The sequence below is a fragment of the Streptomyces sp. NPDC041122 genome, from assembly GCF_055592445.1.
The window spans coordinates 929,037-984,557 of record NZ_JBVIYQ010000002.1 but is presented as its reverse complement, the minus strand read 5'-3'; the positions used below and the strand labels follow the sequence as shown (position 1 = coordinate 984,557).

The 55,521-nt window shown below is 72.6% G+C and carries 51 protein-coding genes and 1 pseudogene; 26 read left to right on the top strand and 26 right to left on the bottom strand.

Annotated elements, in window-relative coordinates; genetic code table 11:
* Positions 1–54: 54 nt before the first annotated feature.
* The 3 genes from ACZ6B8_RS10595 to ACZ6B8_RS10585 all read left to right on the top strand — a co-directional run bounded on the left by ACZ6B8_RS10595 (position 55) and on the right by ACZ6B8_RS10585 (position 1,572).
* Complete coding sequence (locus ACZ6B8_RS10595; RefSeq protein WP_370443954.1) at positions 55–132, top strand: 50S ribosomal protein bL37; 78 nt, start codon at positions 55–57, stop codon at positions 130–132.
* A 183-nt stretch (positions 133–315) separates the two neighbouring features.
* The gene (locus tag ACZ6B8_RS10590) at positions 316–672 is read left to right on the top strand and encodes a VOC family protein (protein WP_471606956.1); all 357 of its coding nucleotides are present in this window, start codon (positions 316–318) and stop codon (positions 670–672) included.
* A gap of 192 nt (positions 673–864) precedes the next feature.
* On the top strand, positions 865–1,572 hold the full coding sequence (locus tag ACZ6B8_RS10585) for a GntR family transcriptional regulator (RefSeq protein WP_471607190.1): 708 nt from the start codon (positions 865–867) through the stop codon (positions 1,570–1,572).
* Here ACZ6B8_RS10585 and ACZ6B8_RS10580 read toward each other — a convergent pair.
* Positions 1,556–1,945 carry a VOC family protein gene (locus ACZ6B8_RS10580; protein WP_471606955.1) on the bottom strand — a complete coding sequence of 130 codons (390 nt, stop codon included), beginning with the start codon at positions 1,943–1,945 and terminating at the stop codon, positions 1,556–1,558. The two genes, ACZ6B8_RS10585 and ACZ6B8_RS10580, sit on opposite strands and share 17 nt — an antisense overlap.
* Positions 1,946–2,145: 200 nt before the next feature.
* Between ACZ6B8_RS10580 and ACZ6B8_RS10575 the strand changes: the two genes are divergently transcribed.
* Together ACZ6B8_RS10575 and ACZ6B8_RS10570 are read left to right on the top strand one after the other, a co-directional pair.
* The gene (locus ACZ6B8_RS10575; RefSeq protein WP_471073220.1) at positions 2,146–3,426 is read left to right on the top strand and encodes an amidohydrolase family protein; all 1,281 of its coding nucleotides are present in this window, start codon (positions 2,146–2,148) and stop codon (positions 3,424–3,426) included.
* A 41-nt stretch (positions 3,427–3,467) separates the two neighbouring features.
* Entirely contained in the window at positions 3,468–4,781 is a 1,314-nt protein-coding gene (locus ACZ6B8_RS10570) for an amidohydrolase (RefSeq protein WP_471606954.1), read from the top strand.
* Positions 4,782–4,827: 46 nt separating this feature from the next.
* On the opposite strand, the gene ACZ6B8_RS10565 is transcribed toward ACZ6B8_RS10570, so the two are convergent.
* The 13 genes from ACZ6B8_RS10565 to ACZ6B8_RS10505 form a co-directional block, all read right to left on the bottom strand.
* The gene (locus ACZ6B8_RS10565) at positions 4,828–6,804 is read right to left on the bottom strand and encodes a DUF5107 domain-containing protein (RefSeq protein ID WP_471606953.1); all 1,977 of its coding nucleotides are present in this window, start codon (positions 6,802–6,804) and stop codon (positions 4,828–4,830) included.
* Between the two features lie 81 nt (positions 6,805–6,885).
* The gene (locus ACZ6B8_RS10560; protein ID WP_471073229.1) at positions 6,886–7,782 is read right to left on the bottom strand and encodes an arginase family protein; all 897 of its coding nucleotides are present in this window, start codon (positions 7,780–7,782) and stop codon (positions 6,886–6,888) included.
* Between the two features lie 108 nt (positions 7,783–7,890).
* Positions 7,891–8,448, bottom strand: coding sequence for a GNAT family N-acetyltransferase (locus ACZ6B8_RS10555; RefSeq protein WP_471073232.1), 558 nt, complete (start codon positions 8,446–8,448; stop codon positions 7,891–7,893).
* An 86-nt stretch (positions 8,449–8,534) separates the two neighbouring features.
* Positions 8,535–8,777 (bottom strand): LapA family protein, encoded by a 243-nt coding sequence (locus ACZ6B8_RS10550; protein WP_471073235.1) that lies wholly within the window; start codon positions 8,775–8,777, stop codon positions 8,535–8,537.
* A 136-nt stretch (positions 8,778–8,913) separates the two neighbouring features.
* Complete coding sequence (locus ACZ6B8_RS10545) at positions 8,914–10,752, bottom strand: CocE/NonD family hydrolase (RefSeq protein ID WP_471606952.1); 1,839 nt, start codon at positions 10,750–10,752, stop codon at positions 8,914–8,916.
* Between the two features lie 95 nt (positions 10,753–10,847).
* On the bottom strand, positions 10,848–11,780 hold the full coding sequence (locus ACZ6B8_RS10540) for a S66 peptidase family protein (RefSeq protein WP_471606951.1): 933 nt from the start codon (positions 11,778–11,780) through the stop codon (positions 10,848–10,850).
* Positions 11,777–13,762, bottom strand: coding sequence for a S9 family peptidase (locus ACZ6B8_RS10535; RefSeq protein ID WP_471607189.1), 1,986 nt, complete (start codon positions 13,760–13,762; stop codon positions 11,777–11,779). Before ACZ6B8_RS10535 ends, ACZ6B8_RS10540 begins: the two co-directional genes overlap by 4 nt.
* Positions 13,763–13,788: 26 nt before the next feature.
* Positions 13,789–15,144 carry a M20/M25/M40 family metallo-hydrolase gene (locus ACZ6B8_RS10530; protein ID WP_471073244.1) on the bottom strand — a complete coding sequence of 452 codons (1,356 nt, stop codon included), beginning with the start codon at positions 15,142–15,144 and terminating at the stop codon, positions 13,789–13,791.
* A complete protein-coding gene (locus ACZ6B8_RS10525) occupies positions 15,137–15,970 on the bottom strand; it encodes a M55 family metallopeptidase (RefSeq protein WP_471606950.1) in 834 nt (277 codons plus the stop codon). The genes ACZ6B8_RS10530 and ACZ6B8_RS10525 overlap by 8 nt, the downstream gene beginning before the upstream one ends.
* 76 nt (positions 15,971–16,046) lie before the next feature.
* Positions 16,047–18,104: a phosphocholine-specific phospholipase C gene (locus tag ACZ6B8_RS10520; protein WP_471606949.1), complete on the bottom strand. Its 2,058-nt coding sequence runs from the start codon at positions 18,102–18,104 to the stop codon at positions 16,047–16,049.
* Between the two features lie 200 nt (positions 18,105–18,304).
* A complete protein-coding gene (locus tag ACZ6B8_RS10515) occupies positions 18,305–18,826 on the bottom strand; it encodes a copper chaperone PCu(A)C (RefSeq protein WP_471606948.1) in 522 nt (173 codons plus the stop codon).
* Complete coding sequence (locus ACZ6B8_RS10510; RefSeq protein WP_471606947.1) at positions 18,823–21,186, bottom strand: heavy metal translocating P-type ATPase; 2,364 nt, start codon at positions 21,184–21,186, stop codon at positions 18,823–18,825. Before ACZ6B8_RS10510 ends, ACZ6B8_RS10515 begins: the two co-directional genes overlap by 4 nt.
* Positions 21,186–21,419 (bottom strand): hypothetical protein, encoded by a 234-nt coding sequence (locus ACZ6B8_RS10505; RefSeq protein WP_471606946.1) that lies wholly within the window; start codon positions 21,417–21,419, stop codon positions 21,186–21,188. Before ACZ6B8_RS10505 ends, ACZ6B8_RS10510 begins: the two co-directional genes overlap by 1 nt.
* 167 nt (positions 21,420–21,586) lie before the next feature.
* Here ACZ6B8_RS10505 and ACZ6B8_RS10500 point away from each other — a divergent pair, with 167 nt between their 5' ends.
* Positions 21,587–22,435, top strand: a complete 849-nt coding sequence (locus tag ACZ6B8_RS10500) for an NAD(P)H-dependent oxidoreductase (RefSeq protein WP_471606945.1) — start codon at positions 21,587–21,589, stop codon at positions 22,433–22,435.
* Here the strand turns inward: ACZ6B8_RS10500 and ACZ6B8_RS10495 are convergent.
* Together ACZ6B8_RS10495 and ACZ6B8_RS10490 are read right to left on the bottom strand one after the other, a co-directional pair.
* The gene (locus ACZ6B8_RS10495; protein ID WP_471606944.1) at positions 22,413–23,042 is read right to left on the bottom strand and encodes a HutD/Ves family protein; all 630 of its coding nucleotides are present in this window, start codon (positions 23,040–23,042) and stop codon (positions 22,413–22,415) included. The two genes, ACZ6B8_RS10500 and ACZ6B8_RS10495, sit on opposite strands and share 23 nt — an antisense overlap.
* A gap of 113 nt (positions 23,043–23,155) precedes the next feature.
* Positions 23,156–25,387 carry an MMPL family transporter gene (locus ACZ6B8_RS10490; RefSeq protein ID WP_471606943.1) on the bottom strand — a complete coding sequence of 744 codons (2,232 nt, stop codon included), beginning with the start codon at positions 25,385–25,387 and terminating at the stop codon, positions 23,156–23,158.
* Between the two features lie 181 nt (positions 25,388–25,568).
* Here ACZ6B8_RS10490 and ACZ6B8_RS10485 point away from each other — a divergent pair, with 181 nt between their 5' ends.
* The gene (locus ACZ6B8_RS10485) at positions 25,569–26,342 is read left to right on the top strand and encodes a TetR/AcrR family transcriptional regulator (RefSeq protein WP_471073270.1); all 774 of its coding nucleotides are present in this window, start codon (positions 25,569–25,571) and stop codon (positions 26,340–26,342) included.
* 103 nt (positions 26,343–26,445) lie between these two features.
* Positions 26,446–27,600, top strand: a complete 1,155-nt coding sequence (locus tag ACZ6B8_RS10480) for a carboxylate-amine ligase (RefSeq protein ID WP_471073273.1) — start codon at positions 26,446–26,448, stop codon at positions 27,598–27,600.
* 12 nt (positions 27,601–27,612) lie between these two features.
* Here ACZ6B8_RS10480 and ACZ6B8_RS10475 read toward each other — a convergent pair whose 3' ends face one another.
* Positions 27,613–28,536, bottom strand: coding sequence for a GHMP family kinase ATP-binding protein (locus ACZ6B8_RS10475; protein WP_471607188.1), 924 nt, complete (start codon positions 28,534–28,536; stop codon positions 27,613–27,615).
* Positions 28,537–28,796: 260 nt separating this feature from the next.
* Between ACZ6B8_RS10475 and ACZ6B8_RS10470 the strand changes: the two genes are divergently transcribed.
* From ACZ6B8_RS10470 to ACZ6B8_RS10445, 6 genes are all read left to right on the top strand, one after another.
* Positions 28,797–29,792 (top strand): pyridoxal-phosphate dependent enzyme, encoded by a 996-nt coding sequence (locus ACZ6B8_RS10470; RefSeq protein WP_471606942.1) that lies wholly within the window; start codon positions 28,797–28,799, stop codon positions 29,790–29,792.
* A 47-nt stretch (positions 29,793–29,839) separates the two neighbouring features.
* Complete coding sequence (locus tag ACZ6B8_RS10465; protein WP_471073279.1) at positions 29,840–30,676, top strand: Rossmann-like domain-containing protein; 837 nt, start codon at positions 29,840–29,842, stop codon at positions 30,674–30,676.
* The gene (locus tag ACZ6B8_RS10460) at positions 30,673–31,950 is read left to right on the top strand and encodes an MFS transporter (RefSeq protein WP_471606941.1); all 1,278 of its coding nucleotides are present in this window, start codon (positions 30,673–30,675) and stop codon (positions 31,948–31,950) included. The genes ACZ6B8_RS10465 and ACZ6B8_RS10460 overlap by 4 nt, the downstream gene beginning before the upstream one ends.
* A complete protein-coding gene (locus ACZ6B8_RS10455) occupies positions 31,947–33,047 on the top strand; it encodes a FecCD family ABC transporter permease (protein WP_471606940.1) in 1,101 nt (366 codons plus the stop codon). Before ACZ6B8_RS10460 ends, ACZ6B8_RS10455 begins: the two co-directional genes overlap by 4 nt.
* 1 nt (position 33,048) lies before the next feature.
* The gene (locus ACZ6B8_RS10450) at positions 33,049–33,822 is read left to right on the top strand and encodes an ABC transporter ATP-binding protein (protein ID WP_471073288.1); all 774 of its coding nucleotides are present in this window, start codon (positions 33,049–33,051) and stop codon (positions 33,820–33,822) included.
* Between the two features lie 67 nt (positions 33,823–33,889).
* Positions 33,890–34,894, top strand: a complete 1,005-nt coding sequence (locus ACZ6B8_RS10445; RefSeq protein WP_471606939.1) for an ABC transporter substrate-binding protein — start codon at positions 33,890–33,892, stop codon at positions 34,892–34,894.
* Positions 34,895–34,937: 43 nt separating this feature from the next.
* Here the strand turns inward: ACZ6B8_RS10445 and ACZ6B8_RS10440 are convergent, their stop codons facing one another.
* Both ACZ6B8_RS10440 and ACZ6B8_RS10435 read right to left on the bottom strand, forming a co-directional pair.
* Positions 34,938–35,831, bottom strand: a complete 894-nt coding sequence (locus tag ACZ6B8_RS10440; protein WP_471606938.1) for an SMP-30/gluconolactonase/LRE family protein — start codon at positions 35,829–35,831, stop codon at positions 34,938–34,940.
* A complete protein-coding gene (locus ACZ6B8_RS10435) occupies positions 35,831–36,598 on the bottom strand; it encodes an IclR family transcriptional regulator (RefSeq protein ID WP_471606937.1) in 768 nt (255 codons plus the stop codon). The genes ACZ6B8_RS10440 and ACZ6B8_RS10435 overlap by 1 nt, the downstream gene beginning before the upstream one ends.
* 199 nt (positions 36,599–36,797) lie before the next feature.
* Here ACZ6B8_RS10435 and ACZ6B8_RS10430 point away from each other — a divergent pair, with 199 nt between their 5' ends.
* The 6 genes from ACZ6B8_RS10430 (at position 36,798) to mmsB (ending at position 44,083) form a co-directional block, all read left to right on the top strand.
* Complete coding sequence (locus tag ACZ6B8_RS10430; RefSeq protein WP_471606936.1) at positions 36,798–37,964, top strand: mandelate racemase/muconate lactonizing enzyme family protein; 1,167 nt, start codon at positions 36,798–36,800, stop codon at positions 37,962–37,964.
* Positions 37,961–38,974 (top strand): zinc-dependent alcohol dehydrogenase, encoded by a 1,014-nt coding sequence (locus ACZ6B8_RS10425; protein WP_471606935.1) that lies wholly within the window; start codon positions 37,961–37,963, stop codon positions 38,972–38,974. The genes ACZ6B8_RS10430 and ACZ6B8_RS10425 overlap by 4 nt, the downstream gene beginning before the upstream one ends.
* A gap of 156 nt (positions 38,975–39,130) precedes the next feature.
* Complete coding sequence (locus tag ACZ6B8_RS10420; protein WP_471606934.1) at positions 39,131–40,099, top strand: hypothetical protein; 969 nt, start codon at positions 39,131–39,133, stop codon at positions 40,097–40,099.
* Positions 40,100–40,101: 2 nt separating this feature from the next.
* Positions 40,102–41,262: a multiple monosaccharide ABC transporter substrate-binding protein gene (gene chvE, locus ACZ6B8_RS10415; protein ID WP_471606933.1), complete on the top strand. Its 1,161-nt coding sequence runs from the start codon at positions 40,102–40,104 to the stop codon at positions 41,260–41,262.
* Positions 41,259–42,842 carry a multiple monosaccharide ABC transporter ATP-binding protein gene (gene mmsA, locus ACZ6B8_RS10410; protein WP_471606932.1) on the top strand — a complete coding sequence of 528 codons (1,584 nt, stop codon included), beginning with the start codon at positions 41,259–41,261 and terminating at the stop codon, positions 42,840–42,842. Before chvE ends, mmsA begins: the two co-directional genes overlap by 4 nt.
* Before the next feature lie 8 nt (positions 42,843–42,850).
* The gene (gene mmsB, locus ACZ6B8_RS10405) at positions 42,851–44,083 is read left to right on the top strand and encodes a multiple monosaccharide ABC transporter permease (RefSeq protein WP_471606931.1); all 1,233 of its coding nucleotides are present in this window, start codon (positions 42,851–42,853) and stop codon (positions 44,081–44,083) included.
* A gap of 110 nt (positions 44,084–44,193) precedes the next feature.
* Here mmsB and ACZ6B8_RS10400 read toward each other — a convergent pair whose 3' ends face one another.
* A complete protein-coding gene (locus ACZ6B8_RS10400; protein ID WP_471606930.1) occupies positions 44,194–45,087 on the bottom strand; it encodes an NADP-dependent oxidoreductase in 894 nt (297 codons plus the stop codon).
* A 70-nt stretch (positions 45,088–45,157) separates the two neighbouring features.
* Here ACZ6B8_RS10400 and ACZ6B8_RS10395 point away from each other — a divergent pair, with 70 nt between their 5' ends.
* On the top strand, positions 45,158–45,745 hold the full coding sequence (locus ACZ6B8_RS10395; protein ID WP_471606929.1) for a TetR/AcrR family transcriptional regulator: 588 nt from the start codon (positions 45,158–45,160) through the stop codon (positions 45,743–45,745).
* A 71-nt stretch (positions 45,746–45,816) separates the two neighbouring features.
* On the opposite strand, the gene ACZ6B8_RS10390 is transcribed toward ACZ6B8_RS10395, so the two are convergent.
* Positions 45,817–46,683 carry an alpha/beta fold hydrolase gene (locus tag ACZ6B8_RS10390; protein ID WP_471606928.1) on the bottom strand — a complete coding sequence of 289 codons (867 nt, stop codon included), beginning with the start codon at positions 46,681–46,683 and terminating at the stop codon, positions 45,817–45,819.
* Positions 46,684–46,827: 144 nt separating this feature from the next.
* Here ACZ6B8_RS10390 and ACZ6B8_RS10385 point away from each other — a divergent pair, with 144 nt between their 5' ends.
* Positions 46,828–47,385: a CGNR zinc finger domain-containing protein gene (locus tag ACZ6B8_RS10385; protein WP_471606927.1), complete on the top strand. Its 558-nt coding sequence runs from the start codon at positions 46,828–46,830 to the stop codon at positions 47,383–47,385.
* 120 nt (positions 47,386–47,505) lie between these two features.
* On the opposite strand, the gene ACZ6B8_RS10380 is transcribed toward ACZ6B8_RS10385, so the two are convergent.
* The gene (locus ACZ6B8_RS10380) at positions 47,506–48,489 is read right to left on the bottom strand and encodes an RNA polymerase sigma-70 factor (protein WP_471606926.1); all 984 of its coding nucleotides are present in this window, start codon (positions 48,487–48,489) and stop codon (positions 47,506–47,508) included.
* Between the two features lie 281 nt (positions 48,490–48,770).
* Between ACZ6B8_RS10380 and ACZ6B8_RS10375 the strand changes: the two genes are divergently transcribed.
* Positions 48,771–49,823 carry an NAD(P)/FAD-dependent oxidoreductase gene (locus ACZ6B8_RS10375; RefSeq protein WP_471606925.1) on the top strand — a complete coding sequence of 351 codons (1,053 nt, stop codon included), beginning with the start codon at positions 48,771–48,773 and terminating at the stop codon, positions 49,821–49,823.
* A 284-nt stretch (positions 49,824–50,107) separates the two neighbouring features.
* Here the strand turns inward: ACZ6B8_RS10375 and ACZ6B8_RS10370 are convergent, their stop codons facing one another.
* Positions 50,108–50,602, bottom strand: coding sequence for a hypothetical protein (locus ACZ6B8_RS10370; RefSeq protein WP_471073335.1), 495 nt, complete (start codon positions 50,600–50,602; stop codon positions 50,108–50,110).
* Positions 50,603–50,674: 72 nt separating this feature from the next.
* Positions 50,675–51,277, bottom strand: a complete 603-nt coding sequence (locus ACZ6B8_RS10365; protein WP_471073338.1) for a CGNR zinc finger domain-containing protein — start codon at positions 51,275–51,277, stop codon at positions 50,675–50,677.
* A gap of 38 nt (positions 51,278–51,315) precedes the next feature.
* Between ACZ6B8_RS10365 and ACZ6B8_RS10360 the strand changes: the two genes are divergently transcribed.
* Together ACZ6B8_RS10360 and ACZ6B8_RS10355 are read left to right on the top strand one after the other, a co-directional pair.
* Positions 51,316–52,575 (top strand): MFS transporter, encoded by a 1,260-nt coding sequence (locus ACZ6B8_RS10360; protein ID WP_471606924.1) that lies wholly within the window; start codon positions 51,316–51,318, stop codon positions 52,573–52,575.
* Between the two features lie 160 nt (positions 52,576–52,735).
* Positions 52,736–52,937, top strand: a pseudogene (locus ACZ6B8_RS10355) (GNAT family N-acetyltransferase); the annotation flags it as partial.
* An 85-nt stretch (positions 52,938–53,022) separates the two neighbouring features.
* Here ACZ6B8_RS10355 and ACZ6B8_RS10350 read toward each other — a convergent pair.
* Positions 53,023–53,652, bottom strand: coding sequence for an HD domain-containing protein (locus tag ACZ6B8_RS10350; protein ID WP_471606923.1), 630 nt, complete (start codon positions 53,650–53,652; stop codon positions 53,023–53,025).
* A 134-nt stretch (positions 53,653–53,786) separates the two neighbouring features.
* Positions 53,787–54,365: a barstar family protein gene (locus ACZ6B8_RS10345; RefSeq protein WP_471606922.1), complete on the bottom strand. Its 579-nt coding sequence runs from the start codon at positions 54,363–54,365 to the stop codon at positions 53,787–53,789.
* Between the two features lie 264 nt (positions 54,366–54,629).
* Here ACZ6B8_RS10345 and ACZ6B8_RS10340 point away from each other — a divergent pair, with 264 nt between their 5' ends.
* A complete protein-coding gene (locus ACZ6B8_RS10340; RefSeq protein WP_471606921.1) occupies positions 54,630–55,388 on the top strand; it encodes a hypothetical protein in 759 nt (252 codons plus the stop codon).
* Positions 55,389–55,521 lie beyond the last annotated feature (133 nt).

Below are 55,521 nucleotides of genomic sequence, written 5' to 3'. Positions count from 1 at the left end.
CGTGATCGCTCGGGTTCGCACCCGGGAAGCACCATCGGAAACACGGAGGTATCCATGTCCTCGAAGCGACGTCGCAAGAAGAAGGCCCGCCGCAAGAACGGCGCGAACCACGGCAGCCGTCCCCAGTCCTGACGGCGGGCACGACCACCGGAGGGCGGCACCGAACGGTGCCGCCCTCCGACGTGCCTGCCCGCGACGGGAGTTGACGGGCAGCGGGACCGAGAACCTTCTCGCCGGAGGCGGTGGCGGGCGAGCGGGCAATCATGAAATCGTTGCGGAGCCGGTGGCAGGTCGGAGAGGTGAGGGCGTTCCATCATGGAGATCCTGGGAACCACGCTGCGGATCTGCGTCGAGGACCTGGAGTCCTCGGTCGCGTTCTACGAACGGCTTGCGGGCGGGAAGGCCATGCGCTTCGAGCGCGGCGGCGTCTCCGTCGCGGCGGTCGGCTGCTTCCTCCTGATGAGCGGTCCCGAGCACGAGCTGGAGGTGCTCCGCAAGGTCTCCGCGACCATCGCGGTCGAGGACGTCGACGAGGCGTACACCGTCCTCGACGCCTCCGGCGCACGCATCATCGCGGGCCCGGTGCCGACCCCTGCCGGTCGCAACCTCATCGCGATGCACCCGGACGGCGCCGTCTTCGAGTACGTGGACCGACGCGTCGTCGACAGCTGAGCCACCGCCCGTCCCGCCCCGCCCCGCCCCGTATCCTCCACGGCGGGGCGAGCGAGCTCCCCGGACCCGCGGGCCCGGGACCAGCGGAGGACGGTGCACGTGGCGGGCAGCACGACGAGTGGCGCGGCGAGTGACGCGACGAACGGCACGGCGGACGGCGCCGCAGCCGCCACCGAGCGGGACACCGCCGGGGTGAACGCCGCCGCCCAGGGCAACGCCGCCGAGCGCGGCAGCGCCGAGCGGACCTCGCTGAGCGCCCAGGCCCGCGAGGCCATCCGCGGCCGCATCGTCGACCGCCGCTACGCCCTCGGCTCGCGCCTGGTGGAGCGGGAGGTCGCCGAGGAGCTGCGGATGTCCCGCGTCCCGGTCCGCGAGGCGCTGCGCTCGCTGGTCGCCGAGGGCCTGCTCGAACTGCTGCCGCACAGCGGCGTCCGCGTCCGCCGCCTGGAGCGCGACGACGTGCGCCATCTGTACGAGGTGTGGGAACCCCTCGCCGTCCAGGCCTCCCGGCTCGCGGCGCGGCGGGTGGCGAGCGCCGCGCCGGACGAGCCGCGGGAGCTCGCCGCGCTCCGGGACACGCTCGGCCACGCCGAACAGGCCTCGGACGCGGACGACGGCGCGCGCGAGGTGGCCGCGCACACCGCCTTCCACGAGGGCATCGTCGCCCTCTCCGGCAACCCGCTGCTCGCCCGCACGATGGAGCAGCTGAGCTGGCAGCTCCAGCTCCTGTTCGGGATGCGGGCCGAACCGGACCACATGCGGGCCCAGCACCGGCTCATCTACCGCCGGATCGCGGCGGGCGACGAGGACACCGCGGCGGCCGGCACGCTGCTGCACGTGCGGGACAGCCAGGCGGTGGCCCTCCGCTCGCTCTTCGAGGCGGTCAGGCCGCCGTCGTGATCTTCCACAGGTGGCCGTCGGGGTCGCTGAAGTACCCGAAGTAGCCGCCCCACTGGGTGGCGGCCGGCTCCTTGAGGACCGTGGCGCCCGCGGCCCGAGCCGCGCTCACCGTCTCGTCCACCTCGTCCCGCGAACCGGCGATGAAGTGCAGGGAGGTGCCCCGGAATCCGGAGCCCTCCGCGGGCACACCCGCGTCCTTCGCCGCGGCCTCCCACGGGTACAGGGCGAGCATCGGGGACCCCTCTCCCAGGCGGCACCGCACGAATCCGGCGTACTCCTGGTCGAGTGCGCACCCGAGCCCCTCGACGTAGAACTTCTTGGCGCGCTCCAGGTCCTCGACGCCCAGCATGACGGCGTTCATGTGCAGTGCCATGACTTCTCCTCAGGTCGGTACCGTCACGCTATAGCCGCTGATTTCGTCGTGCTTCTCCATTACTGACCGGTCCCCGATGACCGGTTTTCGTATACCAATACCCGGCCTCCACCACCCCTTGGCTGCCTTTCCTTGCGCACGAGCCCCTCTTGGTATACAAACTGGCGGACGCGTTCCCTCCGCTCCCCAGGAGTCACTCGATGTGCGTCGAGAACACCCCACCGCCCCCGTCCCGCCTCACCCGCCGAGGGGTCCTCGCCGGCGCCGCGGCACTCGCGGGCACCACGGCGGTCCTGTCCACAGCGGCACCGTCCACGGCGGCCCCGGGCACAGCGGCACCGTCCGCCGCCGGTGGTGGCGACCTGGTCATCGAAGGCGGCACCCTGCTCGACCCCGCGACCGGTGAGGTCACCGAGGACGCCGTCGTCGTCATCGCCGGCGGCGTCGTCCGCGCGGCCGGCCGCAGGGGCCGCACCCGGGCCCCCGAGGGTGCCGCGGTCCTCGCGGCACACGGCCGATGGATCGTGCCGGGGCTCGTCGAGTCGCACATCCACCTCAACACCGCGGCCGAGGCGCGGGACGCCGTCCGCCGGGGCGCGACCACCGCCCGCAGCGGCTCGACCAACTTCTACCAGGACATCGCCGTACGGGAGTTGGCCCGCCGCGAGCCGCGCCTGGCCCCCCGTCTGCGCGCCGCCGGCATCTTCGTCACACCCGACCTGGGCGACACCGTGCTGGCCGACCCCGACCTCACCGCACTGGCCGGACTCCGTGACGGCGTGCGCTCGCCCGAGGCACTGCGCCGGGTCGTCGAGATCAACCTCGCCCGGGGCGCCGACGTCATCAAGACCCGCGTCAACGAACGCGCAGGGCTCCCCGAACAGGACCCGCTGGCCCAGGTGTACGACCGCGAGCAGCTGTCCGCCGTGGTCGCGGCGGCGCGGCGCGGCGGCAAGGGCGTGCTCTGCCACAGCTACAGCGAGAAGGGCTGCCACGACGCGGTCATGGCGGGCGTGCGCTCACTGGAGCACGGCGCCTACGTCGGCGAGCACACGCTGCGCGAAATGCGGCGCAGGGGAACGTACTTCACGCCGACCCTCACCGCCATCGCCGGGCTCGTCGACTCCGACGACCCGGTGCTCGCCGAGCGCGGCCGCACCTATCTGCCGGTCCTGGAGCGCGCGGTGCTCGCCGCCCACGAGCTGGGCGTGCCGCTGGCCGCGGGCACGGACTCCTCGGGCGGGAAGATCGAACCCATCGGGCGCGAGGTGGAGTTGATGCGCGGTGCGGGCCTGCCCGCGCTCGACGCGATCCGCACGGCGACCACGGGCGCGGCGCGTCTGCTGGGCCTGGAAGGCCGGGTGGGCCGGCTCGCGCCCGGCTTCGCCGGTGACGCGCTGCTCGTGGACGGCGACCCGCTGAACGACGTGTCGGTCCTCAAGAGGCCCGTACGCGTGGTGCGTTCGGGCCACACCGTCTGAACCGCCCCGACCGCTTTCCCCCTCCGCCCCGAAGGAGCCCCATGACGCCCCTCTCCCGCCGCGGCATGCTCACCGGCGCCGCCGCCCTGGCCGGCACCGGATCCGCCCTCCCGTCCGGCCCCGCAGCGGCCGCCTCCGACACCCTCGGCTCCGGCGCCCCCGCCGACCGGCACCGCGCCAAGGCCGTGGTCTTCCGTGACGTACGCCCGCTCGGCGCCACGAAGGCCGTGGACCTCACGGTGGTCGACGGGCGGATATCGGACCGCCCCGCGCCCAAGGGCGCCGACGTCGTCGAGGGCGGTGGGCGCATCGCGCTGCCCTCCCTCGTGGACGCGCACATCCACCCCGACAAGACCACCTGGGGCGGCCCCTGGGTGACGCGGAAACCGGCGAGCGGCATCGCCGACTACGCCGCCCAGGACGTGGAGTTGTTCAGGAGCCAGGCACGGCCGGTCGGCGAGCGCGCCCACGGTCTGATGGCGCACGCCGTGACCCGCGGCACCCGCGCCATGCGGGCCCACGCGGACGTGGCCCCGGCCTACGACCTGGCGTGCCTCGAAGGCGTCGCCCACGCACGCGACCGGCTGCGGCACGCGCTGGACGTGCAGATCGTGGCGTTCCCGCAGCACGGCGTGGTCCGCGCGCCGGGCACCGCGGAGCTCCTGGAGGAGGCGGCCCGCTCCGGTCTCGCCGACTTCGTCGGCGGCATCGACCCGATCAGCTTCGACCACGCGATGGACGAGCAGCTCGACCTGGTCTTCGGCCTCGCCGACCGGCACGGGGTCGGCGTCGACATCCACCTGCACGACCGGGACGAGAAGGGCACCGAGGTGCTGCGGGCGATCATCGACCGCACCCGCGCGCTGTCCCTGCGCGGCAAGGTCACGGTGAGCCATGTGTTCTGTCTGCCGAACCTGCCCGACGCCGAGCTGGGCCGGATGGCGGCGGACCTGGGCGAGCTGGACATCTCCTTGACGACGGTCGCGCCGAACGAGTCCCTGGTGCTGCCCATCGCGAAGCTGCGCGAGCACGGCGTGCGCGTCGGGCTCGGTTCCGACGGCGTGCGCGACGCGTGGAGCCCGTTCGGCGACGCGGACATGCTGCACCGGGCGCACATCCTCGGCTGGGTCACCGACGTCCGCCTCGACGAGGAACTGGCCGACTGCTATCGGGTGGGCGCCCACGGCGGCGCCGACGTCATGGGCCTGCGCCACGCCGACTTCACACCGGGCGCCCCGGCCGACTTCGTCCTGGTGCGCGGCGAGTGCCTGCCCCAGGTGGTCGTCGACATGCCGCGGCGGGACATGGTGGTGCACGGCGGCCGGGTCGTGGCGCGCGACGGCGAACTGGTGTGACAGCCCGGGGGCGGTCCACGCCGGGCCGCCCCCCTCCCCCCGGGTCTCAGCTCTCCTCCGGCCGCATCCTGAAGTCGTAGCGCGCCGGCACCTCCTCGCCGGTCGCCGCCGACCACAGCTCGCCCAGGGTCTCCGCGCCCTCGCGCAGGTCCGCCACCTCGAAGCCGGACTCGAAGACGGCCCGCACCCCCGCCATATCGCCCTCCGCATAGCGGAGTTGGGCCTCCAGGAGGCGGAAGCGGCCCTCCGTGCGGGTCGTCTCGCCGAGGCGGGCCCAGACGGCGCGGGCCGCCTCCGTGCGCTCCGCCGCGAGCAGCGCGGTGATCGCCTCGCGGGCGAGCGCGGCCGTGGCCGCCGTCCAGACGGGCCCGTCGTCGCGCCGCTCCTGGCACAGGTCGTCGAAGGCCTCCGTGTACCGGTCGGCGGCCCGCTCCGCGTTGCCCTCCGCGCGGTCGGCGACGGCGAGGCACCGCAGCAACGGCCAGCGTGACGGCGCCAGTTCGAGGCCGCGCTCCCAGCTGCGGACGGCCTGCGCACGGTCGCCCGCGTGCCACTGCGCGATGCCCAGGTGGTACTCGGCGAGCGGGCGCGCGGGCGCCGTCTCCAGCATGTCCCGCCAGTGCGGGGCGACCAGGGTCGGTCCCGGTGGGACGACCTTGCGCGGCTCGGGGACGGCCCCCGTACGCAGCAGCTCCAGCCACGGCGTCTGTTCGGGGCCGAGGGTGGACTCGGGGAAGGGCGTGCCGGACAACTTGTGTTCGGCGCGCAGGACTTCGAGCGCGCCCCACCCCGAGCCGACGGCGAGCACCTCGCCCGGCTCGGTGTCCGCGGCGGTCAGCCACGCCTCGTAGGCGGCGTCGACGGCCTCGCGGGGCAGCGCGTCGGCGAGCCGGGCGGCGACCTCCTCGCGCGCCCCCGCCCAGTCGCCGTGCACCCGGTCCGCGGGGGCGGACAGCGGCCCGTACGACTCCAGCCAGCTGAACTCGGCCTCGGCGTCCAGGCGTACGTGCTCCAGCTGGGTGCGGGCGAGGCCCGACTGGATCTCCGCGTAACCGCCGGTGCCCGGCTCGGTGAGCCACTCCTGCCAGCGCCGCCCGCCGGTGCCGGTGCCCCAGAGGAAGAGCTTGCGGCCGCGCGGCAGGTCCGTGGAGGTCTGGACGAGGCCGTGCCCGGCGTCGTCGAGCGCGGCGATCCAGCGGCGGTCCCCGTCGGGCACGTCGTAGAAGTAGTCGGCGGGGTACTTGCTGCGCTCCGGGTAGGTCCGGTCGACGCCCTCGAACTCGGGGACCGGCACCTTGCGCAGCCCACCGGTGTACGCGAAGCGCCAGGCCTCGTCGGCCGGGGCGAGCACCCTGCGCTGCTCGGGCACCGCGATGTTCGACCACCAGTAGACGGGCGCGGACCTCTCGTGCGGATTGCGGACGCGGACGCCGACGTGCAGGAAGTCGGAGCCCTCCGGAAGCCACAGGTCGACCTGGAAGGGCAGGTCGCGCAGCCGCTCCCACTCCCACAGACGCAGCATCTCGCCGCCGTCGGGCGCGGTCACGCGGGCGGCGTGGACGGGTGCGCAGGACAGCGTGGTGTGGCCGGTGGCGCCGATGTTCCACTCGATGCCGCCGGAGATCCACGCGCCGTTGAGCGCGAAGGCGGCGGGCTGCACCACGGGGTTGCGGTACAGGAGTTCACGGCCGGTCGGCTTGTGCAGGAGGGAGTGGACGCGGCCGCCGTAGCCGGGCAGGACCGTGGCGCGCAGCCGCTCGTTCTCGACGACGATCACGTCGAGCGCGGTCTCGGTGCGCTCGCGCCCGTACCCGTCGAGGACCCGGGTGGGCAGCGGGTCGCCCAACGGCTCGTACCCGAGCTGGCGCGCCATGTCGCGCGGCAGCCCCTCCTTGTCGCGCGCGTCGAGGGTGGTGTGCACGTTCCGCAGCGGCAGCAGGGGCGGCAGCGGGTTCTCGGGCCCCGGCTCGGCAGCGGGCAGGGTCAGGACGTCGCGTCGCACGGTGGTCTTCACGATCACCATGGAACACGCTCGGCGGTGCGTCGGCCAGGGGCCCCTCGGGTCAGGATTGCGCAAAGGCGGCCGGGGCCGCTCTGCCGCAGGTCAGGCCGGGGCGAGCGCCGCCACGACCACGTCGGTGAGCAGGTCGCCGGCCTTGCCGTCCGGGTCGAGGTCGGGGTCGTAGATGGTGACGTTGAGGCCGACGCAGCGCGGGGAGCGCACGAACGGCCGCAGCACATCCAGGAGTTCGTCGGCGAACAGCCCGCCCGGGTCCGGGCTGTCGACGGCCGGCATCACCGAGGGATCGAGGACGTCCGCGTCCAGATGCACCCAGAAGCCGTCGAGTTCGGGCACTTCCAGGGTCTGCGTCACGGCGCGGGCGATGTTCTCGGCGCCCCACTTCCTGAGCTCGCCGACGGTGGCGTTGGCGATCTTCAGTGCGGTGAACTCGGCGCGGTCCTCGTCTCCGTCCCGCAGTCCGAAGAGACACACGTCCTCGTCGCGCAGGTAGGGCCGCAGCCCCTCGATGTCGGTGAGGTCGTCCTGCCCCCGGCCGGTGGCGAGGGCCAGTTCCTCGCCGCCCGCGGCACCGATGCGGTCGGAGTTGCCCGGGTGGCGGAAGTCGGCGGAGCCGTCGATCGAGGCGATGCCGTACCGCCCGATGCGGCGCAGCGCGAGGGCGGCGCCCAGCTGGATCGAGCAGTCGCCGCCGAGCACGACGATGAAGTCCTCGGCGCGCACGTGGTGTTCGATGCGGTCGGCGAGCTTGCGGGTGTACGCGGCGATGGCCGCCGCGTTGAAGACGCCGTCGCCCTCCTGCCAGTCGCCCCGGTCGTAGCGCGGCGGCACCACGACGCCGCCCTCCGCGGCGCCGAGACGGCGCAGGATGCCCCGCTCCCGCAGGGCGCCGGCCAGTTTGTGGCAGCCGGGCACGGTGCCGGGGGCGGGCGGGCGCAGGCCCAGGTTGGAGGGGGCGTCGACGACCACGATATTCCGCATGCCGTCCATCCTGGGCGACGCACGCCGGGGCTTTCAACTCCGTCGCGGCGCACGCCGTGGCCGGGCAATCTCTTTTGGCGGGAAAGGAGTTGCTCGACGCCGGGCCGGTCAGTCGCGGAGGGGACTGCGGGGCATGTCCGCGGTGATCGCCCACCGTTCGTGGTCGCGCCAGGCCCCGTCGATGAAGAGGAAGTCAGGCGAGAAGCCCTCCAGGCGGAAGCCGGCCCGGCGCACCAGCGCGAGTGAAGGGCCGTTGCCGGGCTGGATGTTTGCCTCCAGGCGGTGCAGGCCGAGGTCGCCGAAGGCGTAGGCCAGGACCAGTTCGAGCCCCTCGCTCATCAGGCCCCGCCCGGCCGCGTGCGCGAACGCGCCGTATCCGAGGGTGCCGCTGCGGAAGGCGCCCCGGACGATGTTGTTGATGTTGATGAACCCGCCGACGGCACCGCTGTCGCGCTCGCACACGAGGAAGCCGGTCCGGTCGGGGTCCGCGACGAGCATCCGGGCGTACTCGCGGAAGGCGTCGTCGGTGCGGGGCGGAAAGAGCCACGGATGGTGCATCTCGCTGCTCTCCCTGGCGCGCGCGGTGAACTCGGCGGCGTCCGCGAGGGTGAGGGGGCGTATCCCCACGCGGGGGCCTTCGGCGAGAGGGATGGCGTGATCGGGCATCCGCCCACGCTACCCGCAGCCGCCGCGTGCCCCCACGCGTCCGCCGTACGCCCCCACGCGGCAGGAGCGCTCTGCCGCCCGCGCGCTCACCTGCGCCGGCGCATGAAGTAGGCGCCGCACAGCGCGCCGATCAGACCGGTGCCGAGCAGCGCCATCCAGAGCGGCATCGTCACCTCGGGGATCAGCAGCCGGATCTTGGTGCTGCGGGTGTTCTCGAAGATGAAGACGAGGGTGAGGACGGCGATGACGGCGACGACCACCCTGCCGGGTGTCACCAGGCCGGTGCCCGAGCCGCCCTGGCTGCCGCCCGTGGAGGTGTTGGGGCTCATGGTGGGGACCCTTCCGTCGGAGGTGCGCCTCCCCCGCTCCCCAGCATGGGCAGCCGGGGAGCGGAGCGCGCGGTGGGGGTGGCTCCGGGGCGGGCGGATGGGCCGAACGGGTGAGCTCAGGGGCGACCCGGTGAGGTCAGGGGCGGACGACCGGCAGGTCGAGGACGCCGGTGTCGTCGGGGGCGCTGGTGACCGTCACCGGCTTGACGCCCTTGTTCCCGCCGTACGCCCCGTCGCTCGCGGCCACCACGAACTGCAACCGGTGCCCCTTCTCGTAACGGTGCACGAGCCCCGGCAGTGAGACCGTGAAGGGCCGGGTGACGTCCGGCACCCGCACCGGTGCGACCAGGCGGTGGACGAGGGTCTTGGTGCCGTCGGGCGCGACGTCGTACAGCTTGGCGAAGAGGACGAGCTTGTCGGCCGCGTCACCGGAGTGCTGCACGCGCTCGGTCCTCGGCGAGATGACCTTCAGGGTCGCCTTCGGCGAGCCGACGACGTCGACGGGGTCGGTGAAGGGCTCGGTCGTCCAGTCGAGGTAGGTGCCCTTGGTGTCGTGCGGGGCCGGGTCGGGCAGGCCGAGCAGGCCGGCGAGCGAGGACTCCGAGTGGCTGGTGGGGATGAGCCAGTTGCGGTACTCGCGGCTGCCGCGCGTCACCTTCTCGCGGCGGTCGACGAGCTTTCCGTCGCCGGAGAGGTACAGCCTGCGGCTGAGGGCGGGGAGCCGGTCGGCGGTGGCGTAGGTCTGGCCGGGGTCGGTGATCCAGTCGCGGTAGTAGGCGAAGTCGGGTCCGGTATCGGCGTCCTTCCTGCCGTGCAGGTAGCGGTCGAACCAGGCGAGGATCCGCTTGCCGACGTAGGAGGTCTCCAGGTTGCCCTGGCCCATGTTCAGCTCACCGGCCGCCGGGTCGCTGACGCCGCCGCTGTGACCCGCGGACTGCCAGATCATCTTGGCCGTGGTGCCCTGCGCCTTGAGCGTCCGGTACGTCGCGGCGGCCTCGTCGAGGTTGAAGAGGCTGTCGGCCTGGCCCTGGACGAGCAGGGTCGGTGTCTTGACCTTGTTCAGGTACGAGACGGGGGAGACGCCGCGTGCGAACTTCTGCAGGGCCTCGGTCTTGTCGGCCGGATAGCGGCCGGAGTTGAGGGTGCGGATGGTCTCGCAGGCCCGGGTGACGAAGTGCAGGCAGCCGAGGCGGTTGACGCGGGAGGGGTCGAGGTCCGGAACGAGGAGCGGCTGGCCCTCGCCGATGAGGTAGAAGCCGTTCATCCACTGCCACTTGGCCGCGCCGGGGACGTCGCGGTCGGCGGCGTTGTTCGGGTCGAGGGAGTACGCGAGGTCGTGCCAGGTGATCATCGGGACGAGGGCGTCGACCCGGTGGTCCACGGCGGCCGTCGCCAGCTGGACGGCACCCCCGTAGGAGCCGCCGATCATGCCGACCCGCGGGTCGCCCTCGGCGTCGGCGGCGACGTAGTCGGCCTTCGTGCCGTCGTCGGCGGCCCGTTCGCCGCCGAGGAAGTCGACGAGCCCGGCCGCCGCCCTGCCGTCGATCTCCGGGTCGTCGAGGGAGATCAGGCACCCGGACTTGCCGAAGCCGAGGCCGGAGTAGACGAGCGACACATAGCCGCGCCCGGCGAACGCCTTGCCGATGGCCGCCGTACCGCCGTCGTCCTTGCTGCCGCCGAAGCCGTTGGTGGCGAGCACGGCGGGCGCCCGGTGGGCGGCGTCGACCTCGGCGGGCCGGTACAGGTCGGCGTCGATCGTGCAGCTCCTGCCGCCCGCCTGGACGGTGAACTTCAGCGCGGTGACGGTGTACTGGCCGCTCGCGCCGGCCGGGGCCGGGCCGGTGAGCGCGAGCGGCGCGGCGAGCGCCGCCGCGGTGGCGAGGGTCAGGGCACGGCGACGGGACAAGGGGACCTCCACGCTGAGGACGGCCGACGACCGGCGACTACCAGCCGGTAAGTACCGGCCGGACGTCATGGTGTGACACGTGTCAGGCCGGGGTCAACGGCCGTGACAGCGGTTTCTGTCACGGATTCCCGTGCGACGACGCCCCCTCCCCCTGACGGGGCCGGTCAGGCGAGGGCGGGCGCGTCCAGCGTCAACGTCCCGGCGTCCGCGTCCAGTTCGCCCGCCACCCCGAACGGCACGGTCAGCGCGCCGTCGCAGTGCCCGAACCCGAAGCCGTCGATCACCGGCACCCCGAGGCCGCCGAGCCGGTCGACGAAGAGCGCTCGCAGCTCCTCGCGCGGCCCGCACTCCTCCCAGGAGCCCAGCACGATCCCGGACACCCCGTCCAGCCAGCGGGCGCGCAGCAGCTGGGTGAGGATCCGGTCGAGACGGTAGGCCCCCTCGCCGATGTCCTCCAGGAGGAGCAGGCCGCCGCGTGCGGACCCGCGGGCCGCCGGGGTGCCGAGCTCGGCGGCGAGCACCGACAGACAGCCGCCGAACGTCACGCCCCGGGCCCGGCCGCCGGCCAGCGCCGCCGCGTGCGGGGACCCGGCGCGGATCACCCGGGTCTCCTCGGGCCGGAACAGCGTCGTCCGCAGATGTTCCTGCGCCCGGGCGTTCTTGAGGAAGCCGACGGTGGACGGCATGGGGCCGTGCAGGGTGGCGAGGCCCAGACGGGCGGCGAACGCCTCGTGCAGCGCGGTGGCGTCGCTGTAGCCGAGGAACACCTTGGGCCCCGCGGCTCGCAGCGCCGCCCAGTCGACGAGGTCCACCATGCGCTGGGCGCCGTATCCGCCGCGCGCGCAGAACACCGCGGCCACGTCCGGGTCGCACCAGGCGCGTTCCAGGTCGCGGGCGCGGTCGGCGTCCGTCCCCGCGAGATAGCCGAACTGGGGGTGCCTGTCCCGCACGTGGGGCGTGACGACCGGATCGAGGTCCCAGCCGCGCAGGATGTCGAGACCCGCTTCGAGGCAGTCGTCGGGGACGGGACCGCTCGGCGCGACGAGGGCGACCCGCGCGCCGGGCCGCAGGCGTGCGGGCCGTGCCAGTGGTATCACTTGGCGAGCTCCAGGGTGGGCACCGGCCCGGCGAGATCGAGGCGGAACACCTGCGCGTACAGCGAGAGTTCGGCCTCCAGCGCGCGGGCCATGGTGTCGGCGCGGCGGAACCCGTGCCCCTCCCCCTCGAAGGCGATGTAGGCGTGCGGAACGCCGCGCCCCTCGACCCTGGCGAGGAAGCGCTCCGACTGGGCGGGCGGGCAGACCACGTCGTCGAGGCCCTGCAGGAGCAGGAACGGCGCGGTGACCAGCTCGGCGTGCTCCACCGGGGAGCGTTCCGCGTACCGCCCGGGCACCTCGTCCAGCCGGCCGACGAGCGACTCCAGGTACCGCGATTCCAGGTCGTGGGTCTCTCCCGACGCGAACGCGGCGAGGTCGAGCACCGGGTAGACGATGGTCCCGCAGGCGTAGACGTCCGTGCTGGTCAGCGAGACGGCCGTGGTCCAGCCTCCGGCGCTGCCGCCGCGGATGGCGAGCCGGGCCCGGTCCGCGGTCCCCTCGTCGGCGAGGGCGAGGGCGACGGCCGCGCAGTCCTCGACGTCGCCGATGCCCCACTGCTCGCGCAGCCGGTTGCGGTAGTGGCGCCCGTACCCCGTGGAGCCGCCGTAGTTGACCTCGGCGACGCCGATGCCGCGCGAGGTGAAGTAGGCGATGGCCAGGTCGAGGACGAGCGGGGCGCGGCTGGTGGGGCCGCCGTGCGCCCACACCACGTACGGCGGGAGTTCGTCGTCGGGGGCCACGTGCCCGGGGTGGTGCGGCGGATAGATGTGGGCGTGGATCTCGCGACCCGCCGGGCCGGAGAAGGTGCGGATCTGCGGTTCCGGGTAGTACGTGGGGTCCACCGGGTCGTCGTGCGCGGCGCCGACGACGCGGGCGTGGCCGGTGCAGGTGTCCAGTTCCACCACCTCGTACGCGCTGCGCGGACTGGCCGCGACGCCGACCACGCGCGAGCCGTGCGCGGCGACGGTCGCCGACCACTCCGTCCAGGGGCCCGCCGCGTCGACGACCTCGCCCGTCTCGGGGTCGAGTATGCCGAGGGCGGTGGCGCCCTTGCCGTGCACGACGGCGACCAGTCCGCTGTCCAGCGGCGCGAACCAGTTCATGCCGGTCTGCCACAGGGGCCCGGCGAACTCCTCCTCGCGCGGACAGAGCGGGTGGACGGCTCCGGCGTCGTCCGGATGCGCGCGGTACAGGTTCCACCAGCCGGTGCGGTCGCTGGAGAACAACAGCCGCCCGTCCGGGCCCCATTCGACCTGCGCGATCGACTCGTCGGGGCCGCCCGCGACCGTGCGGGCCGCGCCGAAGGCACCGTCGTCGCCCACCTCGGCGAGGACCAGTTCCGTGCCGTCCCACGGCATCCGCGGGTGGTCCCAGGCGATCCACGCGGCACGGGTGCCGTCGGGCGACAGGCGCGCTCCGGTGAGGAACCGGTGGCTGTCGTCGGACAGTTCACGCACGGCCGCCCGGTCCTCGGCGGCCGAGCCGTCGAGCGGCACCGCGGCGATGACGCGCCGCACGTCGGTGGGCGCCTCCCCGGTGAACTCCTCCAGGACGCACCAGACCTCGCCCCGGTCGGCGTGGATCACCGGCTCCGCCCAGCGCAGGCCGCCGCCCACCGCGGAGAGCGGGGTGAGCGGGCGCGGCGCGGCGCCGGGGGTGTCGGGCTCGTACGCGTACAGCCGCTGGTCGGCGAAGTCGGCGAAGACGATGAGCGGGCCCCCGGACCGCTCGACGCCGGCCCACGGGCGGCCGCCGTACTCCACGACGCGGGTGCGCGCGTTCCACGGCGCGGGCAGCACCGTGTGCTCGGTGCCGTCGGGCAGCCGCCGCACCAGCGCGCGCCGGCCCGCCTCGGTGGGCCGCGGCTCGGTCCACCAGGTCTCGGCCCCGACGAAGCCGACGTGCCCGGGAGCGCCGTCGTGGGTGGCGGCGAGCTCGGCGTCGATCGGCGACGGCCATGATCCGTACGCCCGGGTCTGCATCATGGTCTTCTCTTCCCCCATTTTTCCTAGGCCGTACGCAGAAAGCGGTCGAGTACGCGGACGCCGAAGTGCAGCGCGTCGACGGGGACACATTCGTCGACTCCGTGGAACAGCGCCTGGTAGTCGAAGCCCTCCGGTGTCCGCAGCGGCGAGAAGCCGTAGCCGGTGATGCCCAGTCGCGAGAACTGCTTGGCGTCCGTGCCGCCGGACATGCAGTACGGCACGACGTGGCCCTCCGGCGCGAACTCCTCGACGGCCGCCCGCATCCGGGCATACGTCGGCGAGTCGACCGGCGCCTGCAGCGCCACCTCGCGGTGGTGGAACTCCCAGTCGACGTCCATCCCGGTGAGCCGGTCAAGCGTGCGGCGGAACTCTTCCTCGCCGCCCGGCAGAAAGCGGCCGTCGACGTACGCCACCGCTTCACCAGGAATCACATTCACCTTGTAACCCGACTGCAGCATCGTCGGGTTGGCGCTGTTGCGGACCGTCGGCGCGACCAGGTCGGCGGTCGGGCCGAGCTTCTCCAGGAAGGCGTCCACGTCGAAGCCGGGCGCCTCCGGGTCGCTCTCCAGGCCGTAGAGCGCGGCCAGTTCGACGAGGGAGGCGCGCACGGTCGGGGTGAGCCGGACCGGCCACCGGTGCTCGCCGATACGGGCGATGGCGCCGGCCAGTCTGCTCACCGCGTTGGCGTGGTTGACCTTGGAGCCGTGCCCCGTCTTGCCGCGCGCGGTGAGCTTGAGCCAGCCGGTGCCGCGCTCGCCCGCCGCGATCGGGTAGATCTGGTTGCCCCGGCCGTCGTGGAAGGTGAAGGCGCCCGACTCGCTGATGCCTTCCGTGCAGCCCTCGAAGAGGTCGGCGTGCCGGTCGGCGAGGAATCCGGAGCCGTCGGCGGCGCTGGCCTCCTCGTCGGCGGTGAAGGCGATCACCAGGTCGCGTCGGGGCCGCACTCCGGCGCGCGCCCAGTGGCGTACGACGGACAGGATCATCGCGTCCATGTTCTTCATGTCGATCGCGCCGCGGCCCCAGACGACGCCGTCGCGGACCTCGCCGGAGAACGGGTCGACGCTCCAGTCGGCGGCCTCGGCCGGCACCACGTCGAGGTGGCCGTGGACGAGCAGCGCGTCGGCGCCCGGGTCGGTGCCCTCGATGCGGGCGACGACGTTGGTGCGGCCGGGGGCGCGCTCCAGGAGCGTCGGCCGCAGGCCGGCGTCGGCGAGGCGTTCGGCGGCGTACTCGGCGGCGGGCCGCTCACGGCAGTCGCCGCCGCCGCGGTTGGTGGTGTCGATGCGGATGAGCTCGGAGGTGAAGGTGACGACCTCGTCGAGCGCCCGTGCGTCGACCTGGTCGCCGGGCTCCCGCTCCGGCCCCTGCTGGCTAGCCATACTGCTCCTCCACGGCGGCAGAGGCGATCGTGGTAACCGCCTTGAAGGTACGGATCCCCTCGTACATGGTCTCGCTGTCATAGGCGACCTTGCGCTCCCCCGTACGGCGCACGCCCGGTACGACGGTGGACGCCATGGACAGGTGCTCGGCGTCGAACTCGACCTCGACGGTGAACGGGCCGCCCACCACCGGCGTGTGGCGCACCGCGAGCGCCGCGGCGTCCTTCGCGGCGGCGCGGATGTCGGCGGCGGTACGGGCCGGGGTGCGGCAGACCGCCGCGTACCGCGAGACGTGGTCCTTGACGGCGACCTTGAGCGCGCCGGGCGCGTAGCCGAGGGCGTCCTCGCAGGCGAGGTCGTCGCCGGTGACGAGGACCACGGGGACGCCGTACTCGGCGACGACGTGCGCGTTGAGCAGGCCCTCGCTGGCCCGTACGCCGTTGATCCACACGCCGGTGATCTGGTTGGCGAGGTAGGTGTGGGCGAGGACGCCCTCCATGCCGGCGCCCGCGTGGTAGCCGACGAACGCGATGCCGTCCACGTCGTCGTGCTGCACGCCCTCGACCATGGAGAGCGACTTGTGCCGTCCGGTGAGCATCTCGGCCCGCTCGTCCAGTTGCTCCAGGAGCAGATTGCGCATGGTCCAGTGCGCCTCGTTGATGAGCACCTCGTCGGCGCCGCCGTCGAAGAAGCCGCGCACGGCGGCGTCGACGTCCGAGGTGAACATGGCCCGGCACCGCTCCCACTGCGGGGTCCCGGGCAGCACGTCGGCCGGCCAGGTCACTCCGGTCGCGCCCTCCATGTCGGCGCTGATGAGGATCTTCATGCCGCGCCACGTTACGCGCCGGGCACCGTCGCCGGTCAAGGGCGACCGGCGCCCCGGCCGCGTCGAAGCGGAATGATCAGATCGTGCGCAGCGCCGGGTCGCTGGTGCCGGGTTCGCCGGTCTCCACGTGCCCGGCGAGCCGGCGCAGATAGCCGCTGTCGGTGTCGGAGCGGATGCTCAGGTCGTACCAGCGTTTGCTGTGGCCGAGCTCGACCCAGCGGGTCCGCCGGGCGCCGGCCGGGACGGTGATCCGGGTGCTCCTGCCGCCGTAGGCGTTGGTGACGGTGAGGTGGCAGGCGGCCTTCGTCCGGTTGGTGAGGGTGAGCCGGAGGCGGCCGGACTCCCGGTCGTGGTGGCCGGTGATCTCCGGTCCCGGGGTGGCGGCGGTGCCCTCGAAGGTCCGCAGGTAGCCGCCCGGGCCGTGCACGGTCAGCCGGTAGGCGCCGTCGGACGGGACGGTGCTCCAGGTGTCGGAGATCTTCTTGCCGGCCTCCGCGGTGTAGGTCCAGGGGCCGTCGGTGCGGTTGCCGGAGGTGACGAGGAAGCAGGCGCCGGCCTTGTCGCCGGGGCGGAAGGTGAGCGTGACGTTCCCGTCGTCGGGCTCGACGGCGGCCGTGACGAGCGGGGTGTAGGGCAGCGGCCTGGTGGGCCGGGCGCCCTTCTCCTGCCGGGGCAGGGCGGGACTTGCGGGCGGCGAGTGCTGGTAACTCTCGTGCCGCTTCGTGTCCGGCGGCCGGTAGCCCTTCGTGCTGGGCAGCGGCGCGTGTCCGGTGTGCCGGAGGCCGAAGTCGAAGGCGGAGGTGAGGTCGCCGCAGATGGCGCGGCGCCAGGGCGAGATGTGCGGCTCGTGGACGCCGAAGCGACGCTCCATGAACCGGATGATCGAGGTGTGGTCGAAGAGCTCGGAGCAGACGAAGCCGCCGGTCGACCACGGGGAGACGACGAGGGCGGGGACGCGCATGCCGAGCCCGTAGGGGCCGGCGCTGTAGTCGCTGTCGCCGGGGAAGAGGTCGAGCCGGGTGTCGACGGTGGAGTCTCCCCAGGAGGAGTCGGCCGGCGGGTAGGGCGGCGGGACGTGGTCGAAGTAGCCGTCGTTCTCGTCGTAGGTGACGAACAGCGCGGTCCTGCTCCACACCTCGGGGTCCGAGGTGAGGGCGTCGAGGACCTGCGATATGTACCAGGCGCCGTAGTTGGCGGGCCAGTTGGGGTGTTCGCAGTAGGCCTCGGGGGCGGCGATCCAGGAGACCTTGGGCAGGGTGCCGGCCTTGACGTCGGCCCGGAGGTCGTCGAGGAGGCGGCCGCGCTTCTTGATGTTCGTGCCCTTGCGGGCCTTCTCGTACAGCGGATCGCCGGGCTCGGACTGCCGGAACCTGTTGAAGAACATCAGTGAGTTGTCGGCGTAGTTGCCCCGGTAGGCGTCCTCCAGGGCGCCCCAGAGTCCGTCCTCGGTGAGGCCGTCACCGATGTCCTGGTAGATCTTCCACGAGACCCCGGCCTTCTCCAGGCGCTCGGGGTAGGTGGTCCAGTCGTAGCCGGCCTCTTCGTTGCCGAGGACGGGGCCGCCGCCCTTGCCGTCGTTGCCCGCGTGGCCGGTGTAGAGGTAGTAGCGGTTGGGGTCGGTGGCTCCCATGAACGAGCAGTGGTAGGAGTCGCAGACCGTGAAGGCGTCCGCCAGGGCGTAGTGGAACGGTATGTCGTCCCTGGTCAGATGGGCCATGGTGCCGGGGCTCTTGGCGCCGATCCAGTCGTCGTACTTGCCCTTGTTCCACGCCTGGTGACCGGTCTCCCAGTCGTGGTCGAGGCCGGCGATGAACTGCATGCCCAGGTCGTCGGCGGTCGGGTGGTACGGCAGGACCTCCTCGCCGTCGCCGGACTGGTGCCAGACGGACTTGCCGCTCTCCAGCACCAGCGGACGGGGGTCACCGAAGCCCCGTACGCCGTTGAGGGTGCCGAAGTAGTGGTCGAAGGAGCGGTTCTCCTGCATGAGCACCACGATGTGCTCGACGTCCTCGATCGATCCGGAGCGGCGTGCGGCGGGGATGCCGGCGGCGCGCATGACGCTGGCGGACAGGGCCGCGACGGCGGCGGTGCCGCCCGCCGCCTGGAAGAGACGGCGGCGGTTGATCTCAGGCATGGAGCTGTACCTCTGCGACGTGTGTGTGGGGGGGAGCTGTGCGGGGCGGGAGGTGGTGAGGGGGCGAGGGGGCGAGGGGGCGAGGGGGCGGTCACCGTAGACCGGCGCTCCCGCGAGCCGTCAAATGGTGCGGAGGAACGGTGAAGGACCGGAGGTGTTTCGCCTGCGGAGGGAACGCGCCCCGCCGTCGGGGACTCGGCTCAGCCGCCGGGTCCGACCACCAGTGCCTCGGCCTCGATCCGGCCGCCGTGCCGGAAGGTCAGCACGAACGGCACCGTCTGCCCCACCCGCAGGGGCCCACGCGTGCGCACCATGATGTCCAGGCCGCGCGGCGACATGATGAGCCCCTCGCCTGCCGGGACCGCGGCGGACCGCACCGCGCGCATGGTGGCGGCGCCCCGGCCCGCGGGCACGGTGCGGCTGAGCATCACGTCGTCGAGGACCGGCGAGTCCACCGACGTCAGCCGGTCGTCGGAGCCGCCGGAGTTGACGATCGGGAAGAACGCGACGGTCTCCTCGGTGTTGCCGGACGGCACGAAGACGGACCCGCGGGCCACGCTCACGCGGGCCGGGCTGCCCGCCGCCCCGGAGCCGGTCCACGCCGTGAGCCCGCCCAGCGCCAGGGCGCACACGGCGACGGGCGCGAGCGCGGCGAGCAGTCCGTCGCGCAGCCCGCGGCGGGTCGGCCGCCAGGGGTGTGCCGTACGCGTCGTGCCCCTCATCGCGCTCCTCCTCGCCCGGCGCCGCTCGCCGGTCGCCTCCGCGCGGGACCGCGCGGAGGCGTCCAGGTGCGCAGCCGCAGGCTGTTGCCGACCACCAGCAGGGAGCTCGCCGACATGGCCGCCGCGGCGACCATCGGGTTCAGCAGGCCCACCGCGGCGAGCGGCACGGTGACGGCGTTGTAGCCGAAGGCCCACAGGAGGTTGGAGCGGATCGTGGCCAGGGTGCGCCGGGCGAGCCGGACCGCGTCCGCGACGGCCTCGATGTCGCCGCGGACCAGCGTCACGTCGGCGGCCCCGATGGCCACGTCGGTGCCGCCGCCCATGGCGATGCCCAGGTCGGCGCCGGCCAGCGCCGCGGCGTCGTTCACGCCGTCGCCGATGACCGCGACCCGGTGGCCCCGGGCTCGCAACTCGCCGACCAGCGAGGCCTTGCCCTCGGGTGTGCAGCGGGCGTGCACCTCGTCGATGCCCAGTCCTGCGGCGACGGCGCGGGCGGTCGGTTCGCGGTCGCCGGTGGCGAGGACGGGGCGCACGCCGAGGCGCCGCAGCCGGTCCACCGCGCGGTAGCTGCCGGGCCGCACCGGGTCGCCGACCGCGAGGAGCGCCTGGGGCACGCCGTTCACCAGGAGCAGGACCGGGGTGTGCGCGGCGTTCTCCGCCTCGGCCAGCGCGCGGGCCAGCGGGCCGGTCAACGCGTCGCCGGGCGCCCGGACTTCGACGTCGTGGCCGTCGACCTCGCCCCGCACGCCCCGCCCCGCCGTCGCGGTGAAGCCGCGCACCGCGGGCAGCTCGCCCCCGGGCAGCGCGTCCTTGGGCAGCGCCTTCTTCGCGTACGTGGTGATCGCGCGGCCCAGCGGGTGTTCCGAGCCCTGCTCGACGGCACCGGCGAGCCGCAGCGCGGCCTCCCCGCCGATCCCGTCGGGCGCGGCGGTGACCGCGGCGACGCTCATGTGCCCGGAGGTGAGGGTGCCGGTCTTGTCCAGGACGACGGTGTCGATGTGGCGCAGCGTCTCCAGCGCCCGCGGGCCGCCGACCAGGACGCCGAGCCGGGCGCCGCGGCCGGTGGCGGCCATCAGGGCGGTGGGCGTGGCGAGGCCCAGGGCGCAGGGGCAGGCGACGACGAGGACGGCCACGCAGGCGGTGACCGCCGCCTGCGGGTCGGCGCCCGCCCCGAGCCAGAAGCCGAGCACCGTCGCGGCGAGGGCGAGGACGGCGGGCACGAACACGCCCGCCACCGCGTCCGCGAGCCGCTGCGCCCGCGCCTTGCCCGCCTGCGCGTCGGCCACCAGGCGGGTGATGCGGGCGAGCCGGGTCCGGTCGCCGACGGCGGTGGCCCGGACGAGGAGGAGTCCGCCCGCGTTGACGGCCCCGCCCGTCACCTCGGAGCCGGGCCCGATCTCGGCGGGCTCGCTCTCCCCGGTGACCAGCGACAGATCGACGGCGGAGCTGCCCTCGACGACGACGCCGTCGGTGGCGACGCGCTCGCCGGGGCGTACGACGAAGGTCTGACCGGCCCGCAACTGCCCGATGGGGAGCAGTCGTTCGGTGCCGCCCTCGCGTACGGCGACGTCCTTGACGGTGAGCCCGGCGAGGGAGCGCAGGGCCGCTCCGGTGCCGTGCCGGGCCCGCGCCTCCAGGAGCCGGCCGGTGAGGACGAACAGCGGTACGCCGACGGCCGCTTCGAGGTAGACGTGCGCGACGCCGTCACCGGCGGTGGGCAGGAGGCTGAACGGCATCGTCATGCCGGGCACGCCGGCGCCGCCGAGGAAGAGCGCGTACGCCGACCAGCCGAAGGACGCCGCGACACCCAGCGAGACCAGGGTGTCCATGGTCGCGGCCGCGTGCCGGAGGCCGCGCAGCGCGCGCACGTGGAACGGCCGGGCGCTCCACGTGGCGACCGGCGCGGCGAGTGCGAAGCACAGCCACTGCCAGTTGCGGAACTGCCACGCGGGCACCATGGAGAGGACGAGCACGGGCAGCGCGAGCAGGGCGGTGACCAGCAGCCGCCGGCGTTCGAGGGCGTCCTGCGGCGACGCGTCCCCGCCCGGCCCGGACCCGGACGCGGGTTCCGGTTCCCCGCCCGGCCTTGGTCCAGGTTCTCCGCCCCACTCTGGTTCCGGCTCAGGGGGTGCCGGCAGTTCCGCCGTGTACCCGGCCTGCCGGACGGCGGTGACGAGGGCCTCGGGCAGGACGTCGGGCGGATGGCTCACCCGGGCGAGTCCGGTCGCGAGATTGACCGTGGCGCTCACGCCGTCCAGCCTGCCGAGCCGCTTCTCGACCCGCTTCACACAGGCCGCGCAGGTCATCCCGCCGACGGCCACATCGGTGCTCACCACGGCGTCCGCCGCTCCGGCGCCCATCAGTGCCCGCCCCCGTGCATGTCCCCCATGCCCCCGTTCCCGTCCCCGTCCCCGTTCCCGTCTCCGCCGCCCCCGTTCCCGCCGGTCGTCGTCGCGGGCCCGTGCATGCCGGGCGCGACCGGCCCTGCGGCCCTGCCCACGGCGTACGACACAGCGAAGACCAGCACCAGCAGCACGAGGAAGCCGCAGAGCGCGGGGGGCGGCACATAACTCGGTCGTCGCTGCTCGGCCATCACCGCTCCCGGAACGCACGGAGACACGGACCGGCCGGCCCGCGCCGCATCAGGAGTCGGACGCGAGCGGCCCCGGGTTCCCGCGCACTCCGGAGTGGCCAGATCCTTGCGCCCCCTGGCCATCTGGCCACTCGTTGCGCACGGGACGGGCGACGCACGATCGGGGAATGAGGATTCTTTGGGTATTCACACATCCGGAACGCCGCTCGCTGGCCGGCTCCCTGATGGCCGAGGGGCTGGACGCGCTCGACGCGCTCGGGCACGAGCACCGCACCTCCGATCTGTACGGCATGGGCTGGAAGGCGGTGGTGGACGCCGACGACTTCGGGGGCGCGTCGGGCGAGCGGCTCTTCGTCGGCCCCGAGCAGGAGCGCGCGTATCAGAAAAGGGAGTTGAGCGAGGACATCCGCCGGGAGCAGGAGAAGATCGCCTGGGCGGACGTGCTCGTCTTCCAGTTCCCGCTCTGGTGGTTCGGGCCGCCCGCGATCCTCAAGGGCTGGTTCGACCGCGTCCTGGTCCAGGGCTTCGGCTTCGGCATCAAGGGCCCGGACGGCCGGACCCTGCGGTACGGGGACGGCGGGCTGGCCGGGAAGCGCGCCCTGATCGTCACGTCGGTCGGTGCCCGCCCGTCCGGCTTCGGGCCGCGCGGCATCCATGGCCAGTTGGAGCAGGTGCTGTTCCCGCTGCTGCACGGCACGTTCTGGTACACCGGCATGGCCGCGCTCCCGCCGTTCGCGGTGTACGGCGCCGACCGGCTCACGGACGCGGGGTTCGAGCGGAGCGCCGCGGAGCTGCGCGAACGGCTGCGCACCCTGTCCACGACCGAACCGCTGCCCTTCCACCACGAGAACGGCGGAGCCTACGACGCGGACCTGGTACTGCGCCCCGAACTCGCTCCGGGCCGAACGGGGTTGGGGGTGCATGCCGAGCCCGGCGCCGATGGGTTCCGCCCGGCCCGCGCGGCTGCGTCCAGCGCCGCCCGGACGGACGCCGTCAGCGCACCGAACCGATCCTGATCCCGACCACGGCGCCCTCACCCCGCAGGGCCGGCGCGCCCGGGCCTTCGTGCCGTACGCAGTCCAGCCGGCCGAGCGCGGTCCGTCCTCCGCCCGGCTCGACGAGGGCGATCCCCTCGGTGGCGGCCACCACCAGGAGGATGTCGTCGGCGGCGCACGCCATCTCCCCTCCCGGCTCCGCTCCCGGCGCGACGGGCAGGGAGACGATCCGTACGTCCGCGGTCGCCCGGCCCCTGCAGGTCATCACGTTCACGTTGCGCACCGGGCCCGCCACCAGCCGGCAGTCCGTCGTGGCGTCGCCCGGGAAGGCGAACGGGTCGAGCGGCCCGACCTTCCGCGCCGCCCCGTCCACGGCGAGGACCATGCCCGCGCCCTCGGCCACGGTGATCACGCGGTCGACCCCGGGGAAGGTGGAGAAGGCGCCTTCGGCGGCCACGTCCGCGATGCTGACCCGCCAGTCGAAGCCGTCCGTGGGCTCTCCGGAGGCCGGCCCGGGGTCCGGGGGCGTCCCCCGCAGCACGCCCGAGGCGACCTCCCGTGTCGTACCGCCGCCGTTCTTCCACGGCACGCCGCGGAGCCCGTCCCAGCGCAGCACGTCCACACCCATGCGGTGCCGCCTCCCTCTTCCTTGCGTGGCCGGTGCGTCCTTGCCCCATACGGCCCCGTGTCCCGTCGCCCTCAGCGTACGAGGCGACGGGACGGGTCGGACGGGGGCCGTGGTCAGTGCTCCACGTACGACTCCCGGCGCATCGGCTCCGACGCGGCGGCGGGCACGGCCGCGGGGCCGCCCTCGCTGAGGCCGAACCGCCGGTGGAAGCGGCGCAGGAAGCCGGGCGCGTACCAGGCCGAGCGGCCGAGCAGCCGCATCGCGGCGGGGACGAGGATGCCGCGGACGGCGATCGCGTCGATGAGGATGGCCAGGCCGCTGCCGAGGCCGAACAGCTGCATGAAGCTGATCTCGGCCGTTCCGAAGGCGAAGAAGCTCACCGCGATGAGGACGGCCGCGGCGCTGACGATGCGTCCGGTGTGGCCGAGGCCGTTGGCCACGGCGGAGTCGTTGTCCTCGCCCTGTTCGTGGAGTTCCTTGATGCGGCTGGTGACGAACACCTCGTAGTCCATGGAGAGGCCGAAGGCGACGCAGAACATCAGCACGGTCATCGACGTCTCCATGGGCTGCGGCGTGAAGCCCAGCAGGCCGGAGAGGTGGCCGTCCTGGAAGATCCAGGTCATGACGCCGATGGTGGCGCCGAGGCTGATGGCGTTGAGGACCAGCGCGCGCAGCGGCTGCACGACGCTGCCGGTGAAGAGGAACAGCAGCAGGAACGTGGTGACGGCGATCAGGCCGACGGCGAGCGGGAGCCGGCCGCCGATGGAGTCGCCCGAGTCGACCAGTTCGGCGTCGCCGCCGCCCACCAGCGGACGGGTCCCGGCGGGCGGTTCGGCCGCCCTGACCTCCGCGACCAGGTCCTTGGCCGCGTCCGACCTGGGCGTCAGGGTGCTCACCACGTTCAGCTGCTGTGCGGCGGGGTGGGCGAGAGTCTCGTTGGCGGGTCCGGCCGGCTCCGTCCGGCCGTCGGTGTGGACGCCGGCGCCGGTCTCGACGCGGACGACGCCGGGGAGTTCGGAGAGCCGGGCCGCGTAGGCCGCGAGCGGGGCCCGGGCCACCGGCTCGTCAATGGCGACGTGCAGGGCGGCCGCGTCGTTGCCGTGGAAGTCCTCCCGCAGCGTCACCGCGACCTGGCGGCTCTCGGCGTCCTCGGGCAGCACGCGCTCGTCGGCGGAGCCGAAGGTGATGCCGAGGAGCGGCCCCGCCGCGAGGAGCAGCACCGCGAGCACGGGCAGCGCGGTCAGCGCGGGTCTGCGCATGACGGTCCGGGCGAGCCGCCCCCAGACGGACGGCCCGGACGGGGCGCGGCCCGACTTCGCCCACGGCATCCGGCCGCTGTTGACCCGGTGCCCCAGGACGGTGAGCAGGGCCGGCATCACGAACAGGGTGGCGAGGGCCGCGATGACGACGACGCCGACCCCGGAGTAGCCGAAGGAGCGCAGGAAGTACTGCGGGAAGACCATGAGCGCGGCGAGGGCGGCCGCCACGGTCGCCGCGGAGAACGCCACCGTGCGGCCCGCCGTGCTCATCGTGGTGCGGACGGCGTTCTCGACGCTCGCCCCCGCGGCGAGCTGTTCACGGAACCGGCTGATCATCAACAGGGCGTAGTCGACGCCGAGTCCGAGGCCGAGGGCGGTGGTCAGGTTGATGGCGAAGATGGAGACGTCGGTGAAGCTGCCGACGACGTAGAGCTCGGCGAAGACCCCGGCGATGGCGATGAGCGCGATGGCCAGGGGCAGCAGCGCGGAGACCACGGTGCCGAAGACGACGAGGAGCAGCAGGAGGATCAGGGGCACGGCGATGGTCTCGGCGAGGACGAGGTCCTTCTCGGTCTGCGGCCCCATCTCGTGGCTGACGCCCGCGCTGCCGCCCGCCTTGACCGTGAGCGCGCCCCGGTACGGCCCCGCGTAGTGGTCGATGACGTCCTTGGCGTTGTCCTGCTGCTCCGCGTCGTGACCCTTCACGCGGGCGAGGACGAGGGCTTCGCGGCCGTCCTTGGAGCGCAGGTCGGGGCTCTTCGTGTCCCAGTACGAGACCACGTTCGTCAGGCCCTTCTCCTCCTTGAGGTCGGCCACCAGGGCCCGGCCGCCGTCGCGGGCCGCCGGGGCGTCGACGCGGCCCTCGGCGGCGCGGACCAGCAGCACGAGGTTCGTCTCCCCGCCGAACTTCTCGTCGATGACGTTCCTGGCCCGGGAGGACTGGGAGGCCGGGTCGTCGAAGCCGCCGCCCAGGAGCTTCCCGAACGCGCCGGCACCCAGGGCGCCCATGAGGACCACGACGACCGCGGCGACCACAAGTACCAGCCGGGACCGCCGAATTGCCAGCTCAGCCATTCGTTCGAACACGCGCTTGCTCCTTGGGAGTTGAGGTGAGGGGACTGCGGTGAAGGGGCAAGGGATGCGGCCGCGCTCCGTGTCGCCGCCACTGAAGTTAGCGGGGTACAACTTGATTTGGCAGTGTTAGATTTTCTTCACGGGTTCATCGATTTCCCCGCCGGTGGCGGACCGACGGCCGTACCGTCGCCTCATGTCCACCGACCGAGCCCCGTCCGCCGGCCAGACCCCGCCCACCGGCCAGGCCCCGCCGTCCCGGCCGTCCCTGCGCGAGCGGCGCCGCGCCGTCGCCGCCCAGGAGATCGTGGGCGCCGCCGAGTCGCACATCGTCGAGCACGGCCCGCACGCGCTGTCCCTGCGCGCCGTGGCCCGCGACCTCGGCATGACCGTGCAGGCGCTCTACCACTACTTCCCGAGCCGCGACGACCTCGTGACCGCGCTGGTCACCAAGGCGTACGACGACCTGGCGGACGCCGTGCAGGCCGCCACCGCCGCCGCGCCGGACGACCCGGAGGTGCCGGGCATGGTCGTCGCGGCCGAGGGCTACCGCCGCTGGGCCATCGACCATCCCGAACGGTTCCAACTCCTGTACGGGGCACCGCTGCGGCACTACCACGCGCCCGTCGACGGCCCCACCACGGAGGCGAACCGCCGGATGAGCGCGGTCTTCGAGCGGGAGCTGTTCCGCGGCTTCACCCGGGACCAGCTGGCCGCGGCGGACGTGCGTTCGCTCTCGCCGGAGTTCCTGGAGCGCCTGGAGCGGATGGCGCCGGCGGGCGGCGAGACCCTGCCCGCCGCCGCGACCGCCTTGATGCTGAGCGTGTGGGGGTACGTGCACGGCATGGTCGTCCTGGAGGTGTTCGGGCACACCGGGTTCCTCGGCGCCCATCAGGCGGAGCTCTACCGCATGGCGATGCGCAACCTGCTCGCCGACACCCACCGGCGCATCCCCGCGGGGAAGGCCTGAACACCCCCGCACCGGGGCACGGCGCTCTCGCCGTCCGGCCCGCGGGCGAGGAAGGTGGACGGGTACGCGTCCACCGCCCCTCTCGCCGAAGGACAGGACACGCATGCCGGACCACCTTCCCCCCGTCGGCGTCGAGGAGGAGTACTTCCTCGTCGACGCCGCTCAGCGCACCGTCGCCGCCGCGGCCTCCCGGGTCCTGCCGCGCCTGAAGCCCGTGGTCGGCGACCTGGTGACGGGCGAGGCCTCCCAGTACCAGGTGGAGGGCAAGACACCGCCCTGCACGACGCTCGGCGAGGTCGAACAGGCGCTGCGGCGGGTGCGGGCGGCCGTCGCTTCCGCGGCGGCCGACGAGGGCCTGCGCCCGGTCGCCTCCGCCACGCCGCTGCTCGGCATGCGGGCCCCGGTCCCGCTCAACACCGACCCGCACTACCGCGCGCAGGTCGACACCTTCCGGTCCCTGTACGACACGTTCGCCTTCTGCGCCCTGCACGTGCACGTGCAGGTCCCCGACCGGGACCACGCCGTCCTGGTCGGCAACCATCTGCGGCCGTGGCTGCCCACGCTGGTGGCGCTGTCGGCGAACTCGCCCTTCTGGGCGGAGCGCGACAGCGGCTACTGCAGCTGGCGGACGCTGGGTGCCACGCGCTGGCCCGTCGCCGGACCGCCGCCGTACTTCTCCTCGGCCGCCCACTACGACGCACTCGCCGCCTCCCTCCAAGTGGCCGGCGCGACCCACGGCGAACGCTCGCTGTACTGGGACGTGCGCCCCTGCGCGCACCTGCCCACCGTGGAGATCAGGGCGATGGACGTCACCACGGGTGTGGCGGAGGCGGCGGTACTCGCCGTGCTGGTACGGGCGTTGGTGGTGCGGGCCCTGGAGCGGGTGCGCCGGGGCGACCCGGGCCCGGCCGTGGACGACGCCCTGCTGCGCGCCGCGTACTGGCGCTGCGCGCGCGACGGCCTGACCGGGCACAGCCTCGACCCGCGGACGAGCCGGCTCGTCCCCACCCGGCACCAGGTCCGCCGGCTCTTCGGGTACGTCCGGCCCGTCCTCGCGCCGGAGGCCGAACTCCCCTACGTCCTGGCGGTGTTGCGGCAGTGGCTCGCGCACGGCGGCGGCGCCGAGCGGCAGCGTTCCGTCCACGCGCGCACCGGCGGCCTGCACGGTGTCGTCGACGATCTGGCCGACCGCACCGCCGCACGCCCGGACACGGGGGCGGCGTCTCCCGCGCTCGGGGTGCGGGGCGGGGCGGAGTGAGGCGCTCGCCGCTCACCCCGCCGAGCCGAAGCCCAGCGTCCGGTAGACCGCGACCCGGCCCGCGGCACCAGGCCCGCCGTCCGCCCGGCCGGTGAGTTCCGCGCACGCCTGCGCCGCCGCCGTGACCCGGCGTGTGTACGAGGGATCCGTCGCGTCGATCAGCACCCCCAGCGTCGTACCGCTGTGCCCGACCGCGACACCGAGCCCCCCGACCGCACGGCAGATCTCCCGCATGGGCTCCAACAGCCCCTTGTACCGCAGGCGTTGGTTCATCAGGGCGCTGCGTGTGGCGATCCGGCCGACCTCGGCGAGGTCCTGGCGGCGCACGGCGCGGGTCAGCCGGCCGAGCAGGTCGGCGTAGGCGCGCCGGTCGGCCGGTGTGAACGGCTTGGGGATGCGGTTGAAGTCCACGGTGTCCACCGAGCCGCCCTCGTCGACGCCGACGACCGCCATGGCGGGCAGCGAACCGAGGACGGCGCGCAGCCGGACGCTGCGGTGGTGGAAGGCGACGATCGCCGGATACAGCACGCCGTCGGTGGGTTCGATGCGGGAGAGCAGCCGTTCGATCCGGGCCGGCGGCATGGCGACGCCGACGGCCCGGCCGACCGCTCGCGCGGTGGCGACGAGGTCGGCGGACGAGCTGGCGAGGCCCTTGCCCTCGGGGATCACGCTGCTGACGGTGAGGAGTCCGCCCGCACCCACGGCCCCCGCACCGGAGCAACTCCCGCCCCGCGACGCCGAGTCGACGATCATGCGGGCCAGCCGGAGCGCCTTCGTCTTGCGGGCCGGTCGGACCGCGAGCTCCCCGGACGCGGACCCCGGCCGGAACGTGGCCATCGTCCACCGCGCGACGGGCAGCGTCACGAGGAAGTCGCCGTCCTCCTCGGGCAGCACCCCCTGGAGCAGCTCGCCGAACGTGCCGAAGGCGGTCCCCACCCCCACCCTCGGCGGCGCTCCCTCTCGCGGCGGGCGAGACCGGGCGGCTCCGGCCTCCTGGATCAGCTTCACGCGACTCCCCTCGATATGGCGGTGCGCACGGGCGCGGCACCGCGTGGCCGGCAGTGCGCCGAGACTACCCGCTCTTGACAATCATTTTCATCTAATGTGATGCTCTCGGCGTTCCCGGGAGCCGCCGACCGTCCGCGTCGCCCCCGGCGACCCTCCCTGCCCACACGTCCCTACGGGGGAGCTCACCCATGCACGCACACATCGCCGAAGCGGTGAAGAAACCGGACCTGATATCCCTGGCCCCGGATCTCACCTGTCTCCGGTTCGAGAGCATGAAGATCTACTCCGCTCTCGGTGCCGTCCGGCACCTGCTCGACTCCGGCGCCGTCCGGCCGGGCGACACCCTCGTCGACAGTTCGAGCGGCATCTACGCGCAGGCCCTCGCGCTCGCCTGCCACCGCCACGGCATGAAGTGCCACATCGTGGGCTCCACCACGGTGGACCGAGCGACGCGGGTACAGCTGGAGATCCTCGGCGCCACGCTGGAGCAGGTCGCGCCCTCCCAAGACCTGCGCCTGGACCAGGAGTCGCGCGTCCGGCGCATCGCCGAGATCCTCGCGGACCACCCCTCGTACCACTGGATGCGGCAGTACCACGACGACATCCACTACTACGGCTACCGCGATGTCGCCGACGAGCTCGACCAGGAGCTGCCCGCCGGGCCGCTCGCGCTGGTCGGCGGGGTCGGTTCGGGCGCGTCGACCGGGGCCGTCGCCACGTATCTGCGCGCGGCGGGCCGGGACGTGTCGCTCGTCGGGGTGCAGCCGTTCGGCAGCGTCACCTTCGGCGCGGCACACGTGGCGGACCCGGACATGATCATCGCCGGGATCGGCAGCGCCATCGCGTTCCGCAATGTCCGGCACGAGCTGTACGACCGCGTGCACTGGGTGAACTTCGACAGCGCCCTCTGCGGAGCGGTCTCCCTGCTGCGCACCAGCGGCATCTTCGCCGGCCTCTCGGCGGGGGCCGCCCACCTGAGCGCGCTGTGGGAGCGGACCAGGGACACCTCGCGCCACTACGTCTTCATCGCCGCCGACACCGGCCACCGCTATGTGGAGAGCGCCTACGCACGCCACGAACAGGTCCCGGACATCGACGCGTTGAAGCCGCACGAGGTCACCTCGCTCGACGAACTGCGCCACCCCTGGTCCACGACGGCCTGGCCGCCCGTCGCCATGTCCTGAACACCGAGCCCGTTCCTTCCCGTTCCCGTCCCTTGGAAAGAACTCCCATGCCGCATCCCACGCCGCACACCGTCGCGGAGCTCACAGACGCCGTCCTGTCGGGCGCCCACGGTCCCGACCCCGCCGGCCTCACCGTCACCAGCGCGTTCTGGCTCTACAACACCACCCGCCTCGCCGACGGCGAGGTCACGTACCACAACCACTATCTGCTGCTCCGCGTCGGCGACGCCTTCGGGGCCTGCGCGTTCGAAGCGGGTGAACTGCCCCCGGAATTCTGCGAGAACGCCTCGGGACACTCCCTCGACACGCTCCTGCGCGACGAGTCCCCGATCGTGCGCACCGCCGCCCTCGACGCCTACCTCGCCCGGGTGCGCCCGCACCGCGAAGCCACCGAAGCCGAGCGCGTGATGTTGCCCGCCGGCACGCCCGAGGTACGCGCGGCGGCCCGGGACGCCGCCGTCGCCGGGCTGCTCGACATCGGACCCGGCGCCCGGGTCGCCCTGATCGGGGTGGTCAACCCGCTCGTCGCGGCGATACGGGAGCGGGGCGGCGTCTGCCTGCCCTGCGACCTGAACCTGCGCACGACCGCGTGGGGCGAGCCCGTCACCGACGACATGACGGAGGTCCTCGCCTCCGCCGACGTCGTGGTCGCCACCGGGATGACCCTCAGCAACGGCACGTTCGACCTGATCCTGCGGCACTGCGTCACCCACGGCGTGCCGCTGGTCGTCTACGCGCAGAGCGGCGGCGCCGTCGCCCGCGCCTTCCTCGGCGCGGGCGTCACCGGGCTGAACGCCGAGCCGTTCACCTTCTCCCAGTTCAGCGCCGACCCCACGCCGATGTACCGGTACCGGGCCGCCCTCGCGAACGGGGCGGCCGCGTGAGCGTCGACGCCACCGAGGACATCGGCGGCCCGTCGCCCGACGCCGCCGACGCGACCGTGCCGGGCGACCTGCGGATGGCCCGCGCGCTGTGGCCGGTGCTGCTGGCCTCGGCGGTCGGGCTGCTGCCGTTCACCGTGTTCAGCACGTATCTCGTGCCCATCGCCGACGAGGCGGGCAGTGGCGTCGCCGCCCTGGGCGGGCTGCGCGGCCTGGGCGGTCTCGCCGCGCTCCTGGTGGGCACCGCGCTCGCCCCGTTCATCGACCGGGTGCCCAGGGAGTGGGCGGCCGCGGGCGCGCTCACCGCGCTGGCCGCGGCGGCCGCGCTCGGCGCCGTCGGCGACTTCGCCCTGCTCGCCGTGTTCTGTCTGCTGGTCGGGGCCGGCACCTCGGTCCTCAATCCGGCGCTGACCGCCGCGGCCGCCGACCGGTTCGGCGCCGGCCGGGCGGCCGGACGCGCGGCGACCCTGGTCACCGCCGTGCAGTCGATGACCGCGATGCTCGCCGCGCCGGTCATCGCGCTGCCCGCGCTCTTCTGGGGCTGGCAGGGCGACCTGTGGGGCGTGACCGCGGTATCGCTGCTGCTCGCCGTCGTCTTCGTCGCCCGTCGCAGGCGAGCTCGGCCCGGACGGGAGGCGGGTGGCGGTCAACGCCTGGGCTACGTCGCCTCGTTCAGGGCGCTGGGCGCCGAAAGCGGTGTCGTGCCGCTCCTGGTGATCGCGCTCCTGCGCACCGCCGTGTTCATGGGGTACCTCGCGTATCTGGCGGCGTTCTACGAGGAGCGCTTCGCTCTGAGCGCCGGGCTGTTCACCTTCGTGTGGACGCTCAGCGGCGCCTCGTTCTTCGTCAGCAACCTCCTCACCGGGCGGCTCACCCACGCCGACCGGCCGCGCGTCGGCACCGAACGGCTGCTGGCCCTCGGCCTGGCGGCCGCGCTCGTCTCCGTCGTGGGCTTCTACTTCACGCACTGGCTGCCGCTCGCGCTCGCCCTGACCGCACTGCACGCGGCGAGCCACGCCGTCGTCGCCGCCTGCGTGGTCAGCCTCATCGTGCGGCGCTGCGGGCCGGGGCTGCGCGGGGCGGCGCTGAGCGTCAACGCCGCCGGCATGAGCCTCGGCGTCTTCGTCGGCGCCGCGCTCGGCGGCGCGGGGCTCGGACTCGCCGGGTATCCGGGCGTGGCCGCCGTGTTCGGCACGCTGGTCCTCCTCGCGGGCGGCGCCGCGGCGCTCGTCCTGCGGGCGGGACCGGTACGGACCGGGGCGGCGGGAACCTCATGACCGTGACCGTCGAGGCCCCCGGGCCGGCCGCGCCCCGCCCGGCGCTGCGGGAACGCCTCGCCTCCCCCCGAGCGCTCGCCCTCACCTGCGTCGCCCTCTTCCTGGTCCTGGCCGCCTCCGTCGTGGTGGCCATCGGGCTCGGCGCGGCGGTGGTGACGCCCGGGGACACGGCCCGCTATCTGTGGGCGGCGCTCACCGGCGGCCGGATCGGCGCCGAGGAGACGACGGCATACCAGATCGTCTGGCAGATCCGGACGCCGCGCGTGCTGCTCGCGGCGCTGGTGGGAGCCGGGCTCAGCGCGGTCGGCGTGGCCATCCAGGCGATGGTGCGCAACGCCCTCGCCGACCCGTTCGTCCTGGGCGTCTCCTCGGGGGCGTCGGTGGGCGCGGTCGGCGTGACGGTCACCGGCGGCCTCGCCGCCCTCGGCGTGTACGCGGTGTCGGCGGGCGCCTTCGCCGGCGCGCTGGTGGCGTCCTTCCTGGTGTACGCGGCCTCCAGCGACCGTGGCGCGCTCTCCCCGCTGCGCCTGGTCCTCACCGGCGTCGCGATGTCCCTCGGCTTCCAGGCCCTGATGAGCGTGATCATCTACTGCGCGCCGGACACCGAGGCGACCGGCATGGTCCTGTACTGGACGATGGGCGGCTTCGGGGCCGCCGGCTGGGGCGCGCTGCCCGTCGTCTCCGCCGTCGTACTGACCGGCCTCGTCCTGCTGCACCGGCGCGCCGGGGCGCTCGACGTGCTGGCGCTCGGGGACGAGACCGCGGCGAGCCTCGGCGTCGGCGCCGACCGGCACCGCAGGTCGCTGCTGGTCCTGGTCTCGCTGATCACCGGGGTGATGGTCGCGGTCAGCGGCGCCATCAGCTTCGTGGGACTCGTCATGCCGCATCTGGTGCGGATGGCCGTCGGGGCCGGGCACGCCCGGGTACTCGCCGTCGCGCCCCTGGCCGGCGCGGTGTTCATGGTCTGGGTCGACCTGCTGTCACGGACCCTGGTCGCGCCCCGGGAACTGCCGCTCGGCGTCATCACCGCGCTCGTCGGCGTCCCGGTGTTCATCGCCCTGATGCGCCGTAAGGGCCATGTCTTCGGAGGGCGTTGAGATGGAACTGCGACTCGACGGGCTCGGCGTCGTCACCGACGGCAGGAGCCTGGTACGCGATCTGTCACTGACCGTCGGCAGCGGCCGGGTCGTCGGCCTGGTCGGCCCGAACGGCAGCGGCAAGTCGACCGCGCTGCGCTGCGTGTACCGTGCGCTGCGCCCGACGACGGGCACCGTCCGGGTCGGCGGGGACGACCTCGCCGGGCTCACCATGCGCCGCGGCGCCCAGCTGGTGGCCGCGATGACCCAGGACGGCGCCGTCGACCTGGACTTCACCGTGGCGGAGGTCGTCGCTCTCGGCCGGGCCCCGCACCGGCGCGGCAACCAGGCCCTCGACGCACGCGAACGCGAGCTGTGCGCACGGGCGATGGAGCGGCTGGACATCGCCCACCTGGCCCGGCGCAGCGCCCTATCGCTGTCCGGCGGCGAACGTCAGCGCGTGCTGTTGGCCCGGGCCCTCGTCCAGGAGCCGAAGGTCCTGGTGCTCGACGAGCCGACCAACCACCTCGACGTACGCCACCAGGTGGAGGTGCTTTCGCGGTTGCGCGGCGCGGGGCTCACCGTCCTCGTCGTCCTGCACGACCTGAACCTCGCGGCGGCGGCCTGCGACCGCATCGGTGTGCTGTCCCGGGGAGGTCTGGTCGCCGTCGGCACCCCGGCGGAGGTCCTCACCGAGGAGCTGGTGGCCGACGTGTTCGGCGTCGAGGCCACCGTCGTGCCGCATCCGCTGACGGGCGACCCGCAGCTGCTGTATTCGCTCGGCTCCGCCGTCTGACCAGTCCCCCCTCCCCCCCCCGGCCGACCACCTCGTCCTCCCTCCCCCATCCATCCGAAAGGCCTCCATGTCCCACCCCAGACGCGTCGCGGCCGGTTCCGCGCTCGCCCTCGCCCTGCTCCTCGCCGGCTGCGGCGCCGACATCGCCCCGGACGGTACGAGCGGCGCCTCGGACGAGGTCACCGTCGGACGCTGCGGTGAGCCGGTCCCGTACAAGGTCCCCGAACGGGCGGTCGCGTACGAGGGCGGCAGCGCGGACAAGCTGTTCAGCCTCGGACTGACCGACCACGTCCGCGGCTATGTGATGCCGCCCGCCAACCCGCCGGTGAGCGAGTCGCCCTGGGCGTCGGAGTACGCCGAGGTGGAGAAGCTCAGCGACGACCTGCTCAACAAGGAGCTGGTCGTCGAGGCCAGGGCGGACCTCGTGGTGGCAGGCTGGAACTCCGGCTTCAGCGACCAGCGCGGCATCACCCCGAAGATCCTCGACAAGCTCGGCATCCAGAGCTTCCTGCACACGGAGAGCTGCTTCAACTACCCCGGCCACCCGGAGAAGGTCACGCCGTTCAAGGCGCTCTACAGCGACCTGGAGCGGCTCGGCAGGATCTTCCGCGTCGAGAAGCGGGCGGACCGGGTCGTGGACCGCCTGAAGAAGCGGGTGGCGGCCGTGGAGGAGAGAGCACCGAAGGGCGGCAGGCCGTTGCCGGTCTTCCTCTACGACTCGGGGACCGACCAGCCCTTCACCGCGGGCAGCCAGGTGCCGCCCAACGACATCATCAAGAGCGCGGGCGGCCGCAACATCTTCGACGGCCTCGACGAGCGCTGGACGCAGGTCGGCTGGGAGTCCGTGACCGCGGCCCGGCCCGAGGTCGTCATCGTCCTGGACTACGGCGACAAGCCCGCGAAGGAGAAGATCGCGTTCCTGAAGAAGTCCCCGCGCACCCGGGGGCTGCCCGCCGTCAGGAAGAACCACTTCTTCGTCCTCGACTACAACGAGGGCATCAGCGGGCCGCGCAGCGTCGACGGCCTGGAGAAGTTCGGGGCGTACCTGCGGAAGCTGTCGGCGAAGGGCTGAGCTCCCGCTCCGCCGCCACGGCGGCCGGCTCGGCGCCGCGCCCTCAGCCCGCGAACGCGACGCCCGGCAGGCCCCGGCCCGCATCCGGCACGACCAGGACCGACCCCGCCTGCGGGTGCGGCCGGTGGAGGCCGGTGCGGGCCGTCGTGACGTACAGGTCGCGCAGACCGGCTCCGCCGAAGACACAGGCCGTGGGGCGTCGCACCGGCAGCTCCACGGTCCGGTCGAGCCGGCCGTCGGGGGTGTAGCGGCGGACCGCCGCGCCGTCCCAGAGCGCGACCCACACACAGCCGTCGGCGTCCACGGTGAGCCCGTCGGGGAAGCCCGCCCCCGGCTCGATGTCCGCGAACGGGCGTCTGTTCCGTGCCTGTCGGCCCTCGCAGTCGAGTACGTCGATACGGCGCGTGGGGCTGTCGACGTAGTAGACGAGCCGCCCGTCGGGGCTCCAGCCGGTGCCGTTGCTGACGGCCACCTCACCCTCACCGAGCAGTTCGGTGAGGGTGCCGTCGGGGGCGACGCGCGTCAGGCTGCCTCCGCCCGGCTTCTCGTCGTAGCGCATGGTGCCCGCCCAGAGCGCGCCGTCGGGCGCGACGGCCGCGTCGTTGCCGCGGCGGCCGGGCACCGGGTCATGCGCCAGCCAGGTGAAGGGGGCGCCGCCGGGTCCGTACAGGCCGATGCCGTCCCGGAGGTTGACCACCAGACCGCCGCCCGCCCGCGGTTTGGCGGCGCCGACGTGCTGTTCGGTGGCCATGACCGTCCGTCGGCCGTCGGCGGGGTCGTAGGTGTGGATCCGGGAGCCGAGGATGTCGACCCAGATGAGGCGGCCGGTGGCGGCGTCCCAGGTGGGGCCCTCGCCGAGGGATGCCTCCGCGCGCACCGCCACCTCGTACGCCCGTCCGGCTCCACGCGTCCTCGCCCGGCCCGCCGCACGCCTCATCACGCACCCCGGTGGCCGAGGCGGACGGACAGGTCGCCCGCGCCCTTGGCGGCCAGCTCGGCCAGTTCGCACTCGCGCTCCTCGCTCCAGCGGATCATCGGCACGGAGATGGAGAGCGCCGCCACCACCCGCCCCGTGCTGTCGCGCACGGGCGCCGCCACACAGCTGACGTCGGGGTTGGACTCCCGGTGCTCGACGGCGACGCCCCGCTCGCGGATCCCGGCGAGCGCGGCGAGGAGCTCGTCGGGATCGGTGATGCTGTCGGGGGTCATGGCGGTGAACTCCCGCCCCTGGAGCCGCGCTTCGAGCTCCGTCGGGGGCAGCGAGGCGAGCAGCATCTTGCCGACCGAGGTGCAGTGCGCGGGCAGTCGGCGGCCCGCGGCGGAGACCATCCGCACGGCGTGTGTGGAGTCCACCTTGGCGATGTAGATGACGTCGGCGTCCTCGAGGATCGCGACGTGGACGGTCTCGTCGCAGGTCTCGGCGACCTCGCGGGCCACCTGCTGCCCCTCCGCGGCGAGATCGAGTTGTTCGGCGTACCGGCTGCCGAGCTGGTAGGTGCGCACGCCGAGGCGGTAGCGGCCCGGCTGGCCGGGGAGCTGGACGAGGTACGAGCGGGCGGCCAGGGTGGTCAGCAGTTCGTGCACGGTGGTGCGCGGCAACTGGAGCCTGCGGGTGACCTCGGGCGCCGACAGCGTCCCGTCGCCGTCCAGGAAGAGTTCGAGTATGTCCAGCGACCTGGTCACCGCGGGCACCAGTCGTCCCATGAGTTCGGCCTCCCACCCTGCGCGTCCGAAACTTCGGTCGCTGATCGATATGACGAACACAGGGTAGGCACGGCGTAGTTGGCGGCGCAATGACCTCCATGGTGTCCAGCCCATTGACACGTTCCCGCCACCGTGAATACCGTCACGCCACGATTTCGAACGTGTGACGAAATATCGAACAAGTCGAGGGGCAACTGCCTTGCGCATCACGGGAATCAGCACACATGTGGTCGGAACGCCCTGGCGTAATCTCACCTACGTCCAGGTCCATACCGACGAGGGCCTGACCGGTGTCGGCGAGACCCGCATGCTGGGCCGCACCGACGCCCTCATCGGCTACCTCCGCGAGGCGGCGGCCCACCACATCGAGGGATCCGACCCGTTCGCGGCCGAGGATCTGGTGCGGCGGATGAAGTACGGCGACTACGGCCGGGCCGGCGAGATCGTCATGTCGGGCATCGCCGTCGTCGAGATGGCCTGCTGGGACATCAAGGGCAAGGCACTGGGCGTCCCTGTCTGGCAGCTCATGGGCGGCAAGGTCACCGACCGGGTGAAGGCGTACGCGAACGGCTGGTACACCACCGAGCGCACCCCGGAGGCGTACCACAAGGCAGCGCGAGGGGTCATGGAGCGCGGCTACCGCGCCCTGAAGATCGACCCGTTCGGGACCGGGCACCACGAGCTGGACCACGAACAGAGCCTGTACGCCGTCTCGTTGATCGAGGCGGTACGGGACGCGATCGGGCCCGACGCCGAACTGATGCTGGAGATGCACGGCCGGTTCTCGCCCGCCACCGCGATCCGGCTCGCCCGCGACCTCGCGCCGTTCCGGCCCGCGTGGCTGGAGGAGCCGGTGCCGCCGGAGAACCTCAAGGCGCTGGAGAAGGTCGCGGCCAAGGTGGACATGCCGGTGGCGACCGGTGAGCGCATCCACGACCGGATCGAGTTCCGCGAGCTGTTCGAGAGCCAGGCCGCCGACATCCTGCAGCCCGACGTCGGCCACATCGGCGGCATCTGGGAGACCCGCAAGCTGGCGGCCACGGCCGAGACCCACTACATGCTGGTCGCCCCGCACAACGTCGGCGGTTCGGTGCTGACCGCGGCCTCGCTCCAGGTCGGCTTCACCGCACCGAACTTCAAGATCCTGGAGCACTTCAACGACTTCGCGGACGCCGACATCAAGAAGGTGGTGAAGGGCGCGCCGCACGTGGACCCGGAAACGGGCTGCTTCCACCTGTCGCACGCGCCGGGCCTCGGTGTCGAGCTCGACACCGACGCGGCGGCCGAGTTCCCGCAGCAGCAGGCCCGGTTCGACCTGTGGGCCGAGGGCTGGGAGAAGCGCGCGCCGGGCGGGGCCGCGGGATGAGCAGCCGTGCGCTCGTCGTCGACCGGCCCGGTGAGCACCGGCTCGTGACCGGCGACGTCCCGGTGCCGGGGCCCGGCGAGGCCCTGGTCGCGGTGGCCGCCGCCGGGATCTGCATGAGCGACCGCGAGGTGTACGACGGGCGGCGTGACAGCGCCTACGTCCGCTACCCCGTGACCCCCGGCCATGAGTGGTCCGGGACCGTGGTGGCCGTCGGCGCCGGCGCCGATCCCGCGCTCGTCGGACGCCGCACGGTCGCCGAGGGGTTCCGGGCGTGCGGCGTCTGCGAGCGGTGCCGGTGCGGTGAGACGAGCCTGTGCACCGGCGGTTACGCCGAGACCGGGTTCACCGAGCCGGGCGCTTTCGCCGACCATCTCACCGTCCCCGTACGGCTGTTGCACCCGCTGCCCGACGACGCGGACCTGCGCGCCGCCGCGCTGCTCGAACCGTCGGCCGTGGTCGCGGCGGCCGTGCGCACCGGCAGGCCGCGGCCCGGCGAGCGCGTCGCGGTGGTCGGCGCGGGCACCCTCGGGCTGCTCGCCGTACAGCTGCTCGCCGCCTCGAACCCGGCCGACCTGGCCGTCGTCGACCCGCGCGCCGCCCGCGGCGAGCAGGCCGAGAAGTGCGGGGCGAGCCGCGCCCTGTCCCCCGCCGACGCGGAGTCGGAGCACGGTTCCTTCGACCTGGTCGTGGAGACGGCGGGCGCGCCCACCACCGCGGCCGCGTCCTGTCTGCTCGCCCGCAGAGGCGGGCGGGTCGTCCTCACCGGCATGTTCGCGCCCGGCGCGGCCGGCATCGACCCGGTCCATCTCTCGCTCAGCCAGCTGGAGGTGCGGTCCGTGTTCGGGGCGCCGTCCTCGGCCTGGTCGGACGCGGTGCGGGCGTTCACGCTGGGGCTGCTCGATCCGGCGCCGCTGATCACCCACGAGTTCCCGCTGGAGCGGTTCGGGGAGGCGATCGCCCTGGTGGGCGGGGGCGACCCGGCGACCGGGAAGGTGCTGCTGCGCCCCTGAGCCGGCCTACGGGCGCCGTCCTTTCACGCCGTCCTGTCGTACACCACTCGTCCGCTGCACACACACCCTCGTGCCCCCCCCGAATCCCTTGTGCCCGCCCGAACACGCACGCCCCTGTACCCGAACTCGGTTCGACATACCGAACATTGGAGTCCCGTGACCGCCTCACCGATCCCCCGGCGCCCCGGCGTCGACGCGCTCGCCCGGATCGGGCATGCCGTGCCCGCCCCCGATCCGGCCGACGCCTCCCCGTACGCGTTCCCCGACGGCGGCACCTGGCGCACCGAGATCCCCTCCGTCGAGGGCCCCGAGGCGCTCGGCGTCGTCCTCAAGGAGAGCGCCCGCCTGGACGTGCCGGTCCACCGGATCAGCCAGGGCAGCGGCGTCTGGATGCTCACGGACCTGGAGATCACCGAGATGGTGGAGTCCTGCGCCGAACGCGACATCGAGCTCTGCCTGTTCACAGGACCGCGCGGCACCTGGGACACCGGCGCCTCCACGCGCACCGACTCCGGCGGGGCCGGTCCGCGAGCCCGGGGCCACGACGCCCTCGCCGGCTGCGTCGAGGACGCCGTGCGCGCCACCGGCCTCGGCGTGCGCTGTCTGCTCGTCGCGGACGAGGGCGTGCTGTGGACCCTGCACCGGCTGCGCGCCGCCGGGGTGCTGCCCGGCGCCACCACCTTCAAGCTGTCCGCGCTGACCGGCCCGGTCAACCCCGCCTCGTTCGCGGTGTACGAGCGGCTCGGCGCCGACTCCCTCAACGTGCCCTCCGATCTGGCCCCGGACCACCTCACCGAGATCCGCCGGGTCAGCCGGGCGCCCATGGACATGTACGTGGAGGCGCCCGACGACCTCGGCGGCTATGTACGGATGTACGAGGTCGCCGAGCTGATCCGGCGCGGCGCGCCCCTGTACGTGAAGTTCGGGCTCTCCAAGTCCCCCGGCATCTACCCCTACGGCGCCCATCTGCGCGAGCACGCCCTGGCGACCGCCCGTGAGCGGGTCAGGCGCGGCCGGCTCGCCCTCGACCTGCTCGCCCGGCACGGCGCGGCGGGCGGCATGTCGCCGCTCGGTGCGCGGCTCCCCGGCGAGCTGTGCCGCTTCCCCGTCCCGGAAGGGGACTGACCATGCGCACCCGACCCCGCCCGCTCCCCCTCACTCACCCCCGCACCCTCACCCGGAGGAGTCGCACCCTCGGTGTCGCCCTGACCGCCGCGCTGCTCACCGTCTCGCTCGCCGCCTGCGGCCAGGAGGCCAAGGGCGGCAGCCGCTACAAGCCGGACACCGGCAAGGGCGGCACGATCGGTCTTGCCATGCCCACCAAGGCCTCGGAGCGCTGGATAGCCGACGGCAGGAACATGGCGGAGCAGTTCCGGAAGGCCGGTTACCGGACCGACCTCCAGTACGGCGACGACAAGGTGGAGAACCAGGTCGCCCAGCTGGAGAACATGATCACCAAGGGGCACCGGCTCCTGGTGGTGGCCGCGATCGACGGTTCCGCGCTCACCGACGTGCTGCGGCAGGCGCACGACGCCGGGATCCCCGTGATCTCGTACGACCGTCTCATCCTCGGCACGAAGAACGTCGACTACTACGCGTCCTTCGACAACGAGCGCGTCGGCGAGCAGCAGGGCCACTACATCGTCGACAAGCTGAGGCTGGGCGAGCCCGACGCGGACTCCGGCGACGTCCGCAGCATCGAGCTGTTCGCGGGCTCGCCCGACGACAACAACACCAAGTACTTCTGGAACGGCGCCCTGAAGGTGCTCCGGCCGTATCTGAAGTCCGGACAGCTCGTCGTGCGCAGCAAGCAGACGCGGATGAACCAGGCCACCACGCTGCGCTGGGACGGCGGCACCGCGCAGAAGCGCATGGACGACCTGATCAGCAAGAGCTACGGCGACCGGCGGGTGGACGCGGTCCTCTCCCCGTACGACGGCATCTCGATCGGCGTCATCTCCGCGCTGAAGAGCGCCGGTTACGGGACGAAGGGCCAGCCGCTGCCCGTCATCACCGGACAGGACGCGGAGCTCGCGTCGGTGAAGTCGATCATCCGGGGCGAGCAGACGCAGACCGTCTTCAAGGACACCCGCAAGCTGGCCGCGCAGACGGTGCGGATGGGCGACGCGATGCTGACCGGCAAGAAGGTCGAGGTCAACAACACCAAGGACTACGACAACGGCACGAAGACGGTGCCGGCCTTCCTCCTCAAGCCGGTCAGCATCGACCGGAAGAACACCCGGCTCCTCGTCGACGAGGGGTACTTCACGGTGGGGCAGCTCACATGACCGGGGACGAGCGGGAGTCCCGGCCGCTCCTCGAGATGCGCGGGATCACGAAGACGTTTCCCGGCGTCAAGGCGCTCTCCGACGTCCATCTGGCCGTGCACCCCGGCGAGATCCACGCCGTCTGCGGCGAGAACGGCGCGGGCAAGTCGACGCTGATGAAGGTCCTCAGCGGGGTGCACGAACACGGCAGCTACGACGGCGAGATCCTCTTCGACGGCGAGCGGATGGTGTTCAAGGACATCCGGGCCGGCGAGCGGCACGGCATCGTGATCATCCATCAGGAGCTGGCGCTCGTACCGTACTTGTCGATCGCGGAGAACATCTTCCTCGGCAACGAGCGGTCCACGCGCGGCTTCATCGACTGGAGCGGCACCCTGCGCCGGGCGAGCGCCCTGCTGAAGCGGGTGGGCCTGGACGAGAAGCCGCAGACGCCGGTCCTCGACATCGGGGTGGGCAAGCAGCAGCTGGTGGAGATCGCCAAGGCCCTGTCGAAGGAGGTGCGGCTGCTCATCCTGGACGAACCGACGGCCGCCCTCAACGACGAGGACAGCGCGAAACTCCTGGACCTGATCGTGGAGCTGCGCGGCCAGGGCATCGCCTGCATCATCATCTCGCACAAGCTGGGCGAGATCCGGCAGATCGCGGACGCGGTGACGATCCTCCGGGACGGCCGGACCATCGAGACGCTGACGGTACGTCAGGAGACGGAAACCGAAGCGTACTTGTCCGAGGAGCGCATCATCCGGGGCATGGTCGGCCGCGACCTCGACCACCGCTTTCCCGACCGCACCCCGTACGAGGGCGCGGACGCGGGCGAGCTCGCGCTGGCGGTCGCGGGCTGGACGGTGCGGCACCCGGTCGACCACCAGCGCACCGTCGTCGACGACGTGTCGCTGACCGTGCGGCGCGGCGAGATCGTCGGCATCGCCGGGCTGATGGGCGCGGGCCGCACCGAACTCGCCATGTCCGTGTTCGGCCGGTCGTACGGGCAGTACGTCGCCGGGGAGGTTGCGGTGAACGGCAGTCCGGTGGTCACGAAGACGGTGCCCGCCGCCGTCGACGCGGGCATCGCGTACGTCACCGAGGACCGCAAGCGGTACGGCCTGAACCTCATCGACAACATCAACCGCAATGTGTCGCTGGCCTCGCTGTCCGGCATGCGGCGGCGCGGCGTCGTCGACGAGCACCACGAGCGCCGGGTCTCCGAGCGCTACCGCGCTTCGATGAACATCAAGGCGCCCACGGTCTTCGAGCAGGTGGGCCGGCTCTCCGGCGGCAACCAGCAGAAGGTCGTCCTGAGCAAGTGGATCCACGCCGACCCCGAGGTCCTGATCCTCGACGAGCCGACGCGCGGCATCGACGTGGGCGCCAAGTACGAGATCTACACCGTCATCGACAGGCTGGCGGCGCAGGGCAAGGCGGTCCTGTTCATCTCCTCCGAGCTGCCGGAGCTGCTCGGGATGTGCGACCGGATCTACACGATGGCCGAGGGCCGCCTGACCGGTGAGGTCACGCGCGCGGAGGCCACCCAGGAAGTCCTGATGCGCCACATGACCCAGACCAGAAGCACCGGGAGCTGAGGCCCGCCATGACCACTACGACCACTCCCCCGCGGGACCCGTCCACCGGGCCCGCGCCCGCCACCCCGTCGGCCGGCGCGCTGCTGATCCGGAGCGTGCGCTCCAACATGCGTCAGTACGGCATGCTCGTCGCGCTGGCCTTCATCGTCGTGCTGTTCCAGATCTGGACGGACGGCACGCTGCTGCTGCCGAACAACGTCTCCAACCTGATCCAGCAGAACGGCTACATCCTCATCCTGGCCATCGGCATGATGATCGTCATCATCGCCGGCCACATCGACCTGTCCGTGGGCTCGCTGGTCGCCTTCGTCGGCGCCATGTCGGCGGTGATGATGGTCAGACACGACATGCCGTGGGTGCTCGCGCTCGTCCTCTCGCTGCTGATCGGGGCGGTCGCGGGCGCGTGGCAGGGCTTCTTCATCGCGTACGTCGGCATCCCGTCGTTCATCGTGACGCTGGCCGGCATGCTGCTCTTCCGCGGTCTGACGCAGATCGTCCTGGAGGGCCAGTCGTTGGCCCCCTTCCCGGAGGGGTTCCAGAACATCGCCAAGGGCTTCATCCCGGAGCTGGGCCCGTACACGCAGTACCACAACCCCACGCTCGTCCTCGGCCTCGCCACCGTCGCCTTCCTGCTGCTGCGCGAATGGCGGGACCGCAAGCGCCAGTCGGCCTACGACCTGGAGGTCCTTCCGGCCGGTCTGTGGGCGGCGAAGTGTGTGGCGATGACGGCCGCGGTGGTCGCCTTCACGCTGACGCTGGCGAGTTTCCACGGGGTTCCGGTCGTCATGCTGATCATGTGCGGGCTGCTGCTCGGCCTCGGCCATGTGATGCGCAACGCCGTCGTCGGGCGGCACGTGTACGCGCTCGGCGGCAACAAGGCCGCCGCGATCCTCTCGGGCGTCAAGGACAAGCGGGTCACCTTCCTGGTCTTCGTCAACATGGGCGTCCTCGCGGCGCTCGCGGGCTGTGTGTACGCGGCCCGGCTCAACGCGGGCACCCCCCAGGCGGGCCTGAACTTCGAACTGGAGGCCATCGCGGCCTCGTTCATCGGCGGCGCGTCGATGAGCGGCGGCGTCGGCACGGTGATGGGCGCGGTCATCGGCGGCCTGGTTCTCGGCGTCCTCAACAACGGCATGTCGCTCGTCGGCATCGGCACGGACTACCAGCAGGTCATCAAGGGGCTGGTGCTGCTCGCGGCGGTCGGCTTCGACGTCTGGAACAAGCGGAAGGTGGGCCGGTAGCGGGCGTCGCTCCCCCGGCGGGCGCGGGCGTCGCTCCCGCCGGGAGGCGGCTCTGGCGGGGTACGGGGGTACGGGGGGGGACGGGGGTACGACCCCGACGGGACGCGGCGCTAGACGACGATCACCCGCCGCCCCCGCGTATGCCCGGCCTGGCTGTCGACGTGCGCCGCCGCGGCCTCCGCCAGCCGGTACGACTTCTCGACCGGGATGTGCAGCTCGCCCTTCTCGATGAGGTCGACCGCCTTGGCGAGCGCATCCGGCACGCTGCCCGCCGCGCCGGAGAACCGCACGCCGAACTCCGGTGCGCCGAGGTCGGCGATGGAGACCACCTTCCGCGGATCCCCGGTCAGTTCGACGAGTTCGCGGATCACGCCCGACCCGGCCAGGTCGAGCGCCCCGTCGACGGGGCCGAGCTGCCGTACCCGCTCCACCCAGCCCGCACCGTACGTCGTGGCGAGCGCGCCCAGGCTCCGCAGGTAGTCCTGGTTGGCGGCGCCCGCCGTGCCGATCACTTTGATGCCGCGGTGCCGGGCCACCTGCAGCACCGCCGACCCGACACCCCCGGACGCGCCGCTGACCAGCAACGTCTGCCCGGGACGCACCCCGACCTCACGGATGACGCGCAGCGCGGTCTCCACCACCGAGGGATAGCCGGCCGCCTCTTCGAACGACAGCCCCGCGGGCATCCGGGCCCAGGCCGAGAGCACGGCGAACTCGGCGTAGGTGCTCGCCCCTTCGCCGAACACGCGGTCACCGACCTCGACCCCGTCGACCCCCTCACCCACCTCGTCCACCACCCCGGCGGCGTCAAGACCGACCCCGGACGGGAGCCGGGTCGGGTGGGCCGACAGGACCTGGCCCTCGCGGACCCGCCAGTCGACGGGGTTCACTCCCGCCGCCCGTACGGCGACGCGTATCCGGCCGGGGCCCGCGTGGGGCTCCTCGGCGTCGATGAGGTGCAGGACGTCCGGACCGCCGAACTCGGCGAAGCTCACTTTCTTCATGCCGACGAACCTAACACTAACGGTTAGCTTTTTATACTTGTTATGACTTTGCATCTGTTAGCATCCGGGAATGACCGTGCAGCAGTCCGGGCGCCGCGAGCGCAAGAAGGCCGCGACCCGCCAGAAGATCGCCGACACCGCCCTGCGGCTCTTCCTGGAGCGTGGCTACGACGAGGTGGGCATCCGCGACGTGGCCGCCGAGGCCGACGTGGCCGTCACCACGGTCTTCTCCCACTTCGCGGCCAAAGAGGCCCTGGTCTTCGAGCAGGACCAGGACTTCGAGCGGCGCCTCGCGCGGGCGGTCACCGAGCGCGCGCCGGACGAGCCGCTCGTCCCCGCGCTGCGCCACGAGATCCAGGCCCTCGTGCGGCACTGCACGGCGGACGGCTCGGCCCCGCTCTGGCGCATGATCGACGCCTCCCCCGCGCTGCGGGAGTACGAGGCGTCGATGCGGGTGCGCCACGCGGAGTCCCTCGCCGCGGCCGTCGCCGCCGACCCGAACCTGCCGCCGGGCGCGACGCCGACGGCCTGCCGGACCATCGCCCGGTTCGCGATCGACGCGTTCTCCCTGGCCCGCGAGTCGGCCGATCCGGACGCCGCGGTGGACGAGATCTTCCGGATGATCGAGGCGGCGTGGGAGGCGGTCCGGATCGGGTGACTCCGTTCATCTGCCACCCGTCGGGGTAACGCACGTCGGGGTAACGCCCGTAGGGGTCACGCCTGCCGGAGTCACGCCTGTCGGGTCAGGAACTCGCGCACATACCCGGCCACCGTGTCGAGATGACTCTCCAGCAGGAAGTGCCCGCCGTCGGGGACCAGGTGGATCTCCGCGTCCGGCAGATCCCTGGCGAAGGCGCGTGCGCCGTCCGGACCGAAGATCTCGTCACCCGCGCCCCACACCGCGAGCAACGGCACCTGACTCTCCCGGAAGTAGGCGTGCACCTGGGGGTAGAGGGGCGGATTGGTGGCGTAGTCGCGGAACAGGGCGAGCTGGACGAGGTCGACGCCCGGCCGGTTGACCTCGCGGTGGTCCGCGGCCCAGGTGTCGGGATCGACCAACTCCGGCCGCTCCACGCCGTGCAGGTACTGCCAGCGGATGGCGTCGAGCGAGAGAGCGGCGCGGACGCCGGGCTCGGTCCGGGGGCCGGGATCCTCCCAGTACTCCCTCACGGGCTTCCAGAACTCCGGTACGAAGCCGTCCTCGTAGGCGTTGCCGTTCTGCGTGATCACCGCGGTGATCGCACCGGGGGCGCGCAGTGCGAGCCGCCAGCCGATGGGGGCGCCGTAGTCCTGGACGTACACGGCGTAGCGGCTGACGCCGAGTTGGGCGAGGAGCGCCTCGGTGATGTCGGTGAGGGCGTCGAAGGTGTAGGTGAACTCGTCCACGGCCGGGGTGTCGGAGTTGCCGAAGCCGAGGTGGTCGGGGGCGATGACGCGGAACCGGTCGGCCAGCGCGGGAATCAGCCGGCGGAACATGCGCGAGCTGGAGGGGAACCCGTGCAGGAGCACGAGGACGGGCGCCTCGGGGTCACCCGCCTCGCGGTAGAAGACGCGGCGCCCTCGCACGGTGGTGCTGTGATGACGGATCTCACCCATGACTAACCCCTTCGAACCGTTGTGGCGGTTACACTCGCCACCAGTAGACCCCTCGCTGAGCTAACCTGTCAATGGACTCAATAGGGTTATGCGGGGAGTCGGGGACGCACGGTACGGAAGGTGAGGGTGAGGAAAGTGAGGGACATGGTGGACGACCAAGCCCTGATGGAGGCGCTGAACAGCACGCCCGTGGTGGACGGCCGCCGTCAGGACCGCTGGCAGGACGACCGTGAGCTGGACAGATGGGCGGGAGAACACGGCGGGCTCGGCGACGAGGCCGAGGAGCGCCGCTGGCTGCGGGCGGCGCGGGACGCGCTCCAAGCGGCGGAGTGGGATTCGGGGGACGCGGCGGAGGGGGCTCCGGAGCGGACGGAGTCTTCGGGCGCGGCGGCGGAGGCAGGTCTGCGGCGCGTACTCGCGGGCGTCCGCAAGGTCCCGAGGCCTACGGCCACGGGCGTCGAGTGGCATCTGGAGGCACCCCGGGAACGCAGGCTCGCCGTGGAACTCGTCCTGGCGTGGGCGGACGTCAGAGAGCGCATGCCGGGCCGGCTGCGGCCGTGCGGGAACCCCGAGTGCCGCCTGTTCCTCCTGGACCGCAGCCGCGCCAACACCGCACGCTGGTGCTCCATGAAGACCTGCGGAAACCGCCTGAAGGCCCGCCGCCACCAGGCCCGGGCCCGGGAGGCTTCGGGGGCCGAGTGATGCGCAGGAAACCCCGGGGTCCCGCTGAACAAGCCGCCGGGTCTGTCGAGTTCCGGCTGTCGGGGTACCGGCTTACCGGACTTCCGGGCATCCGGCCTCCGGGCCTCCGGGCTTGCAGGTTCAGCAGCGGCTGACCGTGGTTTCCCGTTCCGCGCGGGCCAGCTTTCCCGGGTTGCGTACGCCGTACAGCCCCGTGATCAGGCCGTCGTCGATCTGGACCGCCACCACCGCGTCGATCTTTCCGTCGACCCGGACGAGCAGTCCCGGCGCGCCGTTGACCTGCGCCGGCTCCACCGTCGCCGCGGCGCCGCGCCTCCAGCGGCCGGCGGCCAGCAGACGCATCAGCCGGGCCGCGCCGACCACCGGTCGCAGCAGGGCGTGCCGGACGCCGCCGCCATCGCTCAAGGCGACGACATCTGGGGCAAGGACGTCGACCAGGCTCTGCACGTCACCTGTCTCCACCGCGCGTTGAAAGGCCCGCAGCGCGGCCCGGCTCTGCGTCGCGGAGACGGTGCCGCGCGGGCGGCGCGCCGCGACGTGCGCACGGGCCCGGTAGGCGATCTGCCGTACCGCGCTCTCCGTCTTGCCGACGGCCTCGGCGATCTCCCCGTAGTCCAGGGCGAACACCTCGCGCAGTACGAACACCGCACGTTCGGTCGGTGCGAGCGTCTCCAGGACCAGCAGCATCGCCATCGAGACGCTCTCGGCGAGCTCCACGTCCTCGGCGACGTCGGGCCCGGTCAGCAACGGCTCGGGCAACCACGGCCCGACGTAGGACTCCTTGCGCCTGCCGAGCGTGCGCAGCCGGTCCAGGGACAGCCGCGTGACGATCCGTACCAGGTACGCACGGTGCTGCCGCACGGCGGCGAGGTCGACGCCCGCCCACCGCAGCCAGGCCTCCTGCAGGACGTCCTCGGCGTCCGCGGCCGAGCCGAGCATCTCGTAGGCGACGGTGAACAGCAGGCTGCGGTGGGCGAGGAAGACCTCTGTGGCGGGCCCCGCGAAGCTGGAGCTGGCGGGACCCGCGAAGTCGGCGGGCGCATCCGGGCGGGCACGGCCTCCCGACGCGGCCGCGTCGTCAGGTCGTTTGCTGGCTTCGCTCATTCCCCTCTCCCCTCTTCTTCGTCTCCGGGTTGCTCCCTGCACGGGACGCCGGCACCCGCCCGTTCATAACAGCCGTGGCAGATGGCCTGCGTCACAGCGTCGCTCCGTCGCGCCCTCTCGGCGGCGTACGAGAATTCCGTTGTGCCGTCTCGGCCTGTACCTGAACTGTGGTGCTACGGATGCCGCCACAGCCTGAAAGTCCGTCATCTCACCACCCCGCCCCCCATCGACCTGTCGATCTATCGACCCACGGAGAAGGAACTCACGCCGCGAAGGGCCTCATGTCAGCCGTTGTCGTAGGTGCAGGAATCGTCGGCTCGTCCGTGGCCTACCACCTGGCCCGCAGGGGCGTGCCGGTCACGCTGCTGGAGCAAGGACCCGCACCTGCCTCCGGCGTCACGGGGGACTCCTTCGCCTGGATCGGCGACTCCAAGGCCGACTGGCCCGGCGGAGCACAAGACCTGCGCGAGTACGTCTTGACGGACCACCAACGCCTGGCGGCCGAATTGCCGCACACCACCCTCCGCCGCACCGGATCACTCTCCTGGACCGGCACACCGGCTGAGGCCCCTCGCCGCGAGCCAGGCCCCGAGCCCGGCCCCGGCCAGATCCTCATCGGCGGCAGCGACATCACGGCCCTGGAGCCGAACCTCCGACACCCGCCCCAGCAAGCCATCCACACCCCGAGCGACGCGGGTGTCGACCCAACGGCCCTGACCCGTGCGCTCGTTGCCGCCACCGTCACCCACGGAGCGAAGGTGCGCTACGACACCGAGGTCACCTCCTTGCACATGCCCCATGGGCGGGTCGAGGGAGTGCTGACCCCGACCGGGCGCTACGCCGCCTCCACCGTGGTGCTCACGGCCGGCACCGGCGTCGCGCAGCTCTGCGAGCCGCTCGCGGCCGACCTGGCCGTGGCGGCCTCCCCCGCCACGCTCGCGCGCGTCACAGCACCACCCGGCCTGGTCAAGACCATCGTCGCAAGGCCTGATTTCGAGGTCAGGGAAGTACGGGACGGTCACCTCCTGCTGGTCGTGCCGCACACCGCAGGTTCAGCCTCACGAGAACGGGCCGCTCAACACGCGTTCCACCGCCTGAAGACGGCCTTTCAAGGAACGGATCAGTGCCGCCTGCTGGGCCACCGCACCGTCAGACGCCCCATGCCCGCGCACGGGCCCGTCATCGGATACGCAACGCGCGATCGCTCCGTCTACGTCGCCGTGATGCACTCCGCCATCTGCCTGGCACCCACGGTCGGCCGGCTCATCGCAGACGAACTCCTGACCAAGAGACCAGCCCCCGAGCTGAAGCGCTGCCGCCCCCGCATCCACTGACACCGCTGCACGACGACGGCAATGCCCCCCGACTTCTCCCCAGCACCTGCGTCACGGCAGCCGACCGCAGGCTAAAGACACTGGAGTGGTCCCCAATACCCGGAACGTCTCCGCCAACGTCTGCCGACGCCTGACCCATCACTCGCTCGGCCACCCAGAGACGCGCTCAGCGGAGCAGCAGAGCCCAACTGATGTACCTGCCGCAGCAGATGCGCACCGAACCCGCAAAACTCAATCCGGTCATCTCGGCAGCCTCCGCCCCTGCACCCAATCAAGTGGCGGACTCATCCGGTTTCGACAGGTTCCGGTTCTTGAGGAAAAGCCAACCAACCCTCCGTATCGCGGTGCCGGCCGAGTCCGATCGCGGAGAATTCGTCGACATGCTTACCCCTGGCGACGCCGAGTTGCCGCAGCGCCTGAGAGATCGGAGTGCCGCTTGTCGGCGACGGGACCCCTTCGGCCAGATGCAAGGGGCCGAGGACCACCATCCCGCCGTCCCAGACCTGCGCGGTCTGGATTCCCGCCCCGCCGAAATACTCGGCCTCGACATAGGCCACCGGGCCTGTCTCCGAGCACGCCGTCAGCAGACGGTCGAGACCTGCCGGCGTCCTTCCGTCGAGTTCGGGTGCTCCGGCGGTCGCCACAGTGGCGGACAGCACGCCGGTCACCGGCAAGAGCCAGAGGTGTTGACCAAGGGGAACGATGCGCGCAGCGGTGATGGAGTCGGCCAACTCGCGGAGCACGGTTTCGGTGGCGATGGCCGCCTGTAGGCAATACATCCACTCATTCTCGCGTGGCTGTGAGCCGACAGCCCCTGACCTGGGACTGAGCTTCGGGTGTCCCGCTCGGTTTCATTCGACGGCTCGGGTGGAGCGGGCGTTTCGATGGGCGGCGACTCGTTCGCGGGTGGCGCATCGGCGGGAGCAGTAGCGGCGTTCCTGGCCGCTTCCCTGGGCGATGAAGACGTTCTCGCAGCTGGTCGACGCGCAGATCCTGCCGGGCGTGCGCTGGCGGTCCCAGACGAGGACGGTCAGGGCCATGCAGGAGGAGGCGAGGAGCCACTCGCCCCAAGGGGCGTCGTCGTCGTGGTCGAGGTGGGGATGCCAGGGGCTGTCGCCGCAGTGTGACGTCAGCCGGAGCCGCCCGGTGTGGCCCTCGAGGAGGCCGTTGAGGGTGACCGCGGCGTCGTCCACATCCTCGGCCGCGAAGACCTGTCGCAGCAGGACAGCGGCTTCGCGCATCCCGGCGACGTCCCGCGTCGTGAGGTCGACAGGGCCGGTCTCACCGTAAGCGCGGAGCACCTCGGCCACGGCGGTCGGGTCAGGATGCTCGCCGGCAAGGACGTTGATCATGTCGGCGGTGCGCCGGGCCGTGGTCAGCACGGAGTGCCGGGTGGACCAGTCGTCGCCGGCGAAGGGCACGTGATGGGAGGACACCTGCGGAATGTAACGCATCTTGCTACTTTTTGAGTTACCTCCGTAACGTCCTGTCGATGACAAAGCGTTACTCACTCCGCTTCTATCTCGCTGGAGCAGCGGCGGCTCGTGCGGGCGACGAGATGTCGGGGCCGGCGCTGATGCTGGCGGCATTCGCTCTGACCGGATCGGCCGCCGAGGCGTCCTCGCTGCTCGCCGGCATCACCGTCTCTGCCGCAGCGGGTGGGCCGGTGCTCGGAGCGCTCCTCGACAGGGCTCCACGGCCGGGACGTCTGCTGTCCGTGGCCCTCGCCCTCTACGCGGCCGGGCTGGGGATGATCCTCGTGGGACTGGGCCGGCTGCCGTTCGGTGTCACCGTCTTGATCGCTGCGGTGGCGGGCCTGCTGGGGCCTGCCCTGTCGGGCGGATGGACGGCCCAACTGCCTCGCGTGGTGCGGGAAGACCGCCTGCCCCGGGCAAACTCTCTCGATGCCATGACGTTCGGCATGGCCGCTCTGGCAGGTCCGGCTTTCGCCGGCGGCGTGGCGGAGACGCTCGGGGCACCGGCGGCCGTGGTGCTCTCCGCGGCACTCATCGGCCTCGCACTGCCCGCCGCATGGATGCTGCCCGCACGTCCCGGCCGGGTGCGGGGCGCTCAGCCGACCTCGGTGGCCGGCGATCTCGCCGCCGGTTTGCGGGTGCTCGTCAACCGGCCGTCGTTGGCCCGAGCGACCCTCATCTCGGTGCTTTCCTGCGTTGGCCAGGGCATCCTCATGGCCTGCGTTCCGCTTCTGGGCGAGCGCGTCCTGGGCGGAGCGGGCCGCGGCGCGCTGCTCCTCTCCTGTGCGGCGGTCTCCGCCCTGCTGGCCAACGCCGTACTCGCGCGGTTTCCACATCTGGTCGCCCCCGACACGGTCATCTGGGCAGGCGCCCTTGTCCAGGCCGCCGCGTCGGCCTTGGCCGTGTGGGCCGCATGGCGCGCCTGGGCCCCACGGGCTCAGGCGGCCGCGCTCATCGCGGCCGTACTCGTCGCCGGGCTCGGTGAAGGCCCCCAACTGGCCGCATTGTTCGCAGTCCGCCATCGGGAAGCCCCTGAACACCTGCGCGGGCAGATTTTCACCACCGGTGCAAGCTTGAAGATCACGGGGTTCGCCCTGGGAGCGGCGGTCGCCGGACCGGTCGCGACGTGCTCCCTTGCGGGCGCGCTGGTGACCGCGACGGGCGTGGCGGTCGTCGCGGCGCTGGGCTTCTTCGCCGTGCCGTCGGCGTCGGCGTCGGCGTCGGCGTCGGCGTCGGCGTCGGCGTCGGCCGATCAGATCGGCCCGAAGAGCCTGTAAGGGACGCTTTATGACGGTGCATCAGCGCGGTCCCCCGCCCCATCGTGGCTACGTCACGGCTCGTGCACCTCCCGGAAAACGCCTCCGGGGATAGCGGTGGCGGAGGGAACTGCTGGGGAAACCGGGCGGTAGCAGTGGCACTCTCAGAAACAGTGACGGGGGCCTTGTTCTCGGCCAGGTACGGGTCGGCCCGGTCGATCGCCGCCACGCCACCGGATGGGTGTCGTACTGGACGACGGCGACGGCCTCCTGCCGGGTGGCCCCGTGCCGCCGGCTTCGCGGTGGAAGGGCGGCAACGGCAGAAGCTCGAGTACGACGGTGCCCGCTTCGACGTGGAACTCCACGCCCGCCTGGCAACGGACCCGGACTCGGACCCTGAGCACCTGAGCGCTGAGGCCGGCCCGCCACCCTGCTCGACTCCGCGGGGGTCCCCCGCCACACGTCACGTCACTCCATGGGCTCCGCGCTCCTCGCCCACCCTCGTGCCTCGCCCTCGTCGATGAGGCGTCGCCCTGCCTCCCACAGTGAGGAGGACGCGTCCCCGATCACCGCCTTGCGGGCTCGGACATCGTCGGCGGTGACACCCGGGGTACGCCACGTACCGCCGCGTGCCATCCAGTTGAGGAGCAGTGGCTGGAGCCGGTCCATGGCCTTGGCGAATACCGCTTCGGGAGTACGGCGTTCCTCGAATTCGTCCCAGAGTGCCCGCATGCGCCGTGCCTGGTCCGGCGGGAGCAGGTCGAAGAGCTCATCGGCCGCGGCGACTTCCCGCTCCCGCTGGTCGGTGCCCGCGGCAGCGTCGTACAGCGGGGTGTCCCCGGCGTAGATCTCCACGAGGTCGTGCACCAGGACGAGCTGAATGGTGTGGCCCACGTCGATGGGCCGGTCGGAGTGTTCGGCGAGGACCGTGACCATCATCGCCAGGTGCCACGAGTGCTCCGCGTCGTTCTCGCGGCGGTTCGTCGCGGCGAGGGGCGACTGGCGGAGGATGGTCTTCAGCTGGTCCACCTCCACGAGGAAGGTGAGTTGGGCGCGCAGCCTTTCGTCGAGATCGTCGGGGAAGGGCGTCTTCTCCACGAGTGGGCTCCGGCGTTCATGACTCATACGTTCATGGCTCATGGGTTCATGACTCATGCGTTCACGGCTCATGCGTTCATCGTGGCATCCGGGGCCCGGGGCGCCGACGCACGGGCCATGGGCCGGCGCAGCCGTCACGAGGAGGGGGCAGGCTCCCCGCCGGGCCAGTCGATGTCGGTCAGAGTGGCGAGCAGACGGCCGTCCGAAAGCGCCGCCACCACGTCCGGCCCGCGGGCCACCCGCTCGGTGAACACGGCGGGAGCGGTGTGGTCCAGGAGGAAGACGAAATGCTGGGCCGTACGCCGCCGCCACTCGTCGAGCTCCCCGTCGGCGTCCAGGCGGAGGTTGGAGTGCCAGGCCGCCTGGGCGAGAACCGACACGAACAGCCCGAGGAAGTCCGCCTCCAGCAGGTCGTCCGCGTGCTCGATCAGAATCGCGAGGCCCTGGTTCCCGTGGCCGGGACCGTGCCAGTCGTGGAGGCAGTCCACGAGCGCGTCCCAGTTGTGGCCGAAATAGCCGGGGAAGGACAGCCCCCGGGCGAAGGTACGGAATACGGCCACCGGATCGGCCATCTCGCGGCCGTCGAGCCGCAGGACCAGACCGTTTCCCCGCACCAGCGCGGCCGTCTCCGACGCCAGCCACGGGTCGGCAGCGGAGGTGAACACGACCCATGGAGAGCGGAGTTCCGTCAGGGTGGGGGGCCCGGTCGTCATGGACGAGATCCTTGCACGGCTTGGCTCGGAGGCGGGTCGGTCAGCCGGTGATTCGGTGAGCCGGTCAGTAGGTCAACGAAAGCGGGCAACCGTCCTCCGCCCTGCCCGGGCGGGGAGCCGTCGGCCGGCTCCCGGTACCGGCTCGGCACGCCGCGCGACCGCCCAGTAGAGTGCCGCGCGCGTGATCTCACCCGTCACTGGCACCACATCTCACCGGCCCGCGTGCTCGCGGGGCGGGGCAGGACCCGACGACAGGAGCTTTCCGTGCAGCGGAGCCGTATCCCCCGTACCACCGCCCTGACCGCGCCCGTTCTCGCTCTTGTCTCCGCACTGGCGTTGAGCGCCTGCGGCGGGTCGGGCTCGTCCGGCGACGATGCTCCGGGCGGGGACGCCAAGGGCGAGTCCAAGGCGTCCACGGCTCCCAGCCCGAAGGCGGACCCGGCAGCCGAACTGAACAAGGTCGTCCTCGGCAAGAGCGAGGTGAAGGGGTTCAAGGTCGAGAAGCCGCAGACGGAGTTCGTGTTCGCCAAGTCCAGGGACGAGATCAAGGTCGACAAGGCGGGCTGTGCCCCGCTCGCCTACGCGATGAGCCAGTTCCCGTTGGCCACGCCGCGGGCCGACCTCACGCGCGTCGCCACCGGCGCCGGGGGCACGTTCACGTACGTGGCCCTTGCCTCGTACCCGGCCGGCAAGGCGAAGGGCGCCCTGGCCGAGTTGTCCCGGGCCGTCGACTCCTGCGGCGCCGGCTTCACCGCCAAGGCGGGGAAGAACACGAACCCGTACGCGTCCATCACCGCCGAAAAGGTTCCAGCGCCGGCCGGTGCCGACGAGTCGGTGGCCTTCAACGCCGTGACACCGTACAAGGGCCGGAACCACACGGTGCGCACGCTGGCGGCCCGCCATGGGGACACGCTCGCGGTCTACTTCGCTGTGGACGGCACGGCGTTCTTGCAGTCGTACGCGGGCAACGCGAAGATCGCGCAGCCGATCGTCAAGGAGCAGAGCGCGAAGCTCTCGGAGTGACGCCGAACGCCTCACCAGCGAGTTCACGGACTCCTACGGCCTCAAGGGCATCAGCGAGGAGATCCTGCACGAGGTCACCCGCCGCACTCCCCGCTTCCAGTCCTGGCAGACAGGACCCACGCTGGCTTGCCCA

Coding starts and splice junctions, on each gene's coding strand:
- ACZ6B8_RS10595 (WP_370443954.1), top strand. CDS start 55: ATGTCCTCGAAGCGACGTCGCAAGAAGAAGGCCCGCCGCAAGAACGGC.
- ACZ6B8_RS10590 (WP_471606956.1), top strand. CDS start 316: ATGGAGATCCTGGGAACCACGCTGCGGATCTGCGTCGAGGACCTGGAG.
- ACZ6B8_RS10580 (WP_471606955.1), bottom strand. CDS start 1,945: ATGGCACTGCACATGAACGCCGTCATGCTGGGCGTCGAGGACCTGGAG.
- ACZ6B8_RS10575 (WP_471073220.1), top strand. CDS start 2,146: ATGTGCGTCGAGAACACCCCACCGCCCCCGTCCCGCCTCACCCGCCGA.
- ACZ6B8_RS10570 (WP_471606954.1), top strand. CDS start 3,468: ATGACGCCCCTCTCCCGCCGCGGCATGCTCACCGGCGCCGCCGCCCTG.
- ACZ6B8_RS10565 (WP_471606953.1), bottom strand. CDS start 6,804: ATGGTGATCGTGAAGACCACCGTGCGACGCGACGTCCTGACCCTGCCC.
- ACZ6B8_RS10560 (WP_471073229.1), bottom strand. CDS start 7,782: ATGCGGAATATCGTGGTCGTCGACGCCCCCTCCAACCTGGGCCTGCGC.
- ACZ6B8_RS10555 (WP_471073232.1), bottom strand. CDS start 8,448: ATGCCCGATCACGCCATCCCTCTCGCCGAAGGCCCCCGCGTGGGGATA.
- ACZ6B8_RS10550 (WP_471073235.1), bottom strand. CDS start 8,777: ATGAGCCCCAACACCTCCACGGGCGGCAGCCAGGGCGGCTCGGGCACC.
- ACZ6B8_RS10545 (WP_471606952.1), bottom strand. CDS start 10,752: ATGACGTCCGGCCGGTACTTACCGGCTGGTAGTCGCCGGTCGTCGGCC.
- ACZ6B8_RS10535 (WP_471607189.1), bottom strand. CDS start 13,762: ATGCAGACCCGGGCGTACGGATCATGGCCGTCGCCGATCGACGCCGAG.
- ACZ6B8_RS10530 (WP_471073244.1), bottom strand. CDS start 15,144: ATGGCTAGCCAGCAGGGGCCGGAGCGGGAGCCCGGCGACCAGGTCGAC.
- ACZ6B8_RS10525 (WP_471606950.1), bottom strand. CDS start 15,970: ATGAAGATCCTCATCAGCGCCGACATGGAGGGCGCGACCGGAGTGACC.
- ACZ6B8_RS10520 (WP_471606949.1), bottom strand. CDS start 18,104: ATGCCTGAGATCAACCGCCGCCGTCTCTTCCAGGCGGCGGGCGGCACC.
- ACZ6B8_RS10515 (WP_471606948.1), bottom strand. CDS start 18,826: ATGAGGGGCACGACGCGTACGGCACACCCCTGGCGGCCGACCCGCCGC.
- ACZ6B8_RS10510 (WP_471606947.1), bottom strand. CDS start 21,186: ATGGGCGCCGGAGCGGCGGACGCCGTGGTGAGCACCGATGTGGCCGTC.
- ACZ6B8_RS10505 (WP_471606946.1), bottom strand. CDS start 21,419: ATGGCCGAGCAGCGACGACCGAGTTATGTGCCGCCCCCCGCGCTCTGC.
- ACZ6B8_RS10500 (WP_471606945.1), top strand. CDS start 21,587: ATGAGGATTCTTTGGGTATTCACACATCCGGAACGCCGCTCGCTGGCC.
- ACZ6B8_RS10495 (WP_471606944.1), bottom strand. CDS start 23,042: ATGGGTGTGGACGTGCTGCGCTGGGACGGGCTCCGCGGCGTGCCGTGG.
- ACZ6B8_RS10485 (WP_471073270.1), top strand. CDS start 25,569: ATGTCCACCGACCGAGCCCCGTCCGCCGGCCAGACCCCGCCCACCGGC.
- ACZ6B8_RS10480 (WP_471073273.1), top strand. CDS start 26,446: ATGCCGGACCACCTTCCCCCCGTCGGCGTCGAGGAGGAGTACTTCCTC.
- ACZ6B8_RS10470 (WP_471606942.1), top strand. CDS start 28,797: ATGCACGCACACATCGCCGAAGCGGTGAAGAAACCGGACCTGATATCC.
- ACZ6B8_RS10465 (WP_471073279.1), top strand. CDS start 29,840: ATGCCGCATCCCACGCCGCACACCGTCGCGGAGCTCACAGACGCCGTC.
- ACZ6B8_RS10455 (WP_471606940.1), top strand. CDS start 31,947: ATGACCGTGACCGTCGAGGCCCCCGGGCCGGCCGCGCCCCGCCCGGCG.
- ACZ6B8_RS10450 (WP_471073288.1), top strand. CDS start 33,049: ATGGAACTGCGACTCGACGGGCTCGGCGTCGTCACCGACGGCAGGAGC.
- ACZ6B8_RS10445 (WP_471606939.1), top strand. CDS start 33,890: ATGTCCCACCCCAGACGCGTCGCGGCCGGTTCCGCGCTCGCCCTCGCC.
- ACZ6B8_RS10440 (WP_471606938.1), bottom strand. CDS start 35,831: ATGAGGCGTGCGGCGGGCCGGGCGAGGACGCGTGGAGCCGGACGGGCG.
- ACZ6B8_RS10435 (WP_471606937.1), bottom strand. CDS start 36,598: ATGGGACGACTGGTGCCCGCGGTGACCAGGTCGCTGGACATACTCGAA.
- ACZ6B8_RS10425 (WP_471606935.1), top strand. CDS start 37,961: ATGAGCAGCCGTGCGCTCGTCGTCGACCGGCCCGGTGAGCACCGGCTC.
- chvE (WP_471606933.1), top strand. CDS start 40,102: ATGCGCACCCGACCCCGCCCGCTCCCCCTCACTCACCCCCGCACCCTC.
- mmsA (WP_471606932.1), top strand. CDS start 41,259: ATGACCGGGGACGAGCGGGAGTCCCGGCCGCTCCTCGAGATGCGCGGG.
- mmsB (WP_471606931.1), top strand. CDS start 42,851: ATGACCACTACGACCACTCCCCCGCGGGACCCGTCCACCGGGCCCGCG.
- ACZ6B8_RS10400 (WP_471606930.1), bottom strand. CDS start 45,087: ATGAAGAAAGTGAGCTTCGCCGAGTTCGGCGGTCCGGACGTCCTGCAC.
- ACZ6B8_RS10395 (WP_471606929.1), top strand. CDS start 45,158: ATGACCGTGCAGCAGTCCGGGCGCCGCGAGCGCAAGAAGGCCGCGACC.
- ACZ6B8_RS10390 (WP_471606928.1), bottom strand. CDS start 46,683: ATGGGTGAGATCCGTCATCACAGCACCACCGTGCGAGGGCGCCGCGTC.
- ACZ6B8_RS10385 (WP_471606927.1), top strand. CDS start 46,828: ATGGTGGACGACCAAGCCCTGATGGAGGCGCTGAACAGCACGCCCGTG.
- ACZ6B8_RS10380 (WP_471606926.1), bottom strand. CDS start 48,489: ATGAGCGAAGCCAGCAAACGACCTGACGACGCGGCCGCGTCGGGAGGC.
- ACZ6B8_RS10375 (WP_471606925.1), top strand. CDS start 48,771: ATGTCAGCCGTTGTCGTAGGTGCAGGAATCGTCGGCTCGTCCGTGGCC.
- ACZ6B8_RS10370 (WP_471073335.1), bottom strand. CDS start 50,602: ATGTATTGCCTACAGGCGGCCATCGCCACCGAAACCGTGCTCCGCGAG.
- ACZ6B8_RS10365 (WP_471073338.1), bottom strand. CDS start 51,277: ATGCGTTACATTCCGCAGGTGTCCTCCCATCACGTGCCCTTCGCCGGC.
- ACZ6B8_RS10360 (WP_471606924.1), top strand. CDS start 51,316: ATGACAAAGCGTTACTCACTCCGCTTCTATCTCGCTGGAGCAGCGGCG.
- ACZ6B8_RS10345 (WP_471606922.1), bottom strand. CDS start 54,365: ATGACGACCGGGCCCCCCACCCTGACGGAACTCCGCTCTCCATGGGTC.